Source organism: Cyanobium sp. BA20m-14, from assembly GCF_024346295.1.
Window position 1 is genome coordinate 1 of the sequence record NZ_JAGQCR010000001.1, and the last position, 51,426, is coordinate 51,426.

The following is a 51,426-nucleotide window of genomic DNA, read 5'->3' on the forward strand; positions in this document are numbered from 1 at the left end:
CCTTTTTCGAGCAGTGGGCGAAATGATTCCCAAGGAATCGATTCGGAGAGTCGCTCAAGAACAGGCTTTTTAGTTTTGAGCTTGTCAACCCTCTGCTGCTCGTCCCAGAAGCCTCTTTGGCCCATACCAGGGATGCAATTAACTATTCAAAGTATAAGTTATTGTCGCCTTCAGGCAAGCCCTGATCGCATTTTTCGAGGTGCCCTGAAGAAGGTCCCAGCGCTCGCCGGTGCCGCCCCAGATCACTGGGCCGTAGTTGTCGTGGGGCTGGCGCCCGTCGCGGTTGGCGGCGGCCTCGGCGTGGGTCATCAGCCGCTGGATGGTGATGGCGCCTGCATCCCAGCCCCAGCTGCGGGCCACGGCGGCGGCCTCCTGGCAGAGGGCCTCCAGCTGCATGGGGGTGGGCGGAATGGTCCAGGGATCGGGGCGCCCGCCCATGCAGGCGCAGCTCAGGGCAATCGCATTGCTGTTGCGCCGCCAGGTGTGGGCCGGCAGGTCCACCGCGTAGCTGTGCAGCCGCTGCACCTGGCCATCGCCGCGGATGATCGAGTGGTAGAGCCCGCTGCGCACCCAGGTGTAGGCCGTCGCGGCCCAGTGCAGATAGATAGTGGCGGCCATCGCCGGTTGTTTGCTTGATTGGCGCCCCTTCGGCTAGCCAATGGATGGTCAAGACTAGGGATTGGCAAAGGGATTAGCAATTCGCCCTGACCAATTACGGCCATGGGCACAACGAAAGCAGCAGGCTGCCCCCCGGCTCAGCCCGCCGGCCTCACCTCAGCCAACACCACTCCCAACACCTCAGCCAGGGCCGCTCGCCAATGTTGGGGCTCGAGCCCGAGGGCGGCCCGGCTGGCGCTGCAGTCGAGCAAGGAGTAGCTGGGGCGCTGGGCGGGGGTGGGGTATTCGGCGCTGGTGAGGGGCCGCACGCTGGCGGCCCGCTCCAGCAGACCAGCCGCCACGCCCAGCTCGCCGATCGCCACCGCGAAGTCATACCAACTGGCCGCACCGGCATCGCTCCAGTGCAAAATCCGCGGTTGGTCGGCGGCGGCGGGGGCCCCCAGCCCGATCGCCCGCCAGCAGGCCGCGGCCAGGGTGTGGGTGCTGGTGGGGCAACCCACCTGGTCGGCCACCACGCCGATCTGGGGCCGTTCGCGATGGAGCCGCAGCATGGTGCGGCAAAAGTTCTGACCCACCGGGCCATACACCCAGCTGGTGCGCAGCACCAGGGCACCGGCCAACTGCAGTGCCGCCACCTCGCCGGCGGCCTTGCTGGCGCCGTACAACCCGAGCGGATCGAGGGGCTGGTCGGGCCGGTAGGGCGAACCCTGGGCGCCGTTGAAGACAAAATCCGTGCTCACCTGCAGCAACCGGCCCCCCGTGGACGCCAGCGCTTCAGCAAAGGCCGCCGGGGCTCCGCCATTGACGGCATGGGCCAGCTCCGGCTCGCTTTCGGCCCTATCCACCGCCGTATAGGCGCCGGCATTGAGCACCCAGGCCGGCCTGTGCTCAAACACCGCTGCGGCGCAGGCCTGCGGATCGGCCAGGTCCAACTCGGCCCGGCCGCAGGCAATCAGCCCTACCCCCTTGGGCCTGGAGTGGATCAGGGCCTGGCCCAGCTGGCCGGCGGCGCCGGTGAGCAATACCTTCACAGGTCGTACGGGTACACGAGAGGGGCTTGGGCTAGGCAGAGGGCTGGGAAGCCGCCGCCCTGGTGCCGATCCGCTGGCCCTGGTAGCCGGCCTGGGCCTGCACCCGCCCACACCAGGCCAGGTTGTCGAGATACCAGCGCACCGTTGCCCCAAGGCCCTCTTCGAAGCTGTGGCCAGGCCGCCAGCCCAGTTCGCTGGTGATCTTGGCCGCATCGATCGCGTAGCGCCGGTCGTGGCCGGGGCGATCGGTCACCGGCGTGATCAGGCGTCCATGGGGGGCGCCCTCGGGCCGCAGCTGATCCATCAAGCTGCAGATCGCCTCCACCACCTGCGTGTTGGTGCGTTCGCTCGGGCTGCCATGGTCGCCTGCCCCGCCCACGCAGTAGCTCTGGCCCAGGCGTCCCCGGGTCGCCGCCAGCAGCAGGGCCTCCACGTGGTCTTCCACGTAGAGCCAGTCGCGCACGTTGGCGCCATCGCCGTAAAGCGGAATCGGCTCGCCCGCCGCCGCCTTGAGGATCACCACCGGGATCAGCTTCTCGGGGAACTGCCAGGGGCCGTAGTTGTTGGAGCAGTTGGTGAGCACCACAGGCAGGCCATAGGTGTGGTGCCAGGCGCTCACCAGGTGGTCGCTCGCAGCCTTGCTCGCCGAATAGGGGCTGCGGGGGTCGTAGGGGGTGGTTTCTGAAAAGCGACCCTCGGGCCCCAGGGAGCCAAACACCTCATCGGTACTGATGTGGTGGAAGCGAAAAGCTGCCTGCCGCTCGCTGGCCAGGGCCTCCCAGTGGGACCTCACCGCCTGCAGCAGGTTGAAGCTGCCCGTCACATTGCTCTCAATGAAGGCGCCGGGCCCATCGATCGAGCGGTCCACATGGCTTTCCGCCGCCAGGTGCATCACCAGGTCTGGGTCAGCCACGCGCACGGCCTCGGCCGTGGCGGCCCCGTCGGCGAGATCAACCTTCAAGAACTGGTGGCGCGGGTTAGGGCCGATGCTGGTCAGGTCGCTGGCGTAGCCGACCTTGTCGAGGTTGAACACGGCCGCGGTCGTATCGCGCAGCAGGCGGCGCACCACCGCGCCGCCGATGAAGCCGGCGCCGCCGGTCACCAGCACCCGATCAATACCAGCAGGAAGCAGGTCAGTCATCTCAGATTCAGGCTCAGGCGGCATCCAGCCGGCGGTCGAAGATCAGGGTCTTGGCGACAGGGTTTGCTTTGGCCATGAAAGCCAGGGTGCGCTCCATCCCCTGCTGCTTGAGGAAATTTGCCTGCACCAGGGCCCTGAGGGTTTCGACGGTGTGGCTCTGCTGGCTGTTGGACACCTCATCGAGCACGGCAGCCACCACCACCGGCCAGTAGGTGCCGCGGGGAAGGCCGGCCGCTTCGCAGTAGTCAGCTGGGGCCACATCCACCTCAGGCGAGTGGCGAATGGCATAGAGGCCCTTGCGATGCAGGGCTTCGAGCTCCTCAATCCGGCGGTCGGCACCACTGGAAGTCGCAATCCAGCGATCGAGCAGCGCAATGAATTTAGATATCATCAGCCCCCTTGCCGGAACGGCGCGGCTCTTATCAGCAGAGTTATATCGATCCAGCCAGCCGACCGCAATAGAGCCAGCCGCCCCTGCCCAGGCCCGCGCCGGGGTCAACAGGCTTTCGCCAATTCAGCATTAATAAGTCGCAATGACTGTTAAGTCGGGATGACTGTTAGAGCGGGATGCCTGTCAAGTCGCAAGCTCAGTTGAACCGGTCGGCGGCGCCCAGCTCCGCCAGCAGCGGGGCCGCCCCATCCTTCTCGGAAAGCAGGGGGGCAGTCTCCAGCTGGGGCCAGCTAATCGCCAGGTCGGGATCGTCCCAGCGCAGGGCCCGCTCACAGCTGCGGCTCCAGAAGTCGGTGGTCTTGTAGAGCACTTCGGCGTGCTCGCTGAGGGTGAGGAAGCCGTGGGCGAAGCCCACCGGGATCCAGAGCTGCTGGTGATTGGCGGCGCTCAGCTCAGCCCCCAACCACTGGCCGAAGCTGGGCGAGCCACGGCGCAGATCCACTGCCACATCAAAGATCGACCCCAGCACGCAACGCACCAACTTGGCCTGGGGGTGGGGCGGCAGCTGCCAGTGCAGCCCGCGCAGCACGCCCCGGGCCGAGCGGGAGTGGTTGTCCTGCACGAAGGGCACGGGGCTCTGGCCATGGGCCGCCAGCAGCTCCTGCCAGCGCTCCCCATTCCAGCTCTCCAGGAAAAAGCCACGATCGTCGCCGAACACCTGGGGCGTCAGCAGCAGGGGACCCTCCACCACGGCCCCACCAGAACCCCGCAACGACTCAGCCCGCATCGCCACTCTCCAGCAACTGCAATAAATAATCGCCGTAGCCGCTCTTGCGCAACGCCAGGGCCAGGGCCTCGAGCTGGGCGCCGCTGATCCAGCCCATCCGCCAGGCCACCTCCTCCGGGCAGCCCACCTTCAGTCCCTGGCGGTGTTCCAGGGTGCGGATGTAGCTGCCGGCCTCATGCAGGGAATCGCAGGTGCCCGTATCGAGCCAGGCCATGCCTCGGCCCATCAGTTCCACCTGCAGCAGCCCCTCCCCCAGATACTGGCGGTTGAGGTCGGTGATCTCCAGCTCGCCGCGGGCCGAGGGCAGCACCCGCCGCGCCCGCTCCACCACGGTGTCGTCGTAGAAATAGAGGCCTGTCACCGCAAAGCGGGAGCGGGGTTTGGCGGGCTTCTCCTCAATGCTCAGCACCCGCCCATCGGCGGCAAACTCCACCACGCCGTAGCGCTCGGGATCGCGCACCGGGTAGGCAAACACCGTGGCCCCCGCCCTGCCGCCATTGGTGGCCTGCAGCTGGGGGCTGAGGTCGTGACCATGGAACAGGTTGTCGCCCAGCACCAGGGCCGCCGGCGCACCGGCGAGGAAATCGGCGCCGATCAAAAAGGCCTGGGCCAGCCCATCAGGGTTGGCCTGCACGGCGTACTCAATGGCCATGCCCCAGGCGGAGCCATCGCCGAGCAGCCGCTCAAAGGCGGCCCGGTCGTGGGGGGTGGTGATGATCAGCACCTCCCGGATCCCCGCCAGCATCAGGGTGCTGAGCGGGTAGTAGACCATCGGCTTGTCGAAGACCGGCAGCAACTGCTTGCTCACCGCCTGGGTGATCGGGTGCAACCGGGTGCCACTGCCCCCGGCCAGGATGATGCCCTTGCGCTGCTGCACCGATCGCCCTTTGTCTACGGGTAATGCTGCCATGGACGCACCGCGCCTCCTGATCCATGCCCCAGGGGCACCCGGCCTGCGCTGGCTGGGGCTGGGCCCGGGCCTGTGGCCGAGCCGCGGGCTGTGGAAGCTGCAACGGCTCCTCAACCAGCACGCCTTCTGGGCCCGGGGGCGCAGCCTCGGCCAGCTGCGCCAGATGCTGGCCGGCAGTGCGGCGGTGGTGAGTATCTGGCGCGGCAAGCGGTTGGTGGGATTCGGGCGGGCCAGCAGCGATGGCGTCTTTCGCGCCGTGCTCTGGGATGTGGTGATCCCGCCAGACCTCCAGGGCCAGGGGCTGGGCCGCCAGTTGGTGGAGGCCCTGCTGGCGGCCCCAGCCCTGCGCGGCGTGACCCGCACTTACCTGATGACCACCAACAGCGCCAGCTTCTACCGGCAGCTGGGCTTCAGCGACGCCGCCCCCCAGGAGCTGCTGGTGAAACAGAGCTCCTCCACCGGGTAAGACATCAGGCCAGCAGCTGCTGCCAAGTCAGGTTCGAGGGTCACCGGCAGCAAGCCCAGCCGATAGGCCAAATGAAGCTGGAGCAACAGGGGCAGCGCCGCCAGGCCAGGTCGATAGCGCTGCCAGTGACGCACCATCGCGAAGTCGTCAGGCTCGAAACACACCACCGGGCAACGCTCGGCGAGAAAGGCATCCAGACGCTCACGTTGCGGCAAGCCAGTGAGCTCCCCCTCAAACTCCAGCACACTCCAGCCACTCACCATCAGCAGGCCACCGCCCACCTGCTCCAACCAATCCAGTGCGGCAGCCCCGTCAGGCCCCGGCACCAGCAGTGCCCGCAACAAGGAGACATCGAGCAGCCGGCCATGGCTGCCCATCCGCCGCCAGGGATCAAACGGCTCCATGGCTTGCCTCGTGGTGCAGGCGACGTAAGCGCTCAAGCCACTGCTGGGCCGTGGGATCGGCCGAGGGCTCAAAAACCAGCCGCGCCACCGGCTTGCCATGGCGGCTAATCACCACCGGCTCACCGGCCCGCACGCGATCAACCAATCCGGAGAGCTGTTGGCGAGCCTGTGCCAGTGGAACGGTGGTCATGGCGGCGGGATCGGTAGGGGGTTGACCCAGGGCTCTCGAGGAGGTTGTACATCTGTACAACCTCCCTAAGTACCTCGGCAGACACCCCCAAGGGTTCCCACAAGCAGCCCGCACGGGAACAAGCCCCTCAGAAGCAGCTCATGAATCTGCTCATGAGGCAGGTCATGATGCTGCTCGTGAGGCAGCTCGTGAGGCAGCTCAGTCCGGCAGTGCCGCCATCAAGCTGCCCATCTCGAGGGCCTGGAGGGCGTAATTCCAGCCCAGGTTGCTCTTGATGCCGGCCCGCTCCAGGGCCTGTTGCAGGGTGTCGGTGGTGAGCACGCCAAAGATCACCGGCACGCCGGTGGCACGGCTCACGGCAGCCACGCCCTTGCTCACCTCGGCCACCACCACATCGAAGTGGGGCGTGTCGCCGCGAATTACCGCCCCCAGGGTGATCACCACCTGATAGCGCCCGCTGGCTGCCAGTCGCTGGGCCACCAGGGGAATCTCATAGCTACCGGGCACCCAGGCCACATCCAGCTGGGCGCTGCCGGAGCCGTCGCCGGAGCCAATATCGATGCCGTGGCGGCCCAGGCAGTCGAGGCAGCCGCTGAGCAGCTTGCCGGTCACCAGGTCGTTGAAGCGGGCGACCACCACGGCGATGCGCAGACCACCCGTGTCCGTAAACCGGCCCTCAAAAATCGCCAATCGTCAGACCACGAAAAGACTCATACCCCAGTTGACCAGCACCAGCGCCACCCAGGCAATGCCCCCGAGCAGAATCAGGCGGTTGGAGCGGCCCGAATCCTCACTGCTGGCGTAGAGCACCGGCACCGCCACGATCAGGGCAAACGACAGCACCACCAGGGCCAGAACGGTGAGGGTGTTGAGGATCTGCATAGATCAGCAGCGGCGCTTTGCCGGTCAGTTGGGGGATTCTCACACGCAGGACCAGGCTTCCAGCACCGTTGCTTCACAACTCGATGCCAGCCCCAAGAAGATCGACCAGAGCTACGTTCTACGCAAGCGTGATCGATGGGCCATTGCTGAAACGCTCTGGCCACCGCCTTAGCCCACCAGGCCACCTTGCTCACCCAGGACGCCGACTTCGAGGGAATTCCCGAGGTCGAGTTTATTCCCAAAAAAAACTGACCCAAAAAAGCTGAACATTCCCGCAGAGCTGATCGGGCCAGCGCACCTACCATCAGCTCCCCCCGAGCAACCCCATCGCCGTGGCCGCGGAAGCCGACCAGCAGCTTTCGCTTGCAGCCGCCCTGGGCCTGCCCGAGGAGAGCCCGCCGGCTACTGAGGAGCTGGCGCCGCCTGCCAACGCGGGCCGGCCCCGCACCCGCCAGGCCAGCCCCAGGCCGGCGCAGGAAGCCCCGCCGGCCGCCAGCGCCGACTCCCCCACCGAGCCCGACTCCGACCTGCCCCCCTGGCACCACCACGGCCTGGTGGAGCCGGAGCAGCTGCCGCCGATGCTGCGCCACTACGTGGAGCTCAAGCGCGCCCATCCCGACCGAGTGCTGCTCTATCGCCTGGGCGACTTCTTCGAGTGCTTCTTCGAAGATGCCATCACCCTCTCGCGCCTGCTGGAGCTGACCCTCACCGGCAAGGAGGCCGGCAAGGCGCTCGGCCGGGTGCCGATGGCGGGCATCCCCCACCATGCCGCCGAGCGCTACTGCGGTGAACTTGTGCGCCGCGGCCTGAGTGTGGCCCTCTGCGACCAGCTGGAAACCGCCGCCAGCAAGGGGCCAGCCAAAGGGGAACTGCTCAAACGGGGCATCACCCGCGTGCTCACCCCGGGCACGGTGCTGGAGGAGGGCCTGCTGGCCGCCCGCCGCAACAACTGGCTCTGCGCCGTGGTGCTGGAGGGCGCGGGCTCCAGCGATCGGGATCGTTCTGGCCGCCGCTGGGGCCTGGCGGTGGCCGATGTGAGCACCGGCGAATTCCGGGTCACCGAGCGCGAAGGCAGCGATGCCCTGCACCAGGAACTGCTGCAGGTGGAGGCCGCCGAGGTGCTCTGGCCCAGCCCCGCAGACCCCAGCTCCAGCCCCGCCTGGTGCCCCGAGGCCCTGCGGCTGACGCCCCTGCCCCGCACCCCCTTTGAGGCGCCGGAAGCGTCCGCCACCCTCAAGCAGCGCTTCGGCCTGGCCAGCCTCGCTGGCCTGGGGCTGGGGGAAGCACCGCTGGCACTACGGGCAGCGGGCGGCCTGGTGACCTACCTGGACACCACCTTCCAGACGGCCCAGGTGCCCCTGGATCCCCCCACCACCTGGCATGCCGGCGACCAGTTGGTGCTCGATGCCGCCACCCGCCGCAACCTGGAGCTCACCAAAACCCAGCTGGGCGCCAGCATCCACGGCTCCCTGCTCTGGGCGCTGGATCGCACCCACACCGCCATGGGCGGCCGCTGCCTGCGCCGCTGGCTGCTGGCGCCGCTGGTGGAGCGCCCCGCGATCCTGGAGCGCCAAGGGGGCGTCAGCGAGCTGGTGGCCCAGCGCTCCCTGCGGCTGGCGATTCGCCGGCTGCTGCGGCCCATGGGCGACCTGGAGCGGCTGGCCGGCCGCGCCGGGGCGGGCAGCGCCGGCGCCCGGGATCTGGTGGCCCTAGCTGATGGTCTCGAGCGCCTGCCCCAGCTGGCCGCCCAGCTCGCCAAAGCCAGCAGCGCCCCCCTACAGGCCCTGGCCCGCCCCTGGCCCGAGCTCGAGGCCCTGGCCGCTGACCTGCGCCACACCCTGCTCGATGCCCCACCCCTTTCCCTCAGTGAGGGCGGCCTGATCCACGACGGCGTCGACCCGGCCCTCGATGGGCTGCGCAACCAGCTCGACGACCAGGACGCCTGGCTGTCCGGCCAGGAGGCCGAGGAGCGGCGGCTCAGCGGCATCATCAGCCTCAAACTCCAATACCACCGCACCTTCGGCTACTTCCTGGCCGTCACCAAGGCCAAGGCGGCGGCGGTGCCGGAGCACTGGATCCGCCGCCAGACCCTGGCCAACGAGGAGCGCTTCGTCACCCCGGCCCTGCGCAACCGCGAGGGCGCCATCCAGCAGCTCAAGGCCCGCGCCGCCCAGCGGGAATACGAGCTGTTCTGCAGCCTGCGCGGCCGCGTCGGCGAGCAGGCCGCCGCCATCCGCAACGCCGCCCGCCTGGTGGCCGAGCTCGACACCCTCGCCGCCCTGGCCGAGGTGGCCGCCACCGGCGGCTACTGCTGCCCGGAAATCACCGACCCGAGCGGCCCCGAGGCCCGCCTGCTGCAAATCGAAGCCGGCCGCCACCCGGTGGTGGAGCAGCTGCTGGTGGAGGAGCCCTTCACCGCCAACAGCCTGGTGCTAGGTGCCATCCCCGAGGCCATCCCCGAGGCAGCCCTCACTCCCGACCTGATCATCCTCACCGGCCCCAACGCCAGCGGCAAGAGCTGCTACCTGCGCCAGAGCGGCCTGCTGCAGCTGATGGCCCAGATGGGCAGCTGGATTCCAGCGGCTTCGGCGCGCCTGGGCATCGCCGATCGCATCTTCACCCGCGTCGGCGCCGGCGACGACCTGGCGAGCGGCCAATCCACCTTCATGGTGGAGATGGCCGAAACCGCCAACATCCTTCACCACGCCAGCGCCCGCTCCCTGGTGCTGCTCGATGAGATCGGCCGCGGCACCGCCACCTTCGACGGCCTCTCGATCGCCTGGGCCGTGGCCGAACACCTGGCCACCCCAGCCGAGCGCGGCGGCATCGGCGCCCGCTCGATCTTCGCCACCCACTACCACGAGCTCAACGCCCTGGCCGACCAGCTCCCGAATGTGGCCAACGCCCAGGTGCTGGTGCAGGAAACCGGCGACGCCCTGGTGTTCCTGCACCGGGTGGCCCCCGGCGGCGCCAGCCGCAGCTACGGCATCGAGGCCGCCCGCCTGGCCGGGGTGCCGGCAGCGGTGGTGCTGCGGGCCCGCCAGGTGCTGGGCCGCATCGAGGCCAACAGCGTCATCCAGGTGGATCAGGAGATCAAAGGGGGCGGCGCACTCGCCGCCTGAAGCCAGGCAGAGCGCAGCAGGGCGTTGCAGGCCGCAGCCACCAGGCCGGCTCCGCCCTTGGAGCCCTCGAGCCGGATATGCACCAGGCCACTCTCAGCCAGGTGGCGCTTGCTCTGGGCCACCCCCACAAACCCCACCGGCATGCCGATCACCAGGGCCGGCGCCGGCACGGTTTTTGCCGCCACCAGCTCCAGCAGCACCTCCAGGGCCGTGGGGGCACTGCCGATCAACACCAGGCCTGGCTGGGCCTGCCCGGCCAACGCCGCCGCCATCCCTACGGCCGTGCGCGTCGAGCCCGCCGGCGCCCGCTCGGGTGCCCACTCGAGCACGCTGCGCACCTGATTGGCGAAGGTGCGCCGCGCCATCGGCGCCACCGCCGCCGCGGCCATGGCCGTGTCGGTGAGGATCGGCGCCCCGGCAGCCAGGGCCGCCAGAGCCGCCTCACAGGCCCCCGGCCCAAACCGCAAGTGTCCGGCCAGCTCAGGATCGCCACTGCTGTGGATCAGCCGCAGCAACACGTCCTGCTGCAGGGTGCTGAGCGCCGCCAGCGCCGCCGCCGTTCCCGGCAAGTCTCGGATCAGGCGCAGGCTCTCAGAAAAAATCGGATGATCAAACTCGGCGCCGGCGTCGGCCATACAACGTCGTCAGTCACCAGAAGAGCCTGCTCTACCGCACAGGCAGGGACAAACCCGGGCGTCAAATCTGTCGACCCATGTCATTCAATTCATCTGTCGGCGATCCTGTACAACCTGTACAACCTGTACAGGTTGTACAGGATTCCGGAGACGCTTGAACACACCCCAGCCCAGCTCTGCCAACACCCAGGACGCCAGCACCCTGGAAACCAGCCTTGGCGTTGAGGCAGCCCGCAAGCGCCTGCCGGAGCTGTTGGAGCGGGCCGCGGCCGGCGAGCGCATCGTGATTCAGCGGCACCGCACCCCCATGGCCGCCCTGGTGCCACTGGCCGGACAGGCGCCCACCGATCCGAGCCTGCGGCAGCTGGGACCCCAACCAACGCCATCCGGCCCGACCGGCGCCAGCAGCACCGGCCTTCGTGCAGCCCGTTCAGAACCTGGAGCCCCAGGGTGCGCTGGCAAGCACCTCCAGCCCCTGATGCAGGGCATCGCCGCGGGCTACTGGATCGGGGTGGTGAGCTCCGTGAGCCTGATCCGGGTGCTCGAGGGACCCCTGGCCTGCGGCGATGAAGCCCTGGCCCAGCGCTACGCCAGGGCGTTCGAAAATCCGATCCACTGGCAGCTGGTTCCCGTTGATGCGGCCATTGCGGCAGCGGCCGTGCGCCTGCGCCGCCAGGAACCACAACTGGATGACAGCGCCGCCATCGAGCTGGCCACCGCCATCCAGGCCGATGCAGCAGTGCTGGTCACCGACCATCCCGCCCTGGCCCAAACTGGCCTGCACCCCGTGCTCAGCGCCATGCGCCTCTGAGCGCCGCCGACAGCAAGCCCCCAGCCCCCACCCGATGCCCATCCACCTCTTCTGGGGCGAAGACGAGGCGGCCCGCAACCGCGCCGTGGAGGCCCTGGTGCAGGAGCAGCTCGATCCCACCTGGGCCAGCCTCAACCTCAGCCGCCTCGATGGCAACGACGGCGGCCAGGCGGCCCAGGCCCTTGAGGAGGCCCGCACGCCCCCGTTCGGCGCCGGCAGCCGGGTGGTGCTGCTGCAGCGCAGCCCCTTCTGCAGCCAGTGCCCGGCCGAGCTGGCCGAGGGCTTCGAGGCCGCCCTGGCCCAGGTGGCCGATGGCTGCCATCTGGTGCTGGTCAGCCCCGGCAAACCCGACGCCCGCCTGCGCACCACCAAGGCCCTGCAGAAGCTGGTGAAGGCAGGCCTGGCCCGGGAGCAGAGCTTTGCCCTGCCGGCCATCTGGGACGGCGCTGGCCAGGTGGACCTGGTGAGCCGCACCGCCCGGGAGCTGGGGCTCAGCCTTGAGCCGGCCGCCGCCGAAGCCCTGGCCGACGCCATCGGCAGCGACAGCTCCCGCCTGGCCAGCGAGCTCGAGAAGCTGAGCCTGTTTGTCGGCTCCGGCGCCACGATCGGCCTCGCTGCCGTGCATGCCCTGGTGGGGGGCCAGGCCACCAGCTCCCTGGCGGCGGGCGATGCCCTGCTGGCGGGACGCCCCGCCGATGCCATTGCCCTGCTGGATGCCCTGCTGGCCGCCAACGAACCGGCCCTGCGGATCGTGGCCGCCCTGAGCAGCCAGATCCGTGGCTGGCTTTGGGTCAGCCTGCTGGAGCGCGCCGGCGAGCAGGACGTGGCCGTGATCGCCAAGGCGGCCGGCATTGGCAACCCCAAACGCATCTATGTGATGCGCAAACAGATCCGCGGCCGCCAGAGCGCCGTTTTCCTGCGCCTGCTCGGCCAGCTGCTCGAGGTGGAAGCCGCCCTCAAACGGGGCACCCCCGCTGGCGACGCCTTCCGCGACGGCTTCCTGCTGGCGGGCTGAACTGAACAGTGGTCTCCAAAACAAGGCTCCTGGAGTTTGTACAGCTGTACAAACTCCCTAACAGGGCCCAACCAGAGGCCAAGCCAAGCCCACCTCCAGGGCGAGAGCATGACGGTCATAGACCAAGGCGGATAATCAATCCTTCCTTTACCTACGCCTGCCGCCGCGCCCCGCCATGGCCCTGTTGGTTCAGAAGTTTGGCGGCACCTCGGTGGCCGATGTGGAGCGGATTCAGGCGGTGGCCCGCCGCATCGCCGGCTGCCGGGAGGAGGGCCACGAGCTGGTGATCGTGGTGTCGGCCATGGGCCACACCACCGACCAACTCACCAGCCTGGCCGCGGCCATCAGCAGGAATCCGCCCCAACGGGAGATGGACATGCTGCTGGCCACCGGTGAACAGGTGTCGATCGCCCTGCTGTCGATGGCCCTCCATACACAGGGCGTGCCGGCGGTCTCGATGACCGGCACCCAGGCCGGCATCGTCACCGAATCGGCCCACGGCCGCGCCCGCATCCTGGAAATCCGCACCGACCGGTTGCTGCGCCTACTCGCTGATGGCCAGGTGGTGGTGGTGGCGGGCTTCCAAGGCACCAGCAGCGGCGCCGGCGGCACCCCCGAAATCACCACTCTGGGCAGGGGGGGATCGGACACCTCGGCGGTGGCCCTGGCGGCGGCGCTGGGGGCTGACGCCTGCGAGATCTACACCGATGTGCCCGGGGTGCTCACCACCGACCCCCGCCAGGTGGCCGATGCCCAGCTGATGGCCAGCGTCAGCTGTGATGAGATGCTCGAGCTGGCCAGCCTCGGGGCCTCCGTGCTCCACCCGCGGGCCGTGGAAATCGCCCGCAACTATGGGGTGCCCCTGGTGGTGCGCTCCAGCTGGAGCGAGGCCCCCGGCACCCGCCTCACCAGTGGCGCCGGCCGGCCCATCGGCCACGAGGGACTGGAACTCAGCAAGCCGGTCGACAGCGCCGAGCTGGAAGCAAACCAGGCCGTGCTGGCCCTCTCCCATGTGCCAGACCAACCCGGGGTTGCGGCCCAGCTATTTGAGGCCCTGGGCAATGCCGGCCTCAACATCGACCTGATCGTGCAGGCCACCCATGAAGGCGCCTCCAACGACATCGCCTTCACCCTGGCCGCGGCCGAATCCGACCGGGCCCAGCTGGTGTGCCGGGAAGTGCTGGCAGCCCTGGGCGCCGGCGGCGCCCAGCTCAAGGCCGAGGCGGGCCTGGCCAAGCTGAGCATCTCCGGCGCCGGAATCATGGGCCGGCCTGGCGTGGCCGCCAAGCTGTTCGACACCCTGGCCCGCTACGGCATCAACCTGCGGCTGATCGCCACCAGCGAGGTGAAGGTGAGTTGCCTTGTCGACGGGCAGCAGGGGGAGAAGGCCCTACGGGCAGCCAGCGAGGCCTTCGAATTGCCCGAGCAGCAGCTGCGTACCAACCCAGGCCCCTGCCAGCTCGGCGATCCGGCCGTGCGCGGCGTCGCCCTCGACCGCGGCCAGGCCCAGGTGACGGTGCAGCGCCTGCCCGATCGACCCGGCACCGCCGCGGCCGTCTGCCGCACCCTGGCCGATGCCGGCATCAGCCTCGATGCGATCGTGCAGTCGGAGCGCACCCATCCAGGCCCGAGTCGCGACATGAGCTTTGTGCTTAAGCGCGACGACCTGGCCAGGGCCGAGCAAGCCATGGCGCCCCTGCTGCGCCAGTGGCCCGGGGCGCGCTTCGAGCAGGGCCCGGCCATCGCCCGAATCAGCGCCGTCGGTGCCGGCATGCCCTGCACTCCGGGCACCGCCGCCCGCATGTTCCGCAGCCTGGCCGAAGCGGGCATCAACATCGAGTTGATCGCCACCAGCGAGATCCGCACCAGCTGCGTGGTGGCCGAAGCCGATGGGGTGCGCGCCCTGCGGGCGGTGCACGCCACCTTCAACCTGGGGGGTGCCGTGCTGCACCGGGCTCAGGGCACTGAGGCTCAGGTTACTGAGACTCAGGGAATGGAGGCCCCCAGCTGATGGGCTGGGCCCGCCCTCGCCTGCCCCTGGCCGTTGCCGCCAGCCTCGATGGGGCGGGATTGGTGCTGCTGGCCGTAGCCATCAACGCCCTGCGCCAGAGCAACCTGGCCAACCAACAGCTGCTGCTGCTGGCCCTGGTGCTGATCTATCTCAGCCTGGGCTGGCTGTTCGGCTCCTACACGCTGCTGAAACAGCCGCGGCTGCGCAGGAGCCGCATGCTTCTGCGGCTCGCCACCACCGCAGGGGCCTCTCTGGTGGCAAGCGCCCTGCTGGGCTGGCTGTTGCGGGCCTCTCCAGCAATCACCCTGCTGCACCGGGGCAGCCTGATTCCCCTGTTCAGCCTGCTGGTGCCCTGGAGCGCCCTTGTGCGCCTCGGCCTGCGCCAGGGTCGCCTGCTCAACACCCAGCCGGCCTGGCAGATCGTGGCGATGGAACAGGAGGCCGAGGCCGTTGGCCAGGAATGGCGGCGCAGCCCAAGTGCCCTACCGATGCCCCTGGTGCTTGAGTTCAGCCCAACGCTCTGGTCCAGCGATCCGCCCAGCTCAGCCATCGCCCTAAGCAGTGGCGTCGTCGCTGAGGCGAATGTGCTGCAGTTTTGCGAAAATGTGGTGGGCCAGGGCCATCCCGTGATCTCCCTAACTGCCCTGGCGGAACAGTATCTCCAGCGGATTCCGCCCCGCTGGGTGGGCGATCAATGGCTGCTGTTCTCAAGCCGAATCGATGGGGAGCAGAGCAATTTCGAGCAGCAACTCAAACGCTTCGCCGATGTGCTGCTCAGCCTGGTGCTGCTGCTCCTGGCCAGCCCGGTGTTAGCCCTGGCGGCAGGGCTGATCTGGTTGGAGGATGGCGCTGCGGTGATCTACCGCCAGCAACGCACCGGCCTGCTGGGCCAAACCTTCGCCGTGCTCAAACTGCGCTCGATGGTACCCGAGGCGGAAGGCGAAGACGCCCTCTGGGCCAAGGAAGGGGATGATCGCGTCACCCGAATAGGTCGCTGGCTGCGCAGAACCCGCCTCGACGAACTGCCCCAGCTTATCAATGTGCTCCGGGGTGAAATGAGCCTGATCGGCCCGCGGCCGGAACGACCCGAACTCGAGGTGAAGCTTGAGGCGGAGATTCCCAATTACCGGCTGCGCCACTGGGTGCGCCCAGGCCTGAGCGGCTGGGCCCAGGTGAATATGCCCTACACATCCAGCGTGGAAGATTCGGAGCTCAAACTCAGCTACGACCTCTTTTATCTCCGCAACGCCAGCCTCTGGCTGGATCTGCTGATCATGGCCAAAACAATCAAAGTTGTCCTCAAAGCCGCCGGGCGCTAAGCCTGCTTGCAGGGGCTAAGCCCTACCCACCAGCTTCTGGCGCAGGTTTTTGATCTTGTCGCGCAGGTTGGCCGCCTCCTCGAACTCCAGATTCTTGGCGGCCCCCTTCATCTTCTCCTCCAGCTGCTGGATCAGCTCCGGCAGGGCATCGAGCGGCACCTCGTTGTGTTCGGCCTGCTCGGTGGCCTGCTCCAGCTGGTCGTCGTTGAGCCGGCGCGACAGCTCCAAAGAGGCCAGGATCGAATTGCCGGCCCGCTTGCCGGCGGGGGTGGGGGTGATGCCGTGCCGTTGGTTGTAGGCGTGCTGACTTGCCCGGCGGCGCTCCGTTTCCGAGATCGCCCTGGCCATCGAATCGGTGAGGTTGTTGGCGTAGAGCAGAGCTACGCCCTCGATGTGGCGGGCAGCTCGGCCGATGGTCTGGATCAAGGAGCGCTCGGCCCGCAGGAAGCCCTCCTTGTCGGCATCGAGGATCGCCACCAGGGACACCTCGGGCAGGTCGAGGCCCTCCCGCAGCAGGTTCACCCCCACCAGCACGTCATATTCGCCATTGCGCAGGTCTTGGATGATCTCGATCCGCTCGAGCGAATGGATCTCCGAGTGCAGGTAGCGCACCCGCACCCCGTTTTCGGCGAGATAGTCGGTGAGATCTTCCGCCATCCGCTTGGTGAGGGTGGTCACCAGCACCCGCTCCTGCTTCTCGGCCCGGGTGCGGATCTCGCCCAGCAGGTCATCCACCTGACCCTCGGTGGGGCGCACTTCCACGATCGGATCGAGCACGCCGGTGGGCCGGATCACCTGCTGCACCACCTGGCCGTGGCTCTGCTCCATCTCCCAGTTGCCCGGGGTGGCGCTCACGAAGATCGTCTGCTGGGCCTTCTCCCAGAACTCCGAGCCCTTCAGCGGCCGGTTATCGGCAGCTGAAGGCAGGCGAAAGCCGTGCTCGATCAGCACCTGTTTGCGCGACTGGTCGCCGTTGTACATGGCCTGCAGCTGGGAGCAGGTGACGTGGCTCTCATCAACCACCAGCAGCCAGTCCTTGGGGAAGTAGTCGATCAGGCACTCCGGCGGCGTGCCCGCTTCGCGGCAGGCCAGATGGCGGGCGTAGTTCTCCACCCCATTGCAGTAACCCACCTGCTCGAGCATCTCCAGGTCGTAGGTGGTGCGCTGCTCCAGGCGCTGGGCCTCCAGCAGCCGCCCCTGGCCGTTGAGCAGCTCCAAGCGTTCGCGCAACTCGGTGCGAATCGCCTGGATCGCCTCCCCCAGCCGCTCCTTGGGGGTCACGAAGTGCTTGGCCGGATAGATACTTATGTTTTCCAAGCTCTGCAGGATTTCGCCGGTGGTGGGATCCACGTAGCGGATCGCCTCCACCTCATCGCCGAACAGCTCAATCCGCACCAGCCGGTCTTCATAGGCAGGGCCGATTTCCAGCACATCGCCCCGCACCCGGAAACGCCCGCGCGAGATTTCCAGGTCGTTGCGGGAGTACTGGTTATTCACCAGCTCCCGCAAAGAGCCGCGCAGGTTGAGGGTCTCACCCACCTGAAATTTCACCGCCGCCTTGAGGTATTCACTGGGAATACCCAGGCCGTAGATGCAGCTGATCGAGGCCACCACGATCACATCGCGGCGCTCAAACAACGAGCGGGTTGCCGAGTGGCGCAGCATGTCGATCTCTTCGTTGATCGATGCTGTTTTGGCAATGTAGGTGTCGGAGACGGGCACGTAGGCCTCCGGCTGGTAGTAGTCGTAATAGCTGATGAAATATTCAACGGCGTTGTGCGGGAAAAACTCCCGCAGCTCATTGCAGAGCTGGGCCGCCAGGGTTTTGTTGTGGGCCAGCACCAGGGCCGGCCGGCCGGTCTGGGCGATCACGTTGGCGATCGTGAAGGTCTTGCCGGTGCCGGTCGCCCCCAGCAGGGTCTGGTAACGCTCGCCCGCCTCCACCCCGCTCACCAGCCCGGCAATGGCCGTGGGCTGGTCGCCCTTGGGCAGGTAAGGGGCGTGGAGCTGGAATGGAACCATTAGCCCATTCTCGGGCCAGAGCCCATCAGTTGTGACTCAGGCTGCAGTTACGGCCATCAGCAGGCCAGCGGCCCTGGTGAAGTCCACGTCCAGGCCGAAGGCCCGCAGGATCACAGCCGACAGCACCGCGTACACCACCCCGCCCAGGATCGCGCTGACCAGGCCGTTCCTGAGCCGAAAGCCCTGGATCAACCAGGCCGCCAGGCCAAACAGGATGACGGTGATGGCCCAGTTGAACAGCAGGCTCACCGGACTGATCAAGCCGCCCAGGCTGGTAACCGCCCAGATCGGACCCAGCACCAGCTTCAGGGGCAGGATCAACAGGGTGCCGAGCAAACCGATCACCACGGCCGAGAGCAGGGCAACCGGAAAGCTGCTCACCTCCACGCCGAGGGGCAACCAGGCCACGATCAAGAGCACCACGGCCCGGATTGGCCACTGCAGAAGCCAGATCAGAGAACCCATGACAGGGGGGTAGGTGTTTAGGACTTCAGATTAGGCATGGGGCCAGGGCGCTCCCCAGGGCATCGCGCAAGCCGCGCACCGCCGCCACCATGGCCAGGGGATCGGAGAGACGGTTGACGGCCGATCCCACCCCCACGCCGCTGGCACCAGCGGCAATCGCCAGGGGCACGGTGACGGCCGACAGACCGGATGCGCAGAGCACGGGAGTCTGGAATGGGCTGGTCTGGGAAGGGCTGGCAGCCAGGGCGCGGCTGATGGCGTGGGCCGCGGCGAGGGTGGGGGCGGCCTTCTCGATCAGACCCAGGCTGCCGGCACTGAAGGGCCTGGCGCTGGTGCCCCCCTCGGTCTGGATGATGTCGGCGCCGGCGGCCACCAACTCAACCGCCAACTGCTCCTGCTGGTCGAGGGGCAGCACGTGGGGCACGGTGACACTCAGCACCACCCCAGCCAGCAGGGCGCGGCTGCGGCGGGTGAGCTCGAGCACCTCGGCAGCGTCGAAAATGCGGCCCTGGGGATAGAAGGCGTCGTAGTTGCCGATCTCGACCATGGCGGCCCCGGCGGCCACGGCAGCGGGAAACAGCTCGGGATCCACAGCGCTGACGCAGATCGGCAGCCCACTGGCCCCGGCCGCCAGCTTCACCAGGGCCGGATCACAGGCCACATCCACCAGATCGGCCCCCCCCTGGCCAGCGGCGCGACTGATCCGCTCCACCGCGGCCGAATCGAAGTTGGTGAGTCCGGCGATCACCTTCAGCAAGCGTCGCTCCGCCAGGGCGGCCTGCAGGGCAACGGGCAGCTGTTCGAAGCGCGACATCGCAGGCATGGGCCCTTGGCTTTGAAATGGTGGGGTGATTCTCCCATCCGGAGCCCCTACGACGCTGCATCCCGCCCACCCCAACCAGCGCTGGAGCCCCGACCACCTGCGGCTGCACCGGCACCTGCTGCGCCACCCCGGCCTGCTGCCGGCGGGGGCGCCCCTGCTGCTGGCGGTGTCCGGCGGCCAGGACTCGATGGCCCTGCTGGCCCTGCTGCTCGACCTGCGCCGGCTGCACCACTGGTCGCTGCTGCTCTGGCACGGCGACCACGGCTGGCGGGCCGAATCGGCCCGCCAGGCCGAGGAACTTGCAGCCTGGTGCCTGCAGCAGGGCCTGAGCCTGGTGGTTGACCGCTGCGGCGAAGGGGGGCCGCCCAGCGAAGGGGGGCCGCCCAGCGAAGCCATGGCCCGCCACTGGCGCTATGGCCAGCTGGAGGCCCGGGCCCGGGCCCTCGGGGCCAGTCACGTAGTGACCGGCCACACCGCCAGCGACCGGGCCGAAACCTTGCTGCTGCACCTAGCCCGCGGCAGCCACCGGCGCGGCCTGGCCAGCCTGCGCAGCCAACGGCCCCTGGCCAAGGGCCCCGACGAATCCCGCAACTCCAGCAGCATCGAGCTGAGCAGGCCGCTGCTGACCTTTTCCCGCAGCGACACCGCCCGCCTCTGCCGCCAACTGGAGCTGCCGGTGTGGCACGACCCGGCCAACCACGACCTCCGCTACAGCCGCAATCGAATCCGGGCCGAGGTGCTGCCGGTGCTCGAAGCTCTCCACCCCGGCGCTGCCCAGCGGATCGGCGCCCAGGCCGAACGACTGGTCAGCGAACTGGAATGCCGCACCGAAATGGTGGATCTGGCCCTGCAAAACCTCAACAGCGCCAGGGGGCCTGGAGCCGCGGCCGCCCTCGAGCGCTTAGGGCTGGTGGCGCTGGCGCCGGCCAACCAGGGGGAACTGCTGCACCGCTGGTTGGAGTGCCAGATCCAGCAGGTGCTGGCAGCCCGGCCCCTCGAGCAGCTGCTGTCGCGGCTGCAGGCCGGCCAGCCCCCGGGCCGGGCCGATCTGGGCGCCGGTTGGCAGCTGCACTGGGATCAGCGCACACTGTGGCTCCAGCCCGACCCTCCCCAGTGACCGCCTCGCCGGAATCCCTGCAACAGCGCTACGAGGCCATTGAAGGCTTCTACAACGAGCGCCAATGGGACGACGTGGCCAGCCTCAGCGAGGCCCTGCTGGTGGAACTGCCCGACGACCCCAGCCATCCCCTGCGCCAGCGCCTGCAGCTGTTGCTGGGTCACACCTATTGCTACGGCTACCAGGATGCCCAGACGGCCACTGGTTTTTACAGCCGGGTGCTGGCTGCCAGCGAGGAGACGATGCTGCGGGAAATCGCCGAACAGGGCCTGAAGCAATGCATCAACCTGGCCGACATCGCCGTTGCGCCAGCCGAGGTCATACCTGACCAATCCCCGGCGGCAACGGCTGCTACAACTGCTACGGCTGTCTCCGCTGGCACGGCTGCCACCCCCTGGATGGAGCAACTGGGCGAGGTGGGGCTAACTGAGCTGGGGCGATCAGAGGTGGGGCTAACAGAAGTGGAGGTTATTGAGGAACCCGAACTGATCGAGCTGGCCCAAGCCAATCCCAGAACTGCCGAGCCGGTAGACCTCGCCATCTTGCCCCTGGCTGCCAAACCCAGCCCCGAGGAGATCGCCGAGCTCTCCAAGGGGCTGTTGCGGGTCGTTATCCGCTGAGTCCGCTCCGCTGCCAAGTCAAGCCGGGCCTCAGCCCACCGCTGCGGAGCGGCGGCGCCTGGTGCGGCCGGCGGGTTCCGGCTCAAGGTTTGCTGGCGCTGGAGCGGAAACCTGAGCGGGGGCGGCGACTGCAACCGCTACTGCAGCAGCGCTGGGAGTGGCAGTGGCAGTAGCACTGGGAGCACCGACGGTCGCCAGCTGGCGCTGGGGCGCCGAAGCGCGGCCCCCAGAATCACGGCCACCCCGGCCCCGGGGCGCCGGACGGCTGTCGCTCTCCCCCTCCGAGCGGCCCTTGTAGGCCGGCGTGCCGGCGGGGGCGGGTTGCACCAGGCAGATAATCAGGGGCTCCACCTGCAACTCGCGGCGCAGGCGGCGCTGCAGGCCCACCTCCACCTCGCGCTGCACGCCCACCCAATCGACATCCGGGGCCTTGCCGCCGGTGTTGCGGCAGAGCTGGCTCCAGCGGTTCTCGAGCACCCAACCGATTTCCCGCTCCGCCCACATCGACAGCTTGCGGGCGTCGGCGGCGGTGACCACCCCCCGGATGTTGACCCTGGGCGGGGCCGCCATCACCCCGTCGGTGCTGATCACCGCCAGCAGGGTGATCACCCCATCCTCGGCGAGCTGCTGGCGCTCCTTGAGCACGCGGGCATCGACGATGCCGTTGCGGGAGGCATCGAGCAATTCAATGCCGGCCTTCACCGGATCTCCGGTGCGGATGGAGTCGGGGCTGAGCTCGACCACATCACCGTTGTCGATGATCAAGATGTTGTCGGCCGGCACGCCCATCGACTGGGCCGTTTTGCTGTGGGCAATGAGCATGCGGTGCTCACCGTGCACTGGCACGAAATATTTGGGCTTGGTGAGGGCCAGCATCAGTTTCTGATCTTCCTGGAAACCGTGGCCGGAAACGTGAATACCCTCGCCCTTGCCGTAAACCACCTTCGCGCCCAGCATCATCAGCCGGTCGATGGTGTTGACCACCGAAATGGTGTTCCCCGGAATCGGGCTGGCCGAGAAGATGATCGTGTCGGTGCTCTTTACCTGCACCTGGGGGTGATCACCGCGGGAGATGCGGCTGAGGGCAGCTAGGGGCTCACCCTGGCTGCCGGTCATCAGCAGCAGGGTTTCCCGATCGGGCAGGTCGCGAATTTGCTTGATCGGCACGAACAGGTCATCGGGGGCGCGCATATAGCCCAACTCCCGCGCCTTGGCGATCACATTGAGCATGGAGCGACCCAGCAGACCCACCTTGCGGCCAGTCTTGAGCGCCAGCTCCAGGATCATCGACACCCGGTGAATCGAGCTGGCAAAAGTTGTGATGATCACCCGACCTTCTGCCTGGGAAATGTGACGATCCAGACAGGGGAACACCGAGCGCTCAGGCGGGCAGAAGCCCGGCACTTCGGCATTGGTGGAGTCACTGAATAGGCACAGCACACCCTGGTCGCCGTAGTGGGCCAGACGAGCCATGTCGAAGGTCTCGCCATCCACCGGCGTGTGGTCAAATTTGAAGTCACCGGTGAAGATCACCGTGCCCACAGGAGTGGTGATGGCCAGCGAGAAGCTGTCGGCCATCGAGTGGGTGTTACGGATGAACTCCACTGAAAAGTGTTGGCCCACCTTCACCACATCGCGGGGTGCAACGGTTTGGAGGATGGTGCGATCCATCACCCCGGCCTCCTCCATCTTGCCGGTGAGCATGGCCAGCGCCAGGCGCGGCCCATGAATCACGGGGATGCTGAAATTTTTGAGGTGGTGGGCAATGCCACCGATGTGATCTTCGTGACCATGGGTCACGATCATGCCGCGAATCCGCTTCTGGTTTTCCTTGAGATAGCTGGTATCCGGCATCACCACATTGACGCCATGCATGCCATCACTGGGGAAGGCCAATCCGGCATCCACCAGCATGATGTCGTCGCCGTACTCGAACACGCAGGTGTTCTTGCCGATCTCGTGCAAGCCGCCCAGGGGTATTACCCGCAGGTGTGCCTTCTTGGCGCCAGCCTGGTTGCTATTTACCTGGTTGCTGTTTACCTGGTTGCGATTGAGCTGGGTGGTGCCGTTGGAGCTTGTCATACGAAAAGAGGATTAACTGTTGGAAATAATTAAACTAAACTAGTCTAGTCTAAATTAAATTAATCTGAATAGAATTAATCTGAATAGAATTAATCTAAATAAAGCTGGTCTCAAGCCTTGGCGTCATGTAGGACGCAGGGCAGCCAGGGTTTCGGAGAGGCGTTGGCGCACGGCGGCGTTGGCGGAAAGAAGGGGAAGACGGGGGGCACCCACCGGCCAGCCGCAAAGCTCCAGAGCTGCTTTGACGGGGATGGGATTGGTGGTGCAGAAGAGGGCCTTGCACAGCGGCAGCAACTGCTCGTGCAAGGCCCGGGCCCGAGCCTGATCGCCCTCGAAAAAGGCCCGGATCAGGGCGCTGATCTGGGGTCCGGCCAGGTGGCTGGCCACACTCACCACACCCACGGCCCCCACGGCCAGCATCGGCAGGGTGAGGGCATCGTCGCCGCAGTAGATGGCGAGGCGGTCGCCACAGCTGGCCCGCAGGGCACTCACCTCCTCGGTGCTGCCACTGGCGGCCTTGAAGCTCACCACATTGGGGCAGTCAAGCAAGCGCGCCACGGTGGCTGCCTCCAGGCTGGTGCCGGTGCGGCCCGGGATGTTGTAGAGCATCAAGGGCAGCTCTGGGGCGGCCGCTGCCACGGCCCGGAAATGGGCTTCGAGGCCTTCCTGCGGGGGCTTGTTGTAGTAGGGCACCACCACCAGGGCCCCATCGGCGCCGAGGGCAGCCGCCTCGCGGGTGGCCTCCACAGCCTCGGCGGTGCAGTTGCTGCCGCTGCCGGCGATCAGTTTGGCCCGGCCCGCCAGGGCCCCTTTGACCGTGGCAAACAGGGCATGCTGCTCGGCCCAACTGAGGGTGGGGGATTCGCCGGTGGTGCCGCACACCACCAGCCCATCGGAGCCCTGGTTCACCAGGTGGGCCGCCAGGCGGGCCGCCAGGGGGAGATCCAGCGCCCCGTCGGCGCTGAATGGGGTCACCATCGCGGTGAGTAAACGCCCGAAGGGGGGAGCTGGGGTCTGGATCGCTTTCAAAAGCCACCCCCGGCCTGGGCCCCTGGAGCTTCGATCAGCAGTTCAGCGATCTGGATGGCATTGAGGGCCGCACCCTTGCGGATCTGGTCCCCACACAGCCAGAGCTCCAGGGCATTGGGCTCACTGAGATCCTGGCGAATCCGTCCCACCGCCACCGGATCGCGACCGGTCACATCCGTAGGCATCGGGAAGCGATTGGCATCGAAGTCGTCCAGCAACTCGACGCCGGGGGCAGCTGCCAGCAGGGCCCGGGCCTCCTCTACCGGGAAGGGCTCGTGAAACTCAATGTTGACGGCTTCGGAGTGGGCCCGCAGCACCGGCACCCGCACACAGGTGGCCGAGAGCCGCAACTCCGGCGTGCCCATGATCTTGCGCGTTTCGTGCAGCATCTTGAGCTCCTCCTCGCAGTAGCCATTGGGCTGCAGCGGCGAGTTGTGCAGAAAGAGGTTGAAGGCCAGGGAGTGGGGCAGCACCTCACTGACGGGCTCGCCCCCATCGAGCACCGTGCGGCTGAGGCTGCGCAGCTCCTCCATGGCCCGGGCGCCGGCGCCGCTGGCGCTCTGATAGGTGCTCACCACCACCCGCCTGATCGGCCGGCGGGCATGGAGGGGGGCCAGGGCCAGGCTGAGCAGGATCGTCGTGCAGTTGGGGTTGGCGATGATGCCCCGGTGGCTGAAGGCCGCCTCGGGGTTCACCTCCGGCACCACCAGCGGCACCGCCGGATCCATGCGGAAGGCACTGGAGTTGTCGATTACCAGGGCACCAGCCGCAGCCGCCAGCGGCGCCCACTGGCGCGACACCGAGCCACCGGCCGAGGCCAGCACCAGATCGACGCCCTCGAAGGCCGAGGCCTCCACGGGTTGGATGGTGAGCGCACGACCCTGCCAGCCCAGGCTCTGGCCGGCGGAGCGGGGCGAGGCCAGGGGCAGCAGCTCGGCCACCGGAAAACGGCGCTGCTCGAGCAGCTGGAGCAACTCCTGGCCCACCGCTCCACTGGCCCCCAGAACGGCCACCCGAAGGGGGCGGTTGGGCAGGCACACAGAGCTGGGGGAAATGCTGGTCTGGACGGCGGTCAAGGGGACGGGAACGGGATCGAAAGCTGCTGGTTTATCCGGGATTGACGTGGAGAGGCCCGGATCGGGGCATACAGGGGGGCGGGATGCTGCCGCAAAGCGAGGAGCTGGGATCAAATCCCAACCCTGCAGATGGGCTGAACCGAACTATTTCCTTCTTCTGCGCCTCTCGAACAATAGGCCTACGGGGCTCGGAACGGCCGCTTTCTAGGATCCGGCCCTGCATCGACTTTCCATGAGCTCTGCCGCCGCCCCAGTTGCCAGCCTGTCCGTCAAAGCCAGCCCCCGCCCGGGCAGCCGGATGGCCCTGGAGGTGGCCATCCCCGCCGACCGCAGCCAGGCCAGCTACGACGCCGCCGTGGAGAAGCTCAGCCGCAGCATCAAGCTGCCCGGCTTCCGCAAGGGCAAGGTGCCCCGCCCGGTGCTGCTGCAGCAGATTGGCCCCCTGCGCATCCGCGCCACCGCCCTGGAAGACCTGGTGGAAGCGGCCTGTCGCGACGCCCTCGAGCAGGAACCCCTGGCGGCGATCGGTCGGCCGGAGCTGAGTGAAGGGTTTGAGGCCGTCCTGGCGCGCTTTGAGCCCGGCAGTGCCCTCACCATCACCCTCGAACTGGACGTCGAGCCCACCCCCACCCTCAAGGCCACAAAGGGCCTCAAGGCTGAAGCCGAAACGATCAGCTACGACCCCGCCCGCATCGACGAACTGATCGACCAATCCCGCAAGCAGCTGGCCACCCTGGTGCCCGTGGAGGGCAGGCCTGCCGCCAGCGGCGATGTGGCGGTGGTCAGTTTCAACGGCACCTACCTCGATAGCGGCGAGCCGATCAGTGGTGGCAACAGCGATGCCATGGAGGTGGAACTGGAGGAGGGCCGCATGATCCCGGGCTTCGTGGAGGGCGTGATCGGCATGGCCATCGGCGACGAAAAAACCATCGAGTGCCGCTTCCCCGACAGCTACCAGCAGGAGGAGGCCGCCGGCCGCCAGGCCCGTTTTGAAATCGGTTTGAAGGATCTCAAGTGCCGCGAGCTGCCGGCCCTCGATGACGCCTTCGCCCAGCAGGCCAGCGACAAGGCCACCCTGGCAGAACTGCGGGTAGACCTGGAAATCCGCCTCAAAGACGATGCCGAGCGCCGGGCCAAGGCCAGTCGCCACGACGCCCTGCTCGCCGCCCTAGTGGCGGAGCTCGAGGTGGAGCTACCCGAAACGCTGGTGCAGCAGGAAATTCGCAACCTGTTGGAGCAGACCGCCGGCCAGATCGCCCAGCAGGGCATGGACGTCAAGAAGCTGTTCACCCCCGATCTGGTGCGCAGCCTGATGGACACCTCCCGCCCCGAGGCCGAGGAGCGCCTGCGCCGCAGCCTGGCCCTCAAGGCCCTCGCCACTGCGGAGCAGATCGAGTTGGAGGCCGGCGATCTCGAAGCCAAGTTGGAGGAGATCAGCCAAGGCCTCAGCGACCAGGCCAACATTGACCCGGAACGGCTGCGGCTAGCCGTCGCCGAAGACCTGCTGCGCGACAAGCTGCTCGAGTGGCTCGAAGCCAACAGCACGATCAGCGAGAAGGCCCCCGCCGCCGAGGAAGAGCCAGCGGAGACGACCGACAAGCCCAAGGCCAAAGCCAAGACCAAAGCCAAGGCCGAAACCAAAGCCAAAGCCAAGTCAACCGAGCAGGAGGATTGATCCCAGCCGCTGCTGCAGAGCCCATAGATTGCTTGCAGGAGCCTTAACCGCGCGTGATCGACGCCACCATTCCCCATCCAGTTCACAGCCACTGGGGCCCCAGTGGCTCGCCGGGGGTGCTGCCCACCGTGGTGGAGCAGTCAGGCAAAGGCGATCGCGCCTTTGACATCTATTCGCGGCTGCTGCGCGAGCGGATCATCTTCCTGGGCACCGGCATCGACGACCAGGTGGCCGATTCCCTAGTGGCCCAGCTGCTTTTCCTAGAAGCGGAAGATCCCCAGAAGGACATCCAGATCTACGTGAACTCCCCGGGTGGCTCGGTGACCGCCGGTCTGGCGATCTACGACACCATGCAGCAGGTTTCCCCCGATGTGGTGACCATCTGCTACGGCCTGGCCGCCTCGATGGGCGCCTTCCTGCTCTCGGGGGGCACCAAGGGCAAACGGCTGGCCCTGCCCAGTGCCCGGATCATGATCCACCAGCCCCTGGGCGGAGCCCAAGGTCAGGCGGTGGACATCGAAATTCAGGCCAAGGAAATCCTTTACCTAAAGGACACCCTCAACCGCCTGATGGCGGAGCACACTGGCCAGCCCCTCGAGAAGATCACAGAAGACACTGATCGCGACTATTTCCTTTCACCTGTTGAGGCGGTTGAATACGGCCTGATCGATCAGGTTGTGACCGACTCCAACGCGGTCAAGGCCCCGACTTAACCCTGAAAGATTGGCTGAGGAACCCTGTTCCAAGGTCGATCCTGGACCTAGGACATCCCTGCCAATGCCAAAGTTTGACGCCCACCTCAAGTGCTCGTTCTGCGGCAAATCGCAGGACCAGGTCCGCAAACTTATTGCCGGTCCTGGTGTCTACATCTGCGACGAATGCATCGATCTCTGCAATGAGATCCTGGATGAGGAGCTGGTTGATGGCCAATCCGTCAGCGGTGCCCGCCACACCCCGGAAACCGGCCGCAGCAAGCCTGCGACCAAAAAAATTTCCAAGCCTGCCCCCACCCTGGCCGAGGTGCCCAAGCCCCAGGAGATCAAGGCCTTCCTCGACAGCCAGGTGGTGGGCCAGGAAGAGGCCAAAAAGAGTCTGTCAGTAGCCGTTTACAACCACTACAAACGCCTGGCCTGGCAGGGGGATGGCAAGGGCGAAACGGACCAGACCGCCACCCGCCTGCACAAGAGCAACATCCTGCTGATCGGCCCCACCGGCTGTGGCAAGACCCTGCTGGCCCAGACCCTGGCCGAAATGCTCGCGGTGCCCTTTGCGGTGGCCGATGCCACCAGCCTCACCGAGGCCGGCTACGTCGGTGAAGACGTGGAAAACATCCTGCTGCGGCTGCTCCAGAAGGCCGATCTGGATGTGGAGCAGGCCCAGCGCGGCATCATTTACATCGACGAAATCGACAAGATCGCCCGCAAGAGCGAAAACCCCTCGATCACCCGCGACGTGTCCGGGGAAGGGGTGCAGCAGGCCCTACTGAAGATGCTCGAAGGCACCGTGGCCAACGTGCCGCCCCAGGGTGGCCGCAAGCACCCCCATCAGGACTGCATCCAGATCGACACCAGCCAGATCCTGTTCATCTGCGGCGGCGCCTTTGTGGGTCTTGAAGACCTGGTGCAGAAGCGGATGGGTCGCAACTCGATCGGCTTCCTCAGCGCCGATGGCAGCAGCCGGCCACGCATCAATAAGGATCGCCATGCGGCCGAGGTGCTGCGCCACCTCCAACCGGAAGACCTGGTGCGCTACGGGCTGATCCCGGAATTCATCGGTCGCCTGCCGGTGAACGCGGTGCTGGAGCCGCTCGACAACATCGCCCTCGAAGCCATCCTCACCGAACCCCGCGATGCCCTGATCAAGCAGTTCCAGACCCTGCTGGGCATGGACAACGTCGAGCTCGATTTCGAACCCGGAGCCGTCGCAGCCATCGCCATCGAGGCCAACCGCCGCAAGACGGGCGCCAGGGCCCTGCGGGGGATCGTGGAGGAGTTGATGCTGGATCTGATGTACGACCTGCCCTCCCGCACGGACATCAAGAGGTTCACCGTGACCCGCCAGTTGGTGGAGCAGCGCAGCCAGGCCAAGGTGGTGTCCCTCAGCGCCGGCACCATTGAGGAAGCCCCCCAGCAGGCCAGCGCCTGAGCCCAGGCTCTCGCGTCAGGCTGCTGCCCTCCTCGCCAATGCCCGCCGCCGCCCACCTGCAGGTTCCCCGTCAGCACGGTCTGTTTCTGCACCACGGCATCGACCTGGGCGACGGCAGCGTGGCCCATTACCTCGAGGGCCGCGAAATCCTGCGCAGCCCCCTGGCGGAGTTCAGCCGCGGTGAACCCGTGTGTGAGGTGCCCTACCCGGCGGGCAGCTGCTCCCCAGTTGGCGTCACCCTCAGGCGCGCCATGGGACGGCTGGGCGAGCAGAACTACAACCTGCTCTTCAACAACTGCGAGCACTTCGCCCACTGGTGCAAAACCGGCCGGCACCGCAGCGCCCAGGTTGAGAGCTGGCTGCCAACCACCCTGCTCAGCGGCGCCCGACTGCTGCTGCGCCAGAACAACCACTTGGAGAAGGGCAAGGAGCTCGCCCTGCGCAGCCTGGCCCAGCTCGACCAGCTGCGGCTCAGCCTGCAGGAAAAGCTCGAAGCCGAGCTGGCCAAGGCGGAGGCGCGCTGGGGCGAGGAACGCTTCGCCGCCCTGCGGCTTGCGGCCCAGAGGCTGGCCGACCAGCTGGCGGAGGTCGAAGAACTGGAAGAGCGGCTGCGGCGCCAGTTCGAACCGGGGGAGGACCGGTAACCTCGAGCAGCGATGTCCAGCTACCAGCCCCTCCACCACAAGTACCGGCCCCAGCGCTTCAAGGAGCTGGTGGGGCAGGAGGCGATCGCCGCCACCCTGACCAACGCCCTGCTCACCGGCCGGATCGCGCCGGCCTACCTGTTCTGCGGCCCCCGCGGCACCGGCAAAACCTCCAGCGCCCGCATCCTGGCCCGCTCGCTCAACTGCATCGGCAGCGAGGCACCCACCCCTGACCCCTGCGGCGTCTGTGAGCTGTGCACCTCCATTGCCGCCGGTGCTGCCCTCGATGTGATCGAAATCGACGCCGCCTCCAACACCGGCGTCGACAACATCCGCGAGCTGATTGAGCGCTCCCGCTTCGCCCCGGTGCAGGCCCGCTGGAAGGTCTACGTGGTGGACGAGTGCCACATGCTCTCCACCGCCGCCTTCAATGCCCTGCTCAAGACGCTGGAGGAGCCGCCGCCACGGGTGGTGTTCGTGCTGGCTACCACCGACCCCCAACGGGTGCTGGCCACGATCCTGAGCCGCTGCCAGCGCTTTGATTTCCGCCGCATTCCCCTGCAGGCCCTCGAACAGCACCTGGGCTGGATCGCCGAGCGCGAGTCGATCGGCATCACCCCCGAGGCCCTGCACGTGGTGGCCCAGCGGGCCCAGGGGGGCCTGCGCGACGCCGAGAGCCTGCTGGACCAGCTCAGCCTGCTGCCAGCTCCAATCGAGGCCACGGCCGTGTGGGAGCTGCTGGGAGCCGTGCCGGAGCAGGAACTGCTGGCCCTGGCCCGGGCCCTGGCCGGGGCCGAGCCCCTGGGGCTGTTGGAGGGCTGCCGGGAGCTGCTGGAACGGGGCCGGGAACCCGGCGCCGTGCTGCAGGGGTTGGTGAGCTTGCTGCGGGATCTGGTGCTGGCAGGCGCCGCCCCCGACCGGCTCGAGCTCACCGGCGTCTCAGCCCAATTTCGCGGCGAACTTCCCGAGCTGGCCCGGACCATCGGCAAGGCCCGGCTGCTGCAGTGGCAGGCCCAGCTCAAGGGCAGCGAGCAGCAGCTGCGCCACAGCGTCAACCCACGCCTCTGGCTGGAGGTGCTGTTGCTGGGCCTGCTGGCCGAAGCGGTGGTTCTCGCCCCGGCCAAACCCGCTGCGATGAGCCCAGCGCCGGTCCAGCCCGCTCCGACCCCCCAGCCAGCGCCCCTTCCCCAAACCCCAGTCCAACCAGACCCAGCGCCCCAACCAGACCCGATACCCCAAGCCACAGCGACCGCTGGGTCGCCAAACCTTGCCGAGCTTTGGCAACAGATCCTGGCGGGCCTGGAGCTGCCCTCCACCCGCATGCTGCTCTCCCAGCAGGCCCAACTGGTGCGGCTGGATGAGCGTCGAGCCGTGGTGCAGGTGGCCGGTAACTGGATGGCCATGGTGCAGAGCCGTCTACCCCTGCTGGAAACGGCCGTCACCAATGCCCTGGGCAGCCCGCGCCAGCTCTTGCTGGAGGGGGGTGGCGCCCATTCACCGCCGCCAGCCCCCGGCCCCCGAGCGCCCCAACCTGCTGCTAACCCCGTTCAGGCTCCAGTCCAGAGCCCCGTCCAGAGCAAGCCTCCCGTCCAGGCAGCACAACCACAACCGGCTGCGGAGCTGAATCCGGCCAACAAACCCCCACCCCCCATGGCGCCCCTCGATGAGAAAGCCCGGCGCTTGGCCGAGTTTTTCAACGGCGAAGTGGTTGATCTCGATGGGCCCCTCGAAGGGATAGGCCCAGACGACGCCGCTGCTTGAGAATCAGGGCTTGGAGATCAGGCCGGGAAAATCAGGCCGCCGCCGGATCCTCAAGCGCAGGCTCATCCTCTTCCCCGAGGTGCATGGTCTTGGCCCACACCAGGGTCTTGGGCCTCAGGGCCATGCGCAGGCTGGTCCAGGGAATCACCACAAACCAATGGCCCATATAGGCAATGCCTAGGGCCAGGTTCCAGGGATTCATCGCCGGCAGGGCCGGGCCTTCCCGGGGTCGGCTACAGCCGGCCATGATCGCGCCACCGGAGAGCCCGAAGGCCACAAAGGAGAGGGGCCAGAGGGTGGGCGGGGTGCGGGTGATCGCCGCACCGAAGAGGTCGGCGATCGCCACCACCGGCAGGCCGTACTGGAGCAGAAAAAAGCAAACCAACTCGAGCTTTTGAACCCCACTGAGCCGCTCCGAAAGCAGGCCCGGGAGGTAGTCGAAAAATCGTTGCAGGCCCCCTTCGGCCCAGCGCTGGCGCTGGCGCCAGAGGGCAGCCAGGCCGAGCACCGCCTCCTCCTGCACGGGCGGATCCCAGAGCAGCCCGATCGGCTCGCCCTCAAGCAGCAAGCGGAAACTGAGATCCAGGTCATCGGTGACCGTCGCCTCGTTGAAGCCCCCACTCCTGAGCAGGGCATCGCGGCGCAGCAGCTGGCCGTTGCCCCGCAGTTCCACGATCCCACCTGCCGCCAACCGGCCCTGCTGGATCACCGCATCGAGGGCCATCTCCATGGCCTGGGCCCGGGTGAGCCAGTTGACACTGGCATTCACCTCGGCCTTGCGCAGCTGGACGGCCGACCAGCCGCCTGTTTCAGCAAATGGGATCAGCCGCTCCAGGGTGTCGCTCTGGAGATCGGCATCGGCATCGAGCACAAACATCCAGCGGCCCTGCAACTGCTGCAGCACCAGGTTGAGGGCCCCCGACTTGCCGCCGCCGGCATCGGCTTCCCGCCGCAACACCTGCAGAAAGGGATACCGCTGCTGAAGCTCGGCCAGCAGCTGGGGGGTGCGGTCGCTGCTGGCGTCGTCAATCACCCAAAGCCGAAGCTGCCCTTGCGGGTAGCTCAGCTGGGCAATGCGCTCCACCAGCCTGCCGATCACGGCCTGTTCATCGCGGGCCGCCACCACCACATCCACCGCCGGCATCGGGGCGGGAGGCAAGCCCGAGGCCGGGGGGGAGAGGTAGGGGCGGAAGGCCTGCAGCAGCAGGGTGCGGAGGCTGTAGCCACCCAGCACCACGGCCAGGATGAGGGCTGGGATCAACCGCAGGGGTTCAGGCAGCCAGTGGGGAGCAAGCCCGGCCCCGCCACAGGCGACCAGGAACAGCCCCGACTTGCCACGACGGTGATCGGTGGAACTGCCACCCGCAGCCATGGCGATCCCAGAAGTAGGTGGATCCTAGGGGGAACCGGCCGCAGACCCTGGGTCCCTGGGCAGGGCGACCAGGGGCTCCAGACTGGTGCCTGGGTAGTAGTGCCCAAGGATTTGCGCCAGGCTCCAGCCCCTGCGGGCCAGATCGATGGCGCCCGCCTGGGACAACCCGGCGCCGTGGCCAAAACCGCCCCCATCAAATCGCCAGCGACCCGAACCTTCCGGACGCAGAACAAACAGGGTGCTGGGCAACTGGCGCAGATTGCGGCGGATGGCATCGCGCCTCAGCACGACGCTTTGGGGCTCTCCGGCCGGGCCCCTGGCGTCGATGGCCAGGGCCAGCACCCGGCCACTGGGGCCCCGCTCCAGCACGGTCAAACGGGTTGGGGTGCCGAGCTGGGGGGCCGTCTTGGCCAGGGCCCGCTGGATCTGGGCCCCATCCAGCAGGCGGGTCCAGCGGAAGCGGGGGTGATCGAAGCCATAGGCCCGGGAGGTGGCTGCCAGGGCCGCCGCCACCCCGGCCGGCTCCAGGGGCAGGGTCACCTTGGCCTGGATCGCCCCGGGGCCATCCACCCAGGGCCGCAGGTAGGGGAGGGCGGAGCCATTCCACACCTCCTCGAAACCGGCCGAAATGCCCCCATTTGTGGCGTGATACACCCCATGAATCGGCGCCCCCTGCCAGGCCAACACCTGGTGGCGGGTCACCCCGATAGCCCGGCGCACCGCCGGCCCCGCCAGGCGCGGATCGGCATACACCTGGCACTGGGTGTCGGCGCAGAGGTGGTAGCCATCCACCGCAAAGCGCCCCTGGTTGCGCAGGGCCCAGGTGCGGGCCAGCACCGCCTGGGCCGCAAGGGCGGCCGGCGGGGCCCCTGCACCGATCTCATGGGGCACCACGCCCAGCAGATAGCGCTCCAGGGGCACCTCCTCCACCAGGGTCCAGCTGCCGTAGGCATCGCCCTGCAGCCGGAAGGGCCCGGCGAACACCCCTCCCTGCCAGCGCAACCCGCCGGGCGCCTCCAGCCGCAGGGGGCCCTCGAGCAGCACGGCGTCCCCACCGGGCCGGCGTAATTCCAATGCCAGGCGCTGGCGCTGGACCTGCTCCAGCCGCCGCGGCGTCACCCCCGGCGGAACCGGCGCCTCCAGCGCGGCCCACACCTCCCACTCGGCCGGATGGGCAATCACCACCTCCGCCCCGGCCTGGCGCCAGCGGGCGGTAGCCTCCTCGGCACTTTCGTAGCTGGCGAAGGGGCCCCACACCTGGCGCCGCAGGGTGAGGGGTTCGGCCAGGGGAACTGAACGCCACTGGAGCAGGAACTCCGGGGCGGCAAACCGCTCGCCCCTGGAGGTCTCCAGCCGCAGGTTGCCTGTGGCACTGCGCAGCCGCAGGGGTGTGGGCGACTGGAGCTGGGCCGCCAGGGCAACCCAGAGCACGGGCGCAGCGGCGGAGACGGCCGGCGGCGGCGGCACCTGCCAATGCAGGGCTGCCGCCTTCAGGGATGCCGCATTACATCCCCCGCTCAACAACAGCGCACTGGCCCAGATCCCTGCTTGCAGCACTGGTGGGGCCGGGGGGATGGGGAACCGGAACATCGCAGCAGGCGGGTGGCTTGGAGGAGGGTGGGGCCACGTCGTACTCTGCTTCTTTGTGCCCGCCGCGACGCGAGACATGCCGAAGCTCAAGACCCGCAAAGCGGCCGCCAAGCGGTTCAAGGCCACCGGCACCGGCAAGTTCATGCGTCGCCGGGCCTTCCGCAGCCACCTGCTCGACCACAAGAGCCCGAAACGCAAGCGTTACCTGGGCACTATGGCACTGGTTGACGAGCGTGATGCGGACAACGTCAGCGCCATGCTCCCCTACGCCTGACGGGGTTTTGGCCCCAACTCTTTACTTTTTCTTTCCTGATTCACCCCTGATTCACCGCCATGTCACGCGTCAAGAGGGGCAACGTTGCCCGCAAACGCCGTAACAAAGTTCTGCGCCTAGCCCGGGGCTTCCGCGGTGGCAACGGCTCCCTCTTCCGCACCGCCAACCAGCGGGTGATGAAGGCGCTGTGCAATGCCTATCGGGATCGCCGTCGCCGCAAGCGCGACTTCCGCCGCCTCTGGATCGCCCGGATCAACGCCGCGGCCCGCCTCAACGGCCTCAGCTACAGCCGTCTGCTCGGTGGCCTGAAGAGAGCTGACGTGCGCCTGAACCGCAAGATGCTGGCCCAGCTGGCCGTGGTTGACCCGGCCAGCTTCAGCAGCGTGGTGGGTGCCGCCCAAACTTAAAATCCCCTGGTAGGTCCCCTTGGACGCCCTCCTTCCGCAGACCTACCTGATTGGGCTGATCGTTCTTCTGGGCGTGGCCGCCGTAGTGGTTGGGCGCCAGCTCTGGCGGGTGCGCGCCGATGAGGTCACCCTGGCCAAATTGGAGCAGAAGGATGGCAACCAGCCCTCCGATGCAGCCACCCTCTATGAGATGGGCTCGGTGCAGTTGCGCAAGCGCCTTTATGGCCAGGCCGCTGAATCGCTCAAGCAGGCCCTGAAAAAAGCCGAGGCCGCCAAGGAGCCCGCCGAAGCCCAGGCGGTTATTGAAAACGCCCTGGGCTTTGCCCTGGCCGCCCAGAACAACTACAAGAGCGCCATCCGCCACTACCGCCTGGCGCTCGCCGCCAAACCGGCCTACCCGGTTGCCCTCAACAACCTGGCCTACGCCCTCGAGAAGCAACTGAAACTCGAGGAGGCCAAAGAGGCCTATGAGCAGGTGATGGCCCTCGATGCCAGCAACAAAACCGCCCGCAAACGGCTCAAATTGCTGGCCCGTAAGGCCGGATTGGACCAGAGCGCCTAAATCCAGCTCTTCACAGCCCGCCAGCAGCTGGACTGGAGCCCAGGGGCTTCAGATCCAAGCGGCCCCCGGGGTTGGTGAGCCGGGGAGACTGCCAGCCGGATAGCCGCAGCCCCTCCAGCCCCGTGAAGACGCCACCCATCTCCAGGCCCGCCACCTCGCACTGGCAGAGCATCACCAGATCGAGCTGGTCAGACTCGGCGTTCAGATTGCCCTGCACCGGGGTTGTGACTCCGCCGAGGGTGAGTTCTCCGCGCAGGTCAATCATCTGCCCCATCGGCGTCACGCTGGCCAGCCGCAGCTCGGCCGGGACGCTCTGGCTGGGGCCGCTCTGGCCGATGCCAAAGGATTGGTACCCGCCACTCCAGGTGCGGGCCATCTGGGTGGCCAGCACCTGGGCGCGGGCCACGGGATCGAAGGTTTCGGCTCCGACGGAACCAACCGCCAAGGGGGTAGACGCCCCTGCCGGCGAGACCACCAGGGCCAGCAGGGCCAAGGGGGCAGCGGCAAGCCAGGGGAGCGGGCGAAGAATGGCCAGGAACACGGTGGGAAGAACCAGCTAGTGGGAGGCTAGGACCGTTGCCAAGCTCCGGCCCTGCTCCGTGGTCACCACCGCCGCCCCCACCCCTGCCCCCAGCGACCCGCTGGTGATTGCTGGCCGCCGTTTCAGCAGCCGCCTGATGACCGGCACCGGCAAATACCCCAGCCTCGAGGCGATGCAGGCCAGCCTTAGCGCCAGTGCCTGTGAAATCGTCACCGTGGCGGTGCGGCGGGTCCAGAGCCAGGCTGCCGGCCATGGGGGCCTGATAGAGGCCATCGACTGGACCCGCATCTGGATGCTGCCCAATACGGCCGGCTGCGCCACTGCAGAGGAGGCCGTGCGGGTGGCCCGGCTGGGCAGGGAGTTGGCCAAGCTCGCCGGCCAGGAGGACAACACCTTCGTGAAGCTGGAGGTGATCCCCGACACCAAACATCTGCTGCCCGATCCCTTCGGCACCCTGGAGGCCGCCGAGCAATTGGTGAAGGAAGGCTTCACAGTGTTGCCCTACATAAATGCCGATCCGCTGCTCGCCAAACGGCTGGAGGAGGTGGGCTGCGCCACCGTGATGCCGCTGGGCTCGCCGATCGGTTCCGGCCAGGGCATTCGCAACGCCGCCAACATCGCCCTGATCATCGAAAACGCCCGGGTGCCAGTGGTGGTTGACGCCGGCATCGGCGTGCCCAGCGAGGCCGCCCAGGCGATGGAAATGGGCGCCGATGCCCTGCTGATCAACAGCGCCATCGCCCTGGCTGGCAATCCGGTGGCGATGGCCAGGGCCATGGCCCTGGCTACGGAAGCTGGACGCAACGCCTTCCATGCCGGACGCCTGCCGATCCGAGCTGAGGCCAGGGCCAGCTCCCCGGGAACCGGCCTGGTGGGCAGCTGAAGCAGGCCTGGCAAGTCCAGGGCCGAACGCCTGTAGTAGCTTGCCCAGCGGAGCATCTGCTCGGCCTGCGGGGGTCTGGGATTTTTCAGAATGGGGGTTGGGATGAAGGTCTTCGTTCTGGGTGGCGACGGCTTCTGCGGTTGGCCCTGCGCGGTGAACCTGGCGGATGCGGGCCACGAGGTGGTCATCGTCGACAACCTCAGCCGCCGAAAGATCGACATCGATCTGGAGGTGGAGTCGCTCACCCCAATCGCCACCATGGGTGAGCGGCTGCGGGCCTGGGAGCAGGTGGGCGGTAAGCCGATGCGCTTCCTGCACCTCGACCTGGCCCATGAGTATCAGCGGCTGGTGGATCTGCTGCTGGCGGAGCGCCCCGATGCGGTGGTGCACTTCGCCGAGCAGCGGGCCGCGCCCTACTCAATGAAGAGCAGCGCCACCAAGCGCTACACGGTCGACAACAACGTCAACGGCACCCACAACCTGCTCGCCGCGATCGTGGAGAGCGGCCTCGACATCCACATCGTCCACCTGGGCACGATGGGCGTCTACGGCTACGGCTCCCACCGCGGCGCCACCATCCCCGAGGGTTACCTCAAGGTGGAGGTGCCCCAGCCCGACGGCAGCCGCTTTGAGGAGGAGATCCTGCACCCGGCCAGTCCGGGCAGCGTCTATCACATGACCAAGACGCTCGACCAGCTGCTCTTCCTCTACTACAACAAAAACGACCGGGTCCGCATCACCGACCTGCACCAGGGCATCGTCTGGGGCACCAACACCGAGGCCACCGAGCGGGACCCGCGGCTCACCAACCGCTTCGACTACGACGGTGACTACGGCACCGTGCTCAACCGCTTCCTGATGCAGGCGGCGATCGGCTATCCGCTCACCGTGCATGGCACCGGCGGCCAGACCCGCGCCTTCATCCACATCCGCGACTCGGTCAAGTGCGTCCAACTGGCCCTGGAAAACCCCCCAGACCGGGGCGAGCGCGTCAAGATCTTCAACCAGATGACCGAGAGCCACCAGGTGGGCGAACTGGCCCGCAAGGTGGCGGCTCTCACCGGCGCCGAGATCAACTACCTGCCCAACCCCCGCAACGAGGCCGTTGAGAACGACCTGATCGTGGACAACCGCTGCTTCATCGAGCTGGGCCTCAACCCCACCACCCTCGATGACGGCCTGCTGGCCGAGGTGGTGGATGTGGCCCGCCGCTGGGCCGACCGCTGCGACCGCAGCCGCATCCCCTGCATCTCGGCCTGGACCCGCACCCAGGCCCAGGCGATTCAAATGGCCTGAGGCGGGACCTGAACCCTTGAAAATCGCCTTCTTCACCGAAACCTTCCTGCCCAAGGTCGACGGGATCGTCACCCGGCTGACCAAGACGGTGCAGCACCTGGTGGCTGCCGGCGACGAGGTGTTGATCTTCTGCCCGGAGGGTGCGCCTGCCAGCTACATGGGGGCCAAGGTGGTGGGGGTGCCGGCCATGCCGCTGCCCCTCTACCCCGAGCTCAAGCTGGCCCTGCCGCGGCCCGCGGTGGCCGAAGCCCTCGACCTCTTCCAACCCGACCTGGTGCACGTGGTCAACCCGGCAGTGCTGGGCCTGGGCGGCATCTGGCTGGCCAAAACCAAGGCCTACCCGCTGGTGGCCAGCTACCACACCCACCTGCCCAAATACCTGGAGCACTACGGCATGGGCATGCTCGAGCCCCTGCTGTGGGAATTGCTCAAAGCCGCCCACAACCAGGCCCGGCTCAACCTCTGCACCTCAACGGCGATGGTGCTGGAACTGAGTGAAAAGGGCATCCAAAACACCGACCTGTGGCAGCGCGGTGTGGATACGGAGCTGTTCAGACCCTCCCTGCGTTCCCAGGCCATGCGGGAGCGGCTGCTCAACGGCCACAGCGACACCGACAAATTGCTGCTCTACATCGGCCGGCTGTCGGCCGAAAAGCAAATCGAGCGGATCCGGCCCGTGCTCGATGCCCTGCCGGAGGCCCGGCTGGCCCTGGTGGGGGATGGGCCCTACCGCCAACAACTCGAGAAGATCTTTGCCGGCACCCCCACCCACTTTGTGGGTTACCTGGCCGGAGAAGAGCTGGCCTCGGCCTATGCCAGCGGCGACGCCTTCCTGTTCCCCTCCAGCACCGAAACCCTGGGCCTGGTGCTGCTCGAAGCAATGGCAGCCGGCTGCCCGGTGGTGGGCGCCAACCGCGGTGGCATCCCCGACATCGTCAGCGATGGGGTGAACGGCTGCCTCTACGAACCAGACCAGGAGGGCAGCCTGGCCGCGGCCGTCGAGCGCCTGCTGGGCGATGCCAGCCAGCGGGCCCAGCTGCGCCAGAACGCTCGCCAGGAAGCGGAGCGCTGGGGCTGGGCTGGCGCCACCGACCAACTGCGCAGCTACTACAAACGCCTGCTGGCCCATCCCGAGCTGCAGTTGGTCGCCTGAGTCAGGGGCGGGCGGGGGCAGCAGCCAGAGCGCCCCGAAACCAGGTGGTCATCAACGCCTTCACCATCGGTGCCGCCACGGTGCCGCCATAGCCCCCTGAGTTTTCGCCGAAGGCGATGATCACCAGGGTGGGCTTTCCAGCTGGGGCATAGCCCCCAAACCAGGCATGGTCGGGCCGGGGTGGGTCCTCACCGGTGCCGGTCTTACCAGCCACCGCCGGCAGGTTGGGGTCGTTGAGCAGGGTGGCAGTGCCGTTGGTCACCACCTGACGCAGGCCGTCGCGCAGGATTTTCAAGGTGGCCGGCTTGAGCCCGATCCAGGTGCGCTCGGTGGGGCGCTCCACCAGGTGGGGTGTCACCAGCCAGCCCCCATTGGCCACCGCGGCATAGAGCCGGGCCATCTGGATCGGTGTCACCTGCAGGGCCCCCTGGCCGATGGCCGAGGTGATTGTGTCCACGGGCGTCCATTCCTCCCCCAGCGCCTCCCTTTTCCAGGCCTGGTCACCCAGCAGCCCCGGCGTTTCCTCCCCCTTCAACTCGATGCCCGTGACCTGGCCGTAGCCCATGCGGCGGGCGGCCTTGAACAGCTCATCGGGGCCCACCTTGAGCCCCACCTGGTAGTAGAAGGTGTTGCTGCTCACCGCCAGGGCAAGGGGAAAGCCGATCGCCCCGTGGGCGCCATGGTCGCCGTAGCAGAGGCCCGCGTAGCAGAAGGAGTTCATCGTCATCACCTTCGAGTCGGCCGCATAGAGGCCCGATTCAAGGCCCGCGATGGTGGTGACGATCTTGAAGGTGCTTGCCGGGGGAAAGCCCTGGAAGGCGCGATTGAGCAGGGGGGCATCCGGGGTGTTGAGGCTGGCCCACTGGCTCGTGCTCGGAGCGGGGGAAAACACATTGGGATCAAACGTGGGCCGACTGGCGAGGGCCCGGATGGCTCCGGTCTGGGGATCGAGGGCCACGATCGCCCCCTTGCGGACCCCATCGAGGGCCCGCTCCGCCGCCTGCTGCAACTCCAGATCCAGGGTGAGGCGTAGGTCCTTCCCCGCCCTGGCGGGTTTTTCGCCCAGGATTCGCTGCACCTCACCTGCCGCATTGACCTCCACCTGCTGGCCGCCCCACTCGCCCCGCAGGTGGCCCTCGAATTGCTTCTCGACGCCACTGCGGCCCACCCGATCGCGGATTCGGTACCCCTTGGGCTGGAGCTGGTCGTATTCCTCCTCGGTGATGCCGCTGGTGTAGCCGAGCACGTGGGCCGCCAGTCGACCGTGGGGATAGCTGCGCAGGATGTCCACATCCACCTCGGCGCCGGTCAGGCCGGCGGCCTGCTCCTTGAAGCGCAGCACCTGCTCAGGGCTGAGTCCCCTGGCCAACTCAATCCGAAATCCCTCCGCATTGGCACCGCTGCGACGCTTGGCATCCAACTCGCCAGCCCCCACTGCCAGCACCGCCGCCAGCCGATCCCGCAGGGCGGGCCACTGGGTCTCGCCCACCTCCCGGGGCTGGATGTAGAGGTTGTAGGTGAGGCGGCTGCTGGCCAGCACCTGGCCATGGCGATCCAACAGCCGGCCCCGGATCGGATTACGGGGCATCAGCCGGATTCGATTTTCATCGGCCCTGGCCCGATTCTCAGCGCCGTGCACCAGCTGCAGCCAGGCCAGCCGCGCCACCATCGCCCCGCTGAACAGCAGCACCACCGCCAGCAACCAGGCGGGCTGCCGGCCGATGCCGCAATGGCGCGAAGCCCCTGGACCAAAGGCCATGGTCAGTCGGATTCGAGCCGCTGTTCCAGCAGCTCCAGCCGCTCAGCTATGCGGGCCAGACCCTCTTGCAACTCCAGGGCGTCCTGGGGATCAGCCGCTTCGGCCGCCACGTCGTGCACCTCCACCTTCATCACGGGATTGCCCAGGCCGGGGCTGACCCGGTCCAACCCCTGACGCAGCTGACTCGCGGCCGGTTCCCCCTCCTGGCGCAGGCTGCCGAGCGGATCCTCTGAGTGGCCATCAAAGGCAGCCAGCACCGCCTGGGGACCGCCCTTGCGAGCGCGGTCAACCACCGCCAGGCCGACGGGCAATAGGTCCTGCATCAGGGTGAGCCGCAGGGCATCAAACGGGTCAGTGGCCATTGCGGCAGTCCTGGCTCAAGATTGCCAGTCTGACCTGCCTGGGGCCCCGGATCAGGGGGCTAGGCGCTGGATGCCCGGATTGACGATCACCTGGCGACAATTTTGCTGACTGCCCCACCACCAACCCCCAGCCACCGCAATCACCAGCAAGGAGGCCAGGGGCACCAGGGCCTGGCGGGTCACATCGAGGGAAATCCACTCCATCCAGGCGAGCCAGCTGCGCTCCCGATCGAAGCGCCGCCGGGCCTTGTGCTCCTCATTCAGGCGCCGCTTCAGGGCCCGGGCCACCCAGCGTTCAAAGGACTGCTTCTTGGTGACCGCCATCTTGCGCTCCACCTCGAGCAGCTGGCCGGCGGTGAGCTCGGGATTGAACGTGCTGATCAGCTCCAGACTCTTGATGAACATCTCCACCGCCCCATCCTTGGCATCGCGCTCGTCCTTATCGAGCAGATCCCAGTTGACTTCGGGGTAGAACCGGGCCCGGTTGGTGAGGATCTGCTCCTCCATTAACTGGCCGGGCTCCCTCAACCAACGGTCGGTATTGGCATCGAAGCGGCGCCAATAGAGAAAGGGGTTGAGGTAGACGGTCTTAGACCCGAACTGGATGCTGTCCTGCTGCAGCCTGCGCTGCCTTTCGGAATCAGGGGTTGTCGAGCCGGAGGGCACGGTGGCAGCGGTCACAACGGCAGGGCTGGGAGCCGATGGTATCGAAGCTGCGGGGCCGGGGCTACTCCCATTCGATCGTGCCGGGGGGCTTGCTGGTGATGTCGAGCACCACCCGGTTGACGCCCTTGACCTCGTTGACGATGCGGTTGGAGATCGTCTCCAGCAGGTCGTAGGGCAAACGCGACCAGTCGGCCGTCATGCCGTCTTCCGAGGAGACGCAGCGCACCACGATCGGGAAGGCATAGGTGCGCTTGTCGCCCATCACCCCCACGCTGCGCACCGGCAGCAGCACGGCAAAGGCCTGCCAGATCTCGTTATAAAGGCCGGCCTCACTCACTTCCTCGCGCACGATCAGATCGGCATCGCGCAGGATATTGAGCTTCTCGCTGGTGACCTCTCCCAGGATGCGGATCGCCAGGCCCGGCCCGGGGAAGGGGTGACGACCCACGATCTCCTGGGGCAGTCCCAGGCTGCGGCCCACCTTGCGCACTTCGTCCTTGAAAAGGCGGCGCAGGGGCTCCACCAGCTTGAACTGGAGATCCTTGGGCAGGCCGCCCACGTTGTGGTGGCTCTTGATCTTCACCGCCACCCGCTCGCCGGTTTTGGGATCGATGCCCGTGCCGGCACTTTCGATCACGTCGGGATAGAGGGTGCCCTGGGCCAGGTAGTCGAAGGGGCCGAGCCGCTTGCTCTCCTCTTCGAACACCCGGATGAATTCCGTGCCGATCAGCTTGCGCTTCTCCTCCGGGTCGGTGATGCCATCGAGCTTGCTGATGAAGCGCTCGCGGGCATTGATGTATTCCACATTGATGTGGAAGCGCTTGTCGAAAAACTCCACCAGAAACTCAGGCTCCCCTTTGCGCATGAAGCCCTGGTCGATAAACATGCAGGTGAGCTGGTCGCCAATCGCCTTGTGCAGCAAAAAGGCGAGGGTGGAGGAATCAACGCCTCCCGAGAGAGCCAGCAACACCTTCTTATCGCCGACTTGGGCGCGCACATCAGCCACCGCTTCGTCAATGAAAGCGGCGGTGGTCCAGTCGGCCTCACAGCCGCAGATGTGGTAGACGAAATTGCGGATCAGGGCCATACCGCAGCTGGAGTGCACCACCTCGGGATGGAACTGCACGCCGTAGAGGCGCCGCTGGTGGTCAGCAACGGCCGCTTCCGGGGTGTTGTCGGTGTGGGCCAGGCGCGCAAAGCCATCCGGCAGGCGCTGCACCGAATCGCCATGGCTCATCCACATCGTGGAGCCCGATTCCACGTTGGTGAGCAGGTCGATCGGGTCGTCCACGTGCAATGGCGCCTTGCCGTATTCGGCGCGACCGGCGGCCACCACCGCCCCGCCCAGCTGCTGCACCATCAGCTGCATGCCGTAGCAAACCCCCAGCACCGGAATGCCCAGCCCCCAGATGGCCGGATCACACACCGGCGCCCCGGCCTCGTACACGGAATTGGGGCCGCCGCTGAGGATGATGCCCTTGGGCGCCAGGGCCGCCAGCTCCTCGGAGCTGGTGGTGTAAGCCATCACCAGGGAGAACACCTCGGTTTCCCGCACCCGCCGGGCGATCAGCTCGGAGTACTGGGAACCGAAATCCAGGATCACGATCGCCGGGTACCGGCTCGACTGGGAGGTGGCGTCTATCTGGGGCGACAAGTTGATCTGGGGCGACAGGGCGGTGGGGGATGCGACTTGGGACATCAACAGCGCTAGGCCCGGGGCATTCGGGCCAGCCTAGGGGCGGCTGCCTAAGGCCGCCTGACTAAGGCCGCCTGACTAGGGCCGCATTCCCATGGCCGTGAGCTGCTCCAGGCCCGCGGGCCCAGCGGCGCAGATCCGGCGGGAACGGTCAAAGAGCACCGCCCCCACCGCCATCTGCTCCTGGCCGTAGCGGGCCAGATAGGCCAGGCTGCGCCGCTCCACCGCCGCCGCGATGTGCTGGCGCAGCTGCTCAGCCCTGGGGCCATCGAGCCGATCCAGCTGGGCCAGCGCCTCCTCCACCGTGGGGGCATCGTGCAGGGCCTGCAGCGCGGCACCCCCCAGGCCCGCCAGGGCTGCCAGCGCCGTGAGCACCTCGGCCCGGCCATCGGCCAGGTGGTGGTGGGTATGGAAAATCCCCCCGGCCAACTTGATCAACTTGCCCTGGTAGCCAAACAACAGCAAGCGCTGAACGCCGGCCTCCGCTGCCGCCACCAGCAGGGGCCCAAGCCAGTTGCCGGCCTTCAGCAGCAGCTGGGGCGGCACCCCCAGCTGCTGGGCCAGGTCCAGCCCATTGGCGCCGATCACCAGCACCAGAGCGCCGCCAAAATCCTCGGCCCCGCAGCGCTCACGCAGCTCGGCCAAGGCCAGGCCCAGCTGATCTGGGGCCGCACTGCGCTGCACCTCGGCCTGGGTACCGATCAGGGCCAGCCCGTCCACCACCCCAAAGGCGGCGTTGCTGGTGCGCTCGGCCAAGCGCCGCCCCTGGGGGATCACCACCACCAGCTCGAGGCAACGGCCCTCGGGCAGCAGGGGCCGGAGATTGCACTCCAGTAGCTGGCGGGCATAGGCCGACAGGCAGGGCTCGCCGCTGGCCTGCAGCACCCCTACCCCCTCGCCGGCCCGCAGCTCAAGCCAATCGCCAGGGCCCTGCCGCCACCGCAGCAATACCCACAGGGCCAGGCCCCGGGTGAGATCGAGCACCTCCGGCCCCGGATCGCAGTGGGCCATGGCCAGCACCCAGCCGTCGGCCAGGGGGGCGGCCGCTTCCACCGGCACCAAAGCGGGCGGAGGCCCGTTCTCCGGGTTGGAGTTGTTGGGATCGAGCCAAAGGGGCTGGAGCCGCTGCCAGGGCTCAGCCCGCAGGGTCAGCAGGGCCGCCCGCGCCGCCGCCGTCAGCCAAACCGGCACGGTGTAGCCCTGGGGCTGGGTCGGCTGGGCCACGGGGGAGGACAGGGGCGGGATTATTTTTTATGGTGGTGGATTGGGCGGCCCGATGCCGCCAGCCCTACCCCCCTAACCATGCAGGACAAACTCAGCCTGATGATCCCCGGCCCCACCCCGGTGCCGGAAACCGTCCTGCAGGCGATGGGCCGCCACCCGATCGGCCACCGCAGCGCCGACTTTCAGAAGATTGTCAAGCGCACCACCAAGCAGCTGCAGTGGCTGCACCAAACCACTGGCGACGTGCTGGCCATCACCGGCAGCGGCACCGCGGCCATGGAGGCCGGGATCATCAACGTGCTCAGCAAGGGCGAGAAGGTGCTCTGCGGCGACAACGGCAAGTTTGGGGAGCGCTGGGTGAAGCTGGCCAGGGCATATGGCCTCGACGTGCAGGTGATCCAGGCCGAGTGGGGCCAGCCCCTCGATCCCGAGGCCTTCCGCACCGCCTTGGAAGCCGACACGGCCAAGGCGATCAAGGCCGTGATCCTCACCCACTCGGAAACCTCCACCGGCGTGATCAACGATCTGGAAGCGATCGCCAAACACGCCCGTGCCCACGGCACCGCCCTCACCATTGCCGACTGCGTCACCAGCCTCGGCGCCTGCAACGTGCCGATGGATGAGTGGGGCCTCGATGTGATCGGCTCCGGCTCCCAGAAGGGGTACATGATGCCGCCGGGTCTGGCCTTCGTGGCAATGAGCGAGCGGGCCTGGGAGGCCTATGGGCGCTCCGACCTGCCCAAGTTCTATCTGGATCTGGGCAAATACCGGAAATCGGCCCAGGCCGACAGCAACCCCTTCACCCCGGCCATCAACCTCTACTTCGCCCTGGAGGCGGCCCTGGAGATGATGCAGGCCGAGGGCCTGGAGGCGATCTTTGCCCGCCATGCCCGCCACCGCGCCGCCGCCCAGGCCGGCATGGAGGCCATGGGCCTGCCCCTCTATGCGGCAGAGGGCCACGGCAGCCCCGCCATCACCGCGGTAGCCCCCGAGGGCATCGACGCCGAGGCCCTGCGCAAGGCCGTCAAGGAGAAGTTCGACATCCTGCTGGCCGGCGGCCAGGACCACCTCAAGGGCAAGGTGTTCCGCATCGGCCACCTGGGCTTTGTGTGCGACCGCGACGTGCTCACGGCCGTGGCCGCCATCGAGGCCACCCTGGCGGATCTGGGCCTGCACAAGGGCAACATGGGGGCAGGTGTGGCTGCAGCTGCGGCGCAACTGAACCGCTGAATAAGGGTGGCAGAAAGAAGGCGGTTGCCTATGGTTCTCCTCAGACAGAAACCTGTTTCATGCGCCGCCCTCTGATTGCCCTCACCTGCCTGGTAGCCCTGGCGGCCGCCGGCTGCCAGAAGCAGGATCTCGCCAAGAAGGAACAGAAGACCGAAGCCCAGATATGCACCCAGCTGGCGGCGGTCGGCAAGGCGCTCGATCAGGTGGCAGCCCTCAAGCCCAGCTCCACCGTCGGCGAGGCCACTGCTGCCGACAGGGCCCTGGCCACCTCGCTGGCGGCGCTGGAGAAGACGGAGCAGAAGCTCGAGCAACTGCGCCTGCAGAACTTCCAGACCCAGCTCAAGGCCTTCAAGGGCGAAGTGGCTACGGTCGCCAGCAACAAGAACCAAACCCTCGAGCAGGCGGCACTGACACTCAAGGCCAAATCGACGCCTGTAATCGCCGCCCGCCGCGCCCTCTCGGCTGCGGTGAAGTGTGAGGAGCCCGCAGCGGCCGCTGCGCCCGCCAAGCCCTGACAGCGGGGCTCTGACGGACTAAGTTAAACAAATGCGGGTGTAATTCAGTGGTAGAATGTCAGCTTCCCAAGCTGAACGTCGCCGGTTCGAGTCCGGTCACCCGCTTACCAGTTCAGGCCTGAAAATTTGTTGCTTCTCAAGCGACCATCTCGCTTTGCACTCGCTGGCAGCACGCCAGAAGTTGACTGTGAATGACAGCTAATATCCGCGATTGGTTCAACCTTCTCACAGGGCTTCTCACCCCCGAGTCGTTTCATGGCCTGATCTGACCGTCCTTGATCGGCCCGGGTTGTCGCCGTGGATCGACCGAACCTGAGACCTGACCGGCGACCTAAGATGCGGTTCTGACCCGGCCTGACCCTCTAATGGCACATCGCGTGCTGACCGAAACCGCCGTAAGCATCTCGGAACACAAAAAGAACCCCATGGCCACCGTGGCGGCCGGTGAAGGGATGGCGGTCGCCGTGCTCAACCGCAATGAGCCGGCCTTCTACTGCGTTCCGGCCAAGGCCTACGAGGAGCTCATAGATCTCGTGGAAGACCTGGAGCTGGGCCGCATTGCCGATGCCCGGCTGGCGGATGGGCAGGAGCCGCTGCGGGTCAGCCTCGATGCCCTATGAGCTGGCCTTTCATCCCGAAGCCCTGCGGGAATGGTGGACCCTGAGCGCAGGGATCAGGGAGCAGTTCAAGAAGAAGTTGGCCGAACGGCTGATCGAACCGCGGATTCCCGCCAGCAAGCTGCGGGGCTCCAGTCATCGCTTCAAGATCAAGCTCCGCGCCGCTGGTTTCCGCTTGGTCTACGAAGTGCGGGATTGCGAGGTGCTGGTGCTTGTTGTGGCAGTAGGCAAGCGGGAGCGCAATGCTGTCTACCGCCAGGCCGATCAGCGCTGAAAAGACTTTGCCGCACCACCTCGTGCATGACAGGATGAAATACACATTGTCAGCACATCACGCATGGCAGCGTTCAGCCTGCGGTTGCCCCACGAGCTAGGCCGCCGACTGGGCGAGGAGGCCCGTCACTGCGGCCAACCGCGCTCGGAACTGATCCGCGAAGCCCTGGAGGAGCTGCTGCGCCGCCGGGAGCAGGAGCGCTTGGTGGCCGGGCTCGTCGCCGCCGCAGAAGCGCTGGCGAGCGATGCCTCGGCCCGGGCCGAAAGCCTCCATGTGGCGGCAGATTTCCTGCCGACCGAGGGCGAGGCACTGGCGTTGGCGGAGCAAGCCAACTCCCAGGAGCGAAGCGGGCAGCCGATGCCCCAGCAGTGGTGGCGCTGATGCATCGGGGTGAGATCTGGGTGGCGCGTCTGAATCCCAATCAGGGCGCGGAAGTGGGCAAGCTGCGTCCAGTGGTGATCGTTCAGGCCGATCCGATCACACATGCCGGCCTGGCCACGGTGATCGTGGTGCCCCTGACCACCCAAGACCGCCCGGGCGCTCGGGCGCTGCGGGTCCCAATCCGCAGCCGCGACCGCCTTCTCTGCGACTCCTTTGCGATGGCGGACCAGCCTCGATCCCTCGATCACTCCCGCCTGGGCGATGGCCCCCTCACGACCCTCAGCCCCGAGGAACTGGCGGAGCTGGAACGGGCGCTGCTGGGAGTGCTGGGAATCGGCCTCGCCTGAGGGATCCATGCCATGGCCGACTCCAAACCCTCTGAGCTCGATCAGCTACGTCTGGAGAACGCTCGCCTGATTGGACTGCTGGAGACGCACGGCATCGCCTTGCGCCCCGGCACACCTGGCCTATCTAAACCTGCGCCGATTTCACTCCAGGCCCCAGTCAAGGGTCCCGCTTCAACCCAAGAGAAGCTGGCCCTGTTCCGGCGTCTCTTCCGCGGCCGCAGAGACGTCTATGCCCTGCGCTGGCAGAGCAGCAGCAGCGGGCGCTCGGGCTATGCCCCGGCCTGCGCCAATGAGTGGCGGCAGGGCATCTGCGAAAAGCCGCGGGTGGCCTGCCGCGATTGCCAACACCGGGAGCTCCTGCCCCTCAGCGATGAAGCGATCTATGGCCATCAGGCCGGAGACCACACCCTCGGCCTCTACCCCCTGCTGGAAAACGACCATTGCCACCTGCTGGCTGTCGACTTTGACGAGCAGGACTGGCGGGACGACGCCCGGGCCTTTCTGCGCTCCTGCCGGGAGCTGGCGGTGCCCGCAGCGCTGGAGATCTCCCGCTCTGGCGAGGGCGCCCACGTGTGGGTGTTCTTCGAGGAGGCCGTATCGGCGCAGGAGGCTCGCCAGCTGGGGGCCGCCCTGATCAGCCATACCTGCTCCTCGACACGCCAGCTGGAGCTGAGCTCCTATGACCGGCTGTTCCCCAACCAGGACACCCTGCCGAAGGGCGGTTTCGGCAATCTGATCGCCCTGCCGCTGCAGAAGGAAGCTCGGCAGCGGGGTTGCAGCGTGTTCGTGGATGACGACCTGCAGCCCTATCCCGACCAGTGGGCCTATCTGGCGACTCTGCAGCGCTTGTCTCTAGCGGGGCTGAAGAGCGTGATCCAGGGCGCCACCGGCGGTGGCCATCCCCTCGATCTCGCCTTCATCGACTCGGAGGACCTGGCGACCCCATGGCTGACACCTCCGGCGGTGCCAAAGATCAGCGGGCCGCTGCCGGCGGCGCTCAGCCTCACCCTGGCCGATCGGCTGTATGTAGAGCGCTCGGGGTTGCAGCAGCCGCTGCTCAATCACCTGATCCGCCTGGCGGCCTTTGCCAATCCCGCCTTCTACAAAGCCCAGGCCATGCGCCAGTCGGTGTGGGACAAGCCGCGGGTGATCGGCGGCGCCGAAAACTTCCCGCAGCACATTGCCCTGCCGCGCGGCTGCCTGGGGCCGGTGCAGGCCCTGTTGCAGGAACAAGGAATCAGCTGGGAGCTGGTGGATGAACGCCAGAGCGGCTCACCGCTGGAGCTGGCTTTCGCGGGCCGGCTGCGCGCTGATCAGGAGGCCGCAGTGGAGGCAATGCTGCACCATGACATCGGTGTGCTGCAAGCGCCGACAGCCTTCGGGAAAACCATTGTGGCAGCAGCGATCCTGGCGCGCCGCGGGGTCAACACCCTGGTGCTGGTGCATCGGGCCGAGCTGTTGCGCCAATGGCAGGAGCGGTTGCAGACCTTCCTAGACGTCCCCGCTGAAGCGATCGGTCGCATCGGTGGCGGCAAGGCCAAACCCTCCGGCCGCCTCGACATCGCCGTGATGCAGTCCTTGGTACGGAAGGGGGAGGTGAACCCCGTGGTGCAGAACTACGGACAGGTGATCGTCGACGAGTGTCACCACATCGCCGCCGCCTCTTTTGAAACAATCCTCAAGCAGTTGAAGGCCCGCTACGTGCTGGGGCTTTCGGCCACCTTGGTGCGCCGCGATGGTTTGCACCCAATCATTTTTATGCAATGCGGACCCATCCGCCACACCGCCCAGCGGCCCGCCGGAGCGCCCCAGACCCTGGAACTGGTGAGCCGCACCCATCAACTCGATGGGCTGCCCGCCGATCTACCTATCCAGGAGCTGATGCGCCGGCTGGTGGAGGATCAATCACGCTCCGACCGGATCGTGGCCGAGGCCCTCGCCTGCTGGGAAGCGGGCCGCAAGCTGCTGCTGCTCAGTGAGCGCACAGGTCACATCACGGCGATCGCCAACGCTCTGGCTGATCAGGTAACGAACCTGTTTCTGTTGCATGGCCGCCTGAGCGCACGCCAGCGCAGCGCCACCCTGGCCGCGCTGGAAGCGTTGCCACCGGAGGCGCCCCGTATCGTGCTGGCCACCGGGCGACTGGTAGGTGAGGGCTTTGACCATCCGCCCCTGGACACCCTTCTGCTGGCAATGCCCGTGTCCTGGAAGGGCACCCTGCAGCAGTACGCCGGCCGCCTGCACCGGAATCAAGCGGGGAAAACCAGCGTGCGGATCATCGACTGGCTCGACCTCGGCCATCCGGTGCCGCAACGTATGTGGGAGCGGCGGCTGCGGGGTTATCGGGCCATGGGGTATGGACTGATTTCAGATCAGCGAACCATGCCGAGTTTTTGCTCCAAGAAATGACCGTCGATCTCTCGGAAGCAACTGAAGTAGTCAAAGCCTGCGTCATCGGTTCCGCTCCAGGACAGTGAGCACGCCCCATTTGTCAGGCTCAGCCAGCGCATCAAAGGCAAGCGGCGACAGGGCTCCTGGTCTTTGCTCAGAACCAAATCAGCAGCTGACCGCTAAAACTCACTGACATGGAGAAATCAAGCTGTTTTGCTCATAGATAGGGCCTGCTGGTCGCTGAGCTCGATCGCAATTCCCTGCGTCGGCATCAAACTAAAGGGCTGGTGCATTTCAGATTGGCACCAATGATCGGTGATGGCCATAAAGCAACGCAGGGCTCCGCAAGGAGTGCTTGCTGCGGGTCCTCTCGAGTTGAGACTGCTGGGCGTGATCAGCGAGACTTATCGGCGTCATCGGACCTGCTGCTGGCCAATGGCGACCCTGATCTAGCTCAAAAGTGTGAACAGGTGTTAAGGTGAGATGAGAGTGCGGTTTCCGCCCGCATCTACCTACCGCTTTCCTGCAGAGCCTCCCGGCAAACGTCAGGCAAGCCCTTCCCCAAACCGTTCTCATGACAACCACTATTCAGCAGCGCCAAGGCGCTTCTGCGTGGAACCAGTTTTGCGACTGGGTCACCTCCACCAACAACCGCCTCTATGTGGGCTGGTTCGGTGTGCTGATGATCCCCTGC

General features: G+C 67.1%; 51 protein-coding genes, 1 tRNA gene and 2 pseudogenes. 28 read left to right on the forward strand and 26 right to left on the reverse strand.

Translation table 11 applies throughout. From position 1 onward, the window contains the following. Positions 1 to 204 precede the first annotated feature (204 nt). From KBZ07_RS00005 to rfbA, 6 genes and pseudogenes are all read right to left on the reverse strand, one after another. Positions 205 to 618: pseudogene (locus KBZ07_RS00005) on the reverse strand (N-acetylmuramoyl-L-alanine amidase); the annotation flags it as partial. Between the two features lie 137 nt (positions 619 to 755). Continuing rightward, positions 756 to 1,649 carry a dTDP-4-dehydrorhamnose reductase gene (gene rfbD / locus KBZ07_RS00010; protein ID WP_254929697.1) on the reverse strand — a complete coding sequence of 298 codons (894 nt, stop codon included), beginning with the start codon at positions 1,647 to 1,649 and terminating at the stop codon, positions 756 to 758. Between the two features lie 31 nt (positions 1,650 to 1,680). Then, on the reverse strand, positions 1,681 to 2,790 hold the full coding sequence (rfbB, locus tag KBZ07_RS00015; protein WP_254929698.1) for a dTDP-glucose 4,6-dehydratase: 1,110 nt from the start codon (positions 2,788 to 2,790) through the stop codon (positions 1,681 to 1,683). 13 nt (positions 2,791 to 2,803) lie between these two features. Then, positions 2,804 to 3,181 (reverse strand): hypothetical protein, encoded by a 378-nt coding sequence (locus KBZ07_RS00020; RefSeq protein ID WP_254929699.1) that lies wholly within the window; start codon positions 3,179 to 3,181, stop codon positions 2,804 to 2,806. 196 nt (positions 3,182 to 3,377) lie between these two features. After that, positions 3,378 to 3,968 carry a dTDP-4-dehydrorhamnose 3,5-epimerase gene (rfbC, locus tag KBZ07_RS00025; RefSeq protein WP_254929700.1) on the reverse strand — a complete coding sequence of 197 codons (591 nt, stop codon included), beginning with the start codon at positions 3,966 to 3,968 and terminating at the stop codon, positions 3,378 to 3,380. After that, positions 3,958 to 4,878 carry a glucose-1-phosphate thymidylyltransferase RfbA gene (gene rfbA, locus KBZ07_RS00030; RefSeq protein WP_254929701.1) on the reverse strand — a complete coding sequence of 307 codons (921 nt, stop codon included), beginning with the start codon at positions 4,876 to 4,878 and terminating at the stop codon, positions 3,958 to 3,960. Before rfbA ends, rfbC begins: the two co-directional genes overlap by 11 nt. Here rfbA and KBZ07_RS00035 point away from each other — a divergent pair. After that, positions 4,877 to 5,344 carry a GNAT family N-acetyltransferase gene (locus KBZ07_RS00035; RefSeq protein ID WP_254929702.1) on the forward strand — a complete coding sequence of 156 codons (468 nt, stop codon included), beginning with the start codon at positions 4,877 to 4,879 and terminating at the stop codon, positions 5,342 to 5,344. The two genes, rfbA and KBZ07_RS00035, sit on opposite strands and share 2 nt — an antisense overlap. On the opposite strand, the gene KBZ07_RS00040 is transcribed toward KBZ07_RS00035, so the two are convergent. From KBZ07_RS00040 to psbZ, 4 genes are all read right to left on the reverse strand, one after another. Beyond that, positions 5,272 to 5,748 carry a hypothetical protein gene (locus KBZ07_RS00040; protein WP_254929703.1) on the reverse strand — a complete coding sequence of 159 codons (477 nt, stop codon included), beginning with the start codon at positions 5,746 to 5,748 and terminating at the stop codon, positions 5,272 to 5,274. The genes KBZ07_RS00035 and KBZ07_RS00040 overlap by 73 nt on opposite strands. Next, a complete protein-coding gene (locus KBZ07_RS00045) occupies positions 5,735 to 5,938 on the reverse strand; it encodes a type II toxin-antitoxin system Phd/YefM family antitoxin (RefSeq protein ID WP_197152885.1) in 204 nt (67 codons plus the stop codon). Before KBZ07_RS00045 ends, KBZ07_RS00040 begins: the two co-directional genes overlap by 14 nt. A 198-nt stretch (positions 5,939 to 6,136) precedes the next feature. Beyond that, on the reverse strand, positions 6,137 to 6,628 hold the full coding sequence (gene ribH / locus KBZ07_RS00050) for a 6,7-dimethyl-8-ribityllumazine synthase (protein ID WP_254929704.1): 492 nt from the start codon (positions 6,626 to 6,628) through the stop codon (positions 6,137 to 6,139). 3 nt (positions 6,629 to 6,631) lie between these two features. Further along, positions 6,632 to 6,820 (reverse strand): photosystem II reaction center protein PsbZ, encoded by a 189-nt coding sequence (gene psbZ / locus KBZ07_RS00055; RefSeq protein ID WP_197152881.1) that lies wholly within the window; start codon positions 6,818 to 6,820, stop codon positions 6,632 to 6,634. Between the two features lie 332 nt (positions 6,821 to 7,152). On the opposite strand from psbZ, the gene mutS reads away from it, so the two are divergent. Continuing rightward, positions 7,153 to 9,942: a DNA mismatch repair protein MutS gene (gene mutS, locus KBZ07_RS00060; RefSeq protein ID WP_254929705.1), complete on the forward strand. Its 2,790-nt coding sequence runs from the start codon at positions 7,153 to 7,155 to the stop codon at positions 9,940 to 9,942. On the opposite strand, the gene KBZ07_RS00065 is transcribed toward mutS, so the two are convergent. Then, positions 9,906 to 10,577, reverse strand: a complete 672-nt coding sequence (locus KBZ07_RS00065; protein ID WP_254929706.1) for a precorrin-8X methylmutase — start codon at positions 10,575 to 10,577, stop codon at positions 9,906 to 9,908. The genes mutS and KBZ07_RS00065 overlap by 37 nt on opposite strands. 154 nt (positions 10,578 to 10,731) lie before the next feature. On the opposite strand from KBZ07_RS00065, the gene KBZ07_RS00070 reads away from it, so the two are divergent. The 4 genes from KBZ07_RS00070 to KBZ07_RS00085 all read left to right on the forward strand — a co-directional run bounded on the left by KBZ07_RS00070 (position 10,732) and on the right by KBZ07_RS00085 (position 15,733). After that, positions 10,732 to 11,388 carry a hypothetical protein gene (locus tag KBZ07_RS00070; protein WP_254929707.1) on the forward strand — a complete coding sequence of 219 codons (657 nt, stop codon included), beginning with the start codon at positions 10,732 to 10,734 and terminating at the stop codon, positions 11,386 to 11,388. 34 nt (positions 11,389 to 11,422) lie between these two features. Next, positions 11,423 to 12,403: a DNA polymerase III subunit delta gene (holA, locus tag KBZ07_RS00075; protein WP_254929708.1), complete on the forward strand. Its 981-nt coding sequence runs from the start codon at positions 11,423 to 11,425 to the stop codon at positions 12,401 to 12,403. Between the two features lie 175 nt (positions 12,404 to 12,578). Next, positions 12,579 to 14,414, forward strand: coding sequence for an aspartate kinase (locus KBZ07_RS00080; protein WP_254929709.1), 1,836 nt, complete (start codon positions 12,579 to 12,581; stop codon positions 14,412 to 14,414). Beyond that, positions 14,414 to 15,733: a sugar transferase gene (locus KBZ07_RS00085; protein ID WP_254929710.1), complete on the forward strand. Its 1,320-nt coding sequence runs from the start codon at positions 14,414 to 14,416 to the stop codon at positions 15,731 to 15,733. Before KBZ07_RS00080 ends, KBZ07_RS00085 begins: the two co-directional genes overlap by 1 nt. Before the next feature lie 15 nt (positions 15,734 to 15,748). Here the strand turns inward: KBZ07_RS00085 and uvrB are convergent, their stop codons facing one another. From uvrB to KBZ07_RS00100, 3 genes are read right to left on the reverse strand one after another with little or no spacing between them, the layout of a single operon-like run. Further along, positions 15,749 to 17,755 (reverse strand): excinuclease ABC subunit UvrB, encoded by a 2,007-nt coding sequence (uvrB, locus tag KBZ07_RS00090; RefSeq protein ID WP_254929711.1) that lies wholly within the window; start codon positions 17,753 to 17,755, stop codon positions 15,749 to 15,751. A 36-nt stretch (positions 17,756 to 17,791) separates the two neighbouring features. Then, complete coding sequence (locus KBZ07_RS00095; protein WP_254929712.1) at positions 17,792 to 18,220, reverse strand: phage holin family protein; 429 nt, start codon at positions 18,218 to 18,220, stop codon at positions 17,792 to 17,794. Between the two features lie 25 nt (positions 18,221 to 18,245). After that, entirely contained in the window at positions 18,246 to 19,034 is a 789-nt protein-coding gene (locus tag KBZ07_RS00100) for a DUF561 domain-containing protein (protein ID WP_254929713.1), read from the reverse strand. Positions 19,035 to 19,068: 34 nt separating this feature from the next. Between KBZ07_RS00100 and tilS the strand changes: the two genes are divergently transcribed. Together tilS and KBZ07_RS00110 are read left to right on the forward strand one after the other, a co-directional pair. Then, positions 19,069 to 20,160 (forward strand): tRNA lysidine(34) synthetase TilS, encoded by a 1,092-nt coding sequence (gene tilS / locus KBZ07_RS00105; protein ID WP_254929714.1) that lies wholly within the window; start codon positions 19,069 to 19,071, stop codon positions 20,158 to 20,160. Next, positions 20,157 to 20,780 (forward strand): hypothetical protein, encoded by a 624-nt coding sequence (locus KBZ07_RS00110; protein ID WP_254929715.1) that lies wholly within the window; start codon positions 20,157 to 20,159, stop codon positions 20,778 to 20,780. Before tilS ends, KBZ07_RS00110 begins: the two co-directional genes overlap by 4 nt. A gap of 30 nt (positions 20,781 to 20,810) precedes the next feature. On the opposite strand, the gene KBZ07_RS00115 is transcribed toward KBZ07_RS00110, so the two are convergent. The 3 genes from KBZ07_RS00115 to KBZ07_RS00125 all read right to left on the reverse strand — a co-directional run bounded on the left by KBZ07_RS00115 (position 20,811) and on the right by KBZ07_RS00125 (position 24,967). Continuing rightward, complete coding sequence (locus KBZ07_RS00115) at positions 20,811 to 22,862, reverse strand: ribonuclease J (protein ID WP_254929716.1); 2,052 nt, start codon at positions 22,860 to 22,862, stop codon at positions 20,811 to 20,813. Positions 22,863 to 22,985: 123 nt separating this feature from the next. Further along, on the reverse strand, positions 22,986 to 23,891 hold the full coding sequence (gene dapA / locus KBZ07_RS00120) for a 4-hydroxy-tetrahydrodipicolinate synthase (RefSeq protein WP_254929717.1): 906 nt from the start codon (positions 23,889 to 23,891) through the stop codon (positions 22,986 to 22,988). Then, positions 23,888 to 24,967 (reverse strand): aspartate-semialdehyde dehydrogenase, encoded by a 1,080-nt coding sequence (locus KBZ07_RS00125; RefSeq protein WP_254929718.1) that lies wholly within the window; start codon positions 24,965 to 24,967, stop codon positions 23,888 to 23,890. Before KBZ07_RS00125 ends, dapA begins: the two co-directional genes overlap by 4 nt. Positions 24,968 to 25,199: 232 nt before the next feature. Here KBZ07_RS00125 and tig point away from each other — a divergent pair, with 232 nt between their 5' ends. From tig to KBZ07_RS00150, 5 genes are all read left to right on the forward strand, one after another. Further along, positions 25,200 to 26,642: a trigger factor gene (tig, locus tag KBZ07_RS00130; protein ID WP_254929719.1), complete on the forward strand. Its 1,443-nt coding sequence runs from the start codon at positions 25,200 to 25,202 to the stop codon at positions 26,640 to 26,642. A gap of 53 nt (positions 26,643 to 26,695) precedes the next feature. Then, a complete protein-coding gene (gene clpP / locus KBZ07_RS00135; protein WP_254929720.1) occupies positions 26,696 to 27,355 on the forward strand; it encodes an ATP-dependent Clp endopeptidase proteolytic subunit ClpP in 660 nt (219 codons plus the stop codon). A 64-nt stretch (positions 27,356 to 27,419) separates the two neighbouring features. Beyond that, positions 27,420 to 28,787, forward strand: coding sequence for an ATP-dependent protease ATP-binding subunit ClpX (gene clpX, locus KBZ07_RS00140; protein WP_254929721.1), 1,368 nt, complete (start codon positions 27,420 to 27,422; stop codon positions 28,785 to 28,787). A 38-nt stretch (positions 28,788 to 28,825) separates the two neighbouring features. Next, a complete protein-coding gene (locus tag KBZ07_RS00145) occupies positions 28,826 to 29,431 on the forward strand; it encodes a lecithin retinol acyltransferase family protein (protein WP_254929722.1) in 606 nt (201 codons plus the stop codon). Positions 29,432 to 29,443: 12 nt separating this feature from the next. Continuing rightward, the gene (locus KBZ07_RS00150) at positions 29,444 to 31,192 is read left to right on the forward strand and encodes a DNA polymerase III subunit gamma/tau (RefSeq protein WP_254929723.1); all 1,749 of its coding nucleotides are present in this window, start codon (positions 29,444 to 29,446) and stop codon (positions 31,190 to 31,192) included. Between the two features lie 31 nt (positions 31,193 to 31,223). Here the strand turns inward: KBZ07_RS00150 and KBZ07_RS00155 are convergent, their stop codons facing one another. Together KBZ07_RS00155 and KBZ07_RS00160 are read right to left on the reverse strand one after the other, a co-directional pair. After that, positions 31,224 to 32,564 (reverse strand): glycosyltransferase family 2 protein, encoded by a 1,341-nt coding sequence (locus tag KBZ07_RS00155; protein WP_254929724.1) that lies wholly within the window; start codon positions 32,562 to 32,564, stop codon positions 31,224 to 31,226. Positions 32,565 to 32,588: 24 nt separating this feature from the next. Continuing rightward, a complete protein-coding gene (locus KBZ07_RS00160; RefSeq protein WP_254929725.1) occupies positions 32,589 to 34,154 on the reverse strand; it encodes a SpoIID/LytB domain-containing protein in 1,566 nt (521 codons plus the stop codon). Between the two features lie 76 nt (positions 34,155 to 34,230). Here KBZ07_RS00160 and rpmI point away from each other — a divergent pair, with 76 nt between their 5' ends. The 3 genes from rpmI to KBZ07_RS00175 are packed head-to-tail and all read left to right on the forward strand — an operon-like array spanning position 34,231 to position 35,397. Further along, entirely contained in the window at positions 34,231 to 34,428 is a 198-nt protein-coding gene (rpmI, locus tag KBZ07_RS00165) for a 50S ribosomal protein L35 (protein ID WP_197152822.1), read from the forward strand. A 59-nt stretch (positions 34,429 to 34,487) separates the two neighbouring features. Next, on the forward strand, positions 34,488 to 34,835 hold the full coding sequence (rplT, locus tag KBZ07_RS00170; protein WP_197152820.1) for a 50S ribosomal protein L20: 348 nt from the start codon (positions 34,488 to 34,490) through the stop codon (positions 34,833 to 34,835). A gap of 19 nt (positions 34,836 to 34,854) precedes the next feature. After that, a complete protein-coding gene (locus KBZ07_RS00175) occupies positions 34,855 to 35,397 on the forward strand; it encodes a hypothetical protein (RefSeq protein ID WP_254929726.1) in 543 nt (180 codons plus the stop codon). Positions 35,398 to 35,407: 10 nt separating this feature from the next. Here KBZ07_RS00175 and KBZ07_RS00180 read toward each other — a convergent pair whose 3' ends face one another. Beyond that, the gene (locus KBZ07_RS00180) at positions 35,408 to 35,938 is read right to left on the reverse strand and encodes a hypothetical protein (protein WP_254929727.1); all 531 of its coding nucleotides are present in this window, start codon (positions 35,936 to 35,938) and stop codon (positions 35,408 to 35,410) included. A 58-nt stretch (positions 35,939 to 35,996) separates the two neighbouring features. On the opposite strand from KBZ07_RS00180, the gene KBZ07_RS00185 reads away from it, so the two are divergent. The 3 genes from KBZ07_RS00185 (at position 35,997) to KBZ07_RS00195 (ending at position 39,270) form a co-directional block, all read left to right on the forward strand. Then, positions 35,997 to 36,821, forward strand: a complete 825-nt coding sequence (locus KBZ07_RS00185) for a thiazole synthase (protein ID WP_315860126.1) — start codon at positions 35,997 to 35,999, stop codon at positions 36,819 to 36,821. Positions 36,822 to 36,923: 102 nt separating this feature from the next. Next, entirely contained in the window at positions 36,924 to 38,117 is a 1,194-nt protein-coding gene (locus KBZ07_RS00190; RefSeq protein WP_254929728.1) for an NAD-dependent epimerase/dehydratase family protein, read from the forward strand. A 16-nt stretch (positions 38,118 to 38,133) separates the two neighbouring features. Continuing rightward, a complete protein-coding gene (locus KBZ07_RS00195; protein ID WP_254929729.1) occupies positions 38,134 to 39,270 on the forward strand; it encodes a glycosyltransferase family 1 protein in 1,137 nt (378 codons plus the stop codon). Between the two features lies 1 nt (position 39,271). Here KBZ07_RS00195 and mrdA read toward each other — a convergent pair whose 3' ends face one another. The 5 genes from mrdA to cbiD form a co-directional block, all read right to left on the reverse strand. Further along, positions 39,272 to 41,029 carry a penicillin-binding protein 2 gene (gene mrdA, locus KBZ07_RS00200; RefSeq protein WP_254929730.1) on the reverse strand — a complete coding sequence of 586 codons (1,758 nt, stop codon included), beginning with the start codon at positions 41,027 to 41,029 and terminating at the stop codon, positions 39,272 to 39,274. Between the two features lie 2 nt (positions 41,030 to 41,031). Next, on the reverse strand, positions 41,032 to 41,391 hold the full coding sequence (locus KBZ07_RS00205) for a hypothetical protein (RefSeq protein ID WP_254929731.1): 360 nt from the start codon (positions 41,389 to 41,391) through the stop codon (positions 41,032 to 41,034). 51 nt (positions 41,392 to 41,442) lie between these two features. Beyond that, positions 41,443 to 42,072 carry a hypothetical protein gene (locus KBZ07_RS00210; protein WP_254929732.1) on the reverse strand — a complete coding sequence of 210 codons (630 nt, stop codon included), beginning with the start codon at positions 42,070 to 42,072 and terminating at the stop codon, positions 41,443 to 41,445. A gap of 46 nt (positions 42,073 to 42,118) precedes the next feature. Next, positions 42,119 to 43,756, reverse strand: coding sequence for a glutamine-hydrolyzing GMP synthase (guaA, locus tag KBZ07_RS00215; protein ID WP_254929733.1), 1,638 nt, complete (start codon positions 43,754 to 43,756; stop codon positions 42,119 to 42,121). 75 nt (positions 43,757 to 43,831) lie between these two features. Continuing rightward, complete coding sequence (gene cbiD / locus KBZ07_RS00220) at positions 43,832 to 44,989, reverse strand: cobalt-precorrin-5B (C(1))-methyltransferase CbiD (protein ID WP_254929742.1); 1,158 nt, start codon at positions 44,987 to 44,989, stop codon at positions 43,832 to 43,834. 66 nt (positions 44,990 to 45,055) lie between these two features. Between cbiD and KBZ07_RS00225 the strand changes: the two genes are divergently transcribed. The 8 genes from KBZ07_RS00225 (at position 45,056) to KBZ07_RS00260 (ending at position 50,750) form a co-directional block, all read left to right on the forward strand. Further along, a complete protein-coding gene (locus tag KBZ07_RS00225; RefSeq protein ID WP_254929734.1) occupies positions 45,056 to 46,207 on the forward strand; it encodes an alanine--glyoxylate aminotransferase family protein in 1,152 nt (383 codons plus the stop codon). Positions 46,208 to 46,266: 59 nt separating this feature from the next. Further along, on the forward strand, positions 46,267 to 46,722 hold the full coding sequence (locus tag KBZ07_RS00230) for a hypothetical protein (RefSeq protein WP_254929735.1): 456 nt from the start codon (positions 46,267 to 46,269) through the stop codon (positions 46,720 to 46,722). Positions 46,723 to 46,755: 33 nt separating this feature from the next. Beyond that, positions 46,756 to 46,827: transfer RNA gene (locus tag KBZ07_RS00235), tRNA-Gly, on the forward strand. A 260-nt stretch (positions 46,828 to 47,087) separates the two neighbouring features. Then, a complete protein-coding gene (locus KBZ07_RS00240; protein ID WP_254929736.1) occupies positions 47,088 to 47,342 on the forward strand; it encodes a type II toxin-antitoxin system Phd/YefM family antitoxin in 255 nt (84 codons plus the stop codon). Continuing rightward, a complete protein-coding gene (locus KBZ07_RS00245) occupies positions 47,332 to 47,613 on the forward strand; it encodes a type II toxin-antitoxin system RelE/ParE family toxin (protein ID WP_254929737.1) in 282 nt (93 codons plus the stop codon). The genes KBZ07_RS00240 and KBZ07_RS00245 overlap by 11 nt, the downstream gene beginning before the upstream one ends. Before the next feature lie 63 nt (positions 47,614 to 47,676). Beyond that, positions 47,677 to 47,994, forward strand: coding sequence for a ribbon-helix-helix protein, CopG family (locus KBZ07_RS00250; protein ID WP_254929738.1), 318 nt, complete (start codon positions 47,677 to 47,679; stop codon positions 47,992 to 47,994). Beyond that, positions 47,994 to 48,341, forward strand: coding sequence for a type II toxin-antitoxin system PemK/MazF family toxin (locus KBZ07_RS00255; RefSeq protein ID WP_254929743.1), 348 nt, complete (start codon positions 47,994 to 47,996; stop codon positions 48,339 to 48,341). The genes KBZ07_RS00250 and KBZ07_RS00255 overlap by 1 nt, the downstream gene beginning before the upstream one ends. Positions 48,342 to 48,353: 12 nt before the next feature. After that, positions 48,354 to 50,750, forward strand: a complete 2,397-nt coding sequence (locus KBZ07_RS00260) for a TOTE conflict system archaeo-eukaryotic primase domain-containing protein (protein ID WP_254929739.1) — start codon at positions 48,354 to 48,356, stop codon at positions 50,748 to 50,750. A 185-nt stretch (positions 50,751 to 50,935) separates the two neighbouring features. Here the strand turns inward: KBZ07_RS00260 and KBZ07_RS00265 are convergent, their stop codons facing one another. Then, positions 50,936 to 51,058 carry a hypothetical protein gene (locus KBZ07_RS00265; RefSeq protein ID WP_254929740.1) on the reverse strand — a complete coding sequence of 41 codons (123 nt, stop codon included), beginning with the start codon at positions 51,056 to 51,058 and terminating at the stop codon, positions 50,936 to 50,938. Positions 51,059 to 51,306: 248 nt separating this feature from the next. On the opposite strand from KBZ07_RS00265, the pseudogene KBZ07_RS00270 reads away from it, so the two are divergent. Further along, positions 51,307 to 51,426, forward strand: a pseudogene (locus KBZ07_RS00270) (photosystem II q(b) protein); the annotation flags it as partial.

Coding starts and splice junctions, on each gene's coding strand:
- KBZ07_RS00225 (WP_254929734.1), top strand. CDS start 45,056: ATGCAGGACAAACTCAGCCTGATGATCCCCGGCCCCACCCCGGTGCCG.
- KBZ07_RS00190 (WP_254929728.1), top strand. CDS start 36,924: ATGAAGGTCTTCGTTCTGGGTGGCGACGGCTTCTGCGGTTGGCCCTGC.
- rfbB (WP_254929698.1), bottom strand. CDS start 2,790: ATGACTGACCTGCTTCCTGCTGGTATTGATCGGGTGCTGGTGACCGGC.
- rpmI (WP_197152822.1), top strand. CDS start 34,231: ATGCCGAAGCTCAAGACCCGCAAAGCGGCCGCCAAGCGGTTCAAGGCC.
- KBZ07_RS00035 (WP_254929702.1), top strand. CDS start 4,877: ATGGACGCACCGCGCCTCCTGATCCATGCCCCAGGGGCACCCGGCCTG.
- KBZ07_RS00145 (WP_254929722.1), top strand. CDS start 28,826: ATGCCCGCCGCCGCCCACCTGCAGGTTCCCCGTCAGCACGGTCTGTTT.
- KBZ07_RS00255 (WP_254929743.1), top strand. CDS start 47,994: ATGCATCGGGGTGAGATCTGGGTGGCGCGTCTGAATCCCAATCAGGGC.
- KBZ07_RS00150 (WP_254929723.1), top strand. CDS start 29,444: ATGTCCAGCTACCAGCCCCTCCACCACAAGTACCGGCCCCAGCGCTTC.
- KBZ07_RS00115 (WP_254929716.1), bottom strand. CDS start 22,862: ATGACAAGCTCCAACGGCACCACCCAGCTCAATCGCAACCAGGTAAAC.
- rplT (WP_197152820.1), top strand. CDS start 34,488: ATGTCACGCGTCAAGAGGGGCAACGTTGCCCGCAAACGCCGTAACAAA.
- KBZ07_RS00155 (WP_254929724.1), bottom strand. CDS start 32,564: ATGGCTGCGGGTGGCAGTTCCACCGATCACCGTCGTGGCAAGTCGGGG.
- rfbC (WP_254929700.1), bottom strand. CDS start 3,968: ATGCGGGCTGAGTCGTTGCGGGGTTCTGGTGGGGCCGTGGTGGAGGGT.
- tig (WP_254929719.1), top strand. CDS start 25,200: ATGAGCTCTGCCGCCGCCCCAGTTGCCAGCCTGTCCGTCAAAGCCAGC.
- KBZ07_RS00095 (WP_254929712.1), bottom strand. CDS start 18,220: ATGGGTTCTCTGATCTGGCTTCTGCAGTGGCCAATCCGGGCCGTGGTG.
- psbZ (WP_197152881.1), bottom strand. CDS start 6,820: ATGCAGATCCTCAACACCCTCACCGTTCTGGCCCTGGTGGTGCTGTCG.
- KBZ07_RS00250 (WP_254929738.1), top strand. CDS start 47,677: ATGGCAGCGTTCAGCCTGCGGTTGCCCCACGAGCTAGGCCGCCGACTG.
- KBZ07_RS00100 (WP_254929713.1), bottom strand. CDS start 19,034: ATGTCGCGCTTCGAACAGCTGCCCGTTGCCCTGCAGGCCGCCCTGGCG.
- KBZ07_RS00230 (WP_254929735.1), top strand. CDS start 46,267: ATGCGCCGCCCTCTGATTGCCCTCACCTGCCTGGTAGCCCTGGCGGCC.
- KBZ07_RS00265 (WP_254929740.1), bottom strand. CDS start 51,058: ATGGCCATCACCGATCATTGGTGCCAATCTGAAATGCACCAGCCCTTT.
- KBZ07_RS00040 (WP_254929703.1), bottom strand. CDS start 5,748: ATGGAGCCGTTTGATCCCTGGCGGCGGATGGGCAGCCATGGCCGGCTG.
- KBZ07_RS00080 (WP_254929709.1), top strand. CDS start 12,579: ATGGCCCTGTTGGTTCAGAAGTTTGGCGGCACCTCGGTGGCCGATGTG.
- KBZ07_RS00085 (WP_254929710.1), top strand. CDS start 14,414: ATGGGCTGGGCCCGCCCTCGCCTGCCCCTGGCCGTTGCCGCCAGCCTC.
- rfbA (WP_254929701.1), bottom strand. CDS start 4,878: ATGGCAGCATTACCCGTAGACAAAGGGCGATCGGTGCAGCAGCGCAAG.
- uvrB (WP_254929711.1), bottom strand. CDS start 17,755: ATGGTTCCATTCCAGCTCCACGCCCCTTACCTGCCCAAGGGCGACCAG.
- KBZ07_RS00045 (WP_197152885.1), bottom strand. CDS start 5,938: ATGACCACCGTTCCACTGGCACAGGCTCGCCAACAGCTCTCCGGATTG.
- mrdA (WP_254929730.1), bottom strand. CDS start 41,029: ATGGCCTTTGGTCCAGGGGCTTCGCGCCATTGCGGCATCGGCCGGCAG.
- guaA (WP_254929733.1), bottom strand. CDS start 43,756: ATGTCCCAAGTCGCATCCCCCACCGCCCTGTCGCCCCAGATCAACTTG.
- KBZ07_RS00205 (WP_254929731.1), bottom strand. CDS start 41,391: ATGGCCACTGACCCGTTTGATGCCCTGCGGCTCACCCTGATGCAGGAC.
- KBZ07_RS00240 (WP_254929736.1), top strand. CDS start 47,088: ATGGCACATCGCGTGCTGACCGAAACCGCCGTAAGCATCTCGGAACAC.
- KBZ07_RS00260 (WP_254929739.1), top strand. CDS start 48,354: ATGGCCGACTCCAAACCCTCTGAGCTCGATCAGCTACGTCTGGAGAAC.
- holA (WP_254929708.1), top strand. CDS start 11,423: ATGCCCATCCACCTCTTCTGGGGCGAAGACGAGGCGGCCCGCAACCGC.
- KBZ07_RS00245 (WP_254929737.1), top strand. CDS start 47,332: ATGCCCTATGAGCTGGCCTTTCATCCCGAAGCCCTGCGGGAATGGTGG.
- KBZ07_RS00020 (WP_254929699.1), bottom strand. CDS start 3,181: ATGATATCTAAATTCATTGCGCTGCTCGATCGCTGGATTGCGACTTCC.
- clpX (WP_254929721.1), top strand. CDS start 27,420: ATGCCAAAGTTTGACGCCCACCTCAAGTGCTCGTTCTGCGGCAAATCG.
- KBZ07_RS00160 (WP_254929725.1), bottom strand. CDS start 34,154: ATGTTCCGGTTCCCCATCCCCCCGGCCCCACCAGTGCTGCAAGCAGGG.
- KBZ07_RS00065 (WP_254929706.1), bottom strand. CDS start 10,577: ATGGCCGACGCCGGCGCCGAGTTTGATCATCCGATTTTTTCTGAGAGC.